Genomic DNA, 57,671 nt, shown 5'->3' with positions numbered 1-57,671 from the left:
TTGGTTTAGCCTGTTCTAACACAGGGTTAGTTTTTTCTTCGAAATTTTTATCAATTTGAGCATCTGAAGCTGTTAATGAAACTGGCTCTAAAGAAGCCTGATCTGCCCCTGTGCTAAGATCTTCCTGCAAAGGCCCCGCATTGTTATCTTCATTTTCTTCTTTCCTAATGTCCTCCTCCAGATCCATCCATTTGGAATCATCCTGCGTTTTTTCTTCTTTTTCATCGGCTTCCGTAACTTGTACCCTTAAACTTACATCTTCCGGAGAAGAAGACTGGAAAAATGAAGATCCATAATAGTTCCCATCAAACCCCATACCTACACCCATTACTAAAAAAAACATAGCTCCACTTAAGGAAAATATTCGCAGCATAATAACAAACTTCTTTAACATTAAAAGTCCCTCCTTACGTTTTTGAGGGACCGACTCCGAAAAAAATAATTCCTGTTTCGGTAACCTGGCAATCATAGTCCGTAATTACGAACCTTAGACCCATAGTTTTGCGTCCTTACCTTTCGATAAGTTTGCCTTTGTCGGTCAGGTATTTACCTTTCCTACATATTAAATGTGTAACAATCCTACATATACTTTGCAACAAATTATTCTTCTGGATAAAAATACCAAACAAATTGAGTTATGCTAATGATACCACTTTTACAAATCGTTGTCAATATCTATTGTTAATCTTTGTAATATTTTTGGGGTATTTTGAAGAATTTTGGTATAATGGTAAAAACACTATGTCAACAAAGGATCTTGATATTTGTCCCTTTAATTACCTTTCAAAGCTCCAAAACCCGGGCCCCGGAGCTTTGAAAGTGCTACCCATGATCATGTGTTAGGTGAACAAACATGCCCAATCCCCGCTTTTTATACAGGATCCCTTCATCTGCCAGCATGTTAAGCCCTTTGGCGGCAGTGGCGGGATTAATTTAAACATCTCCGCCGGCTGATACTGAGAATATATTTTTTCATTACCTTTACTACCCTCGGATAAAATTTCTGTTTCCAGCACCCGATATCTGCACATAAATCGGCTTCATCCCATCCACATTAAACCTCACAGCAACACCTCCCTGTCAGCTAATATAGAGCATTGCTGTTGCAATATGCTATATTAGCTTTCCTTCTGTAAGTCAACAAATACTTTTTTTTGCAAATATAAAAGGCTCCGTGTCAATACATCTACGAAGCCTAAAAAAGAATTATATAGCAACTGTCCCTATGGTCTTAAGTGTTGTAAGTTTAAGGCAAAGTGGCAGATATTACGCCCAATTATCCCTTTTGTTATCCTGCTTTTTATATTGCTTTTTCCTTCTATCGTCTCTGCCGCCCTTGAATTTGGGCTTTCTGAAATTTCCCTGTGCTCCTCCCTTATATCCTGTTGACTTCTTCTGCCTGTAGGGAGTCTCCTCGGTCAAAGTAACCTGTGTGTTATCAGGTTCTTTGGTAAGTATTTTTAGGGCTGCTGCCAAAAGGGTTACAGAGTCTCTTTCCTCCAGCAGCGTTGCGGCTAATTCCTGATATTGGCGGAGATCTTCATTTTCTGCAACTTGTATCAGTTTATCCATGGCAATTTGCTGCTGTCCTTCTAAAGCCTCACTTAACGTAGGTACCGTCTGTCTAATAATTTTTCGTTTTGTAGTTTTTTCTATAATTCTCAGCTGGTTGAGCTCCCGGGGAGTCACAAACGTAGTCGCAATGCCGGGTTTCCCCAGACGACCGGTTCGCCCAACCCGGTGAACATACCATTCCGCATCCTGAGGAATATCAAAGTTATAAACATGGGTAACGTTGCTTATGTCCAGGCCCCGGGCAGCTACATCGGTAGCCACCAAAATTTCCGTCTTACCATTTTTAAAGTTTCGCATTACACTATCCCGTTTGGCCTGGGTAAGATCTCCATGGATTCCCTCTGCAACATATCCCCGCTTATTTAAAGCATCATTTAATTCATCTACCCGTCTTTTGGTCCTACCAAAAATTATCGCTAAGTCTGGAGACTGTATGTCTAATACACGGCAGAGAACATCGAACTTTTGCCTTTCATGGACTTCATAATAATATTGTTCCGTATTGGGAACAGTAACTTCTTTGGACTTTATCTTAATCACTTCCGGATTTTTCATAAACCGTTGGGCTAAATTCTGAACAGCCTTAGGCATGGTAGCAGAAAAAAGCAGTGTTTGATGATCAACAGGAATTCCTTCTAAAATTGTCTCAATATCCTCAATAAATCCCATATTAAGCATTTCATCCGCTTCATCCAATACAACCATACACACTTGTTGAAGCCGTATAGTTTTTCTCCTCATATGGTCCATTAATCGACCCGGTGTCCCTACTATGATTTGAGGTCTGTTCTTAAGGGATCTGATCTGCCGGACTATATCCTGCCCTCCATAGATAGGTAAAGCTTTAATCCCTTTAGTTTGCCCTATGGTATTTATTTCTTCCGCCACCTGAACAGCCAATTCCCTGGTGGGGGTAACCACCAGAGCCTTGATATTTTCTGTCCCCTGTTCTATCTTCTCAATCATTGGAATGGCAAAAGCAGCTGTCTTACCCGTCCCCGTCTGCGCCTGCCCTATAATATCTTTTCCTGCCAGAGCTGATGGTATCGCCAACTCCTGGATAGGTGTAGCAGCTTCAAACCCCATCCTTGAAACAGCTTTGAGTAAAGAGCGGCTTAAGCCCAACTCTTCAAAAATCTGCATAAATTTACTCTCCTTTTAATATATAATTTAAACTTTGTTTTACATTAACTATTCTTCCAGCTTTCGCCTGTAAAAACACAAACCAACCCAATATTTTTTCGTGAAAAGCATAAAATAAGGACATTTCCGGAATTGCCGAAAATGTCCTTAGAAACTTTTATTACTTTGTTTTAGAACTTAGTAACATTTGCAGCCTGCAGGCCCCGATTGCCTTCTACCACGTCAAACTCGACATCCTGACCTTCTTCTAATGTCTTAAATCCATCTCCCTGGATTGCGGAAAAATGCACGAAAACATCTTCTCCTTCGGATCTTTCAATAAAACCATAACCTTTTTCAGAATTGAACCATTTCACTTTACCTATCATCATATAGGCCTCCTTGAAAAAATTTTGTTCAAAAAGCGAATAACATCATGCACCCTTATGTCCTGCCTGTTCAATCAGAGGCCTAAAGATGGTGAAAATTTACTCAACTTTTCAACACTAATGATAACCATATCATAATGATTTATAAAATGCAAGGGATTTTAATATTTTTATTGCTAAAATACAAAAAAATGTAAAATGATTTCTTGCAACTTCACTGCTTACCTGCTATAATTTTAATGTTATATTGAGGAGGATTAAAAGCAAATGATAAGTAACCTAACCAAAGACAAAATACGAAATATTGCTATTATAGCCCATGTTGACCATGGAAAAACTACATTAGTGGACTGTTTGCTGCGCCAAAGCGGTGCGTTTCATAATAATGCCGCCGTTGTGGAAAGAGTTATGGATTCTAATGACCTGGAACGGGAACGGGGAATCACAATTTTGGCCAAAAATACGGCTGTTAATTATAAGGATATTAAAATAAACATCGTAGACACCCCTGGCCACGCTGATTTTGGCGGTGAGGTAGAACGTGCCTTAACCATGGTCAGCAGTGTTCTTCTTATAATAGATTCCTTTGAAGGCCCGATGCCGCAAACCAAATTTGTTTTGAGTAAAGCACTACAGGCAAATTTGCAACCCCTGGTGGTAATCAACAAAGCAGACAGGCCCGATGCCCGCCCCCTGGAGGTATTAAATGAAGTTATTGACCTTTTCTTCGAACTGGGAGCCAATGATCAGCAGCTGGAATTTCCTGTTATCTATACTTCTGCCAAAGAGGGTTGGGCTGTCAAAGATTGGGCTGCTGAAAAACGCCTGAGCATGGAACCTCTCTTTGAGGAAATTATCCAACATGTTACACCCCCTGAATGTAACCCCCAGGGACCGTTTCAAATGCTGGTTGCTAATTTAGAGCATGATAGTTATGTAGGCAAGTATGCCATAGGGATGATAAAACAAGGATCCGTAAAACGGGGTGAACAAATCGCACTAATTCGCCACGACGGTTCCCTGGCTTCAGGAAAAGTGGCTAAGCTTTTTGTATATAATGGCTTAAATAAAAATGAAACTGAAGAGGTTTCCGCCGGGGAAATCGCTGCCATTGCCGGCTTAGAAGAAGTAAATATTGGAGAAACCCTTGCTGATTTGCAAGCTCCAGAACAGCTGCCGGTAATAACCGTAGACGAACCCACCTTAAGTATGACTTTTATGGTCAACAACAGTCCTTTTGCAGGGCAGGAGGGCCAGTATGTCACCTCCCGTAAATTGAGAGAACGTCTTTTTAAAGAACTTGATTCCAATGTAAGCCTTAGGGTAGAAGAAACCAACAGCCCGGACCAATTTAAAGTTTCAGGACGTGGAGAACTGCACCTTTCTATTCTTATTGAAAATATGCGGCGAGAAGGTTATGAGCTGCAGGTTTCAAAACCTCAGGTTATCTTTAAAACCATCGATGGCATAAAATCAGAACCTATTGAATATCTGATAATCCTTACTCCCGAAGATGCCCAGGGTACCATCATGGAAAACTTGGGTCGACGGAAAGGTAAACTTGTAAACATTATCCCCGCAGGAGGCGGTGATGTACGCATAGATTATCTGGTCCCTGCCCGGGGACTTATAGGATTTCGTTCCGAATTCTTAACCGAGACCCGGGGTAGAGGGATTATGAACTATAGTTTTCATGGTTACCAGCCATATAAGGGTGAAATTAATACCCGTTATCGAGCCGCCCTTGTTGCCTGGGAGACAGGAGTGGCTGTTGCTTATGGACTGTTTCAGGCAGAAGAAAGGGGGACGCTGTTTATTAAACCGGGCACAAAAGTCTATGAAGGAATGATTGTTGGTGTAAACAACAAAGACAGAGACCTGGAAATCAATGTCTGCAAACGCAAACAGCTAACTAACGTACGGGCCAGCGGTTCAGACGACACCGTTAAACTAAAAGAACCTCGACTCCTTTCCCTGGAGTCAGCCATAGAATTCATTGAAGATGATGAACTGGTGGAAATTACCCCAAAAAATATCCGACTGAGAAAAAAGTTCCTGAATAAAAGTGAAAGGGACCGCAGCCACAAAAGCAAAAACATAAATTAAAACCCCCAAATGTTAAGCCCAGACTTACGGCACTAAGATAGCTGCCGGTTAAAGCAGCGCCAATGCCCGGGGCCTATAGGCTCCGGGCATTGGCGCTGCTTTAAGTATAGTGGCCAACAACTATAGCATACTTTATTCATTTAAACGTAATGAAAATCATTTCTTTCTATTTGTATTGGCTAACGGGAAAAATCCTGACTATAAACATTCCCTCCTTAATCACCCTTCCATATTTCGCTCCATTTTTACCATAAACATTAAAGAATTCCTCATTATAATTTATTCCTCCTGTAGATCCTTGACTGGACCAATACCTAAGGCCGATTATCCTTCCATCGGATTCCTTAATCCAGTTTATAAATACAACAGCATGGCCGCCTCCATTTTCTCGGTCAAAGTCAATAAAATCTCCCGGCTGGACATCTTCTAAATTAGTTATTCTTTTTCCTATACCATACTTTTCTACCGCCAAAACAATGTTATTGGTCCTCTTTGAGCCGGAAGCCGCATACCAGTTTAAAACAAAGTCATGAAGGTTGTCCCAGTTCATCCCATTGAAATCCTCCACTGGAATCCCCAACTGCCTGTTTCTCTCCTGCAAAGCCCTAAATAATACCTCAAAAGTTATTCCTACGCAGTGGCTGGACCTGTTACCGCTGGGATGTGCTTTTAACAAGGTTTTTCCCTGGTAAGTCAAGGTTGTGGTAACCCCATTATAATTAGCATAATCATTATTCAGCAAATATGGGTAATTTCCTGGCCCTATAGGATAAGTTTTTATAATCTCCAAAACATATTTATTTAAAGACTGGTCATATTTTATCTCTTGTGCTGCTGCCTGTACAGTTTCAGACTGTGCCATATCCTTTTCTAAGGTTTCTTGTTCCGACTCTTGGGCTCCTATGTTTTCAGAAATAGTTTTTTGGTAGGCATTATTATCTCTACCGGTGGTTTCAGGCTCCTTTTCCGCTTCCTCTCTCACCACCTCCTCAAACAGTTCTACATCCCTCCACTCTGTGTCTTTTGTCTTTTCAAGAATATTATTTTCAATAATTTCCTCTAACCGCGATTCTTCCATTCTTTCTTCATCAATTTGTAAGGTTTGATTTTTATGTACCTTGTCCACATCCACACCGTCAGCTAAATTCTCGCTGCTGACAATTGAAACGCAAAAGATTACAAACAGATAAAATACCGCTAATACAAAAATTTTGGCCCCTTTATGCACATTTAAATTAGGTTTCCAAATCTTCATGTTTTCTAACTCCTCCAGTTTTAAATTTATGTTATAGAATATCCCGGCTGCACCATGGGATAATTATACTAAAGAAGGAGTTGGATTAGATAGTGGCAATATATGTTTATTTTATGATTCACCCTGCCTCTGTTGACTTTTGACTATTAATTAAATTAAACGATATCTTTTAAAAATTTGTCACCTGGGGCACAATATAATACAATAGTGAACTCGTTTCAGCAAGCTGAAACACCGCACAATCAGGTGGAGTTGATTCTCCACCTGATTAATAAACTGTTAGAAAGTTGAGGTAAGACCATGTCCCTAGACATCATTACTGGTTTTTTAGATCAGCACAATCTGCCCTGGCTAATACTGGCCCTTTTATCCTGGATTATAATTTATTTTTTATGTTCCTCCCGCTGTTTCCTAAAAGCATTTCCCGTAGGCCTTTGGACTATGACCGTAGGTGCTATCTTAGAGCATTTCTTTATTGAACATAAGTTTTGGGAGGAACAATTCATAATGATTCCCCTGGGGGAATTAGACCTGTTTGTAATTATAGGGCCCTTTTTTGCCATAGGAGTAATTCTAATCAGGGTTTTACCAGAGAACCGTCTGGGAAAATTTTTAACGGTATTATTTCTTTCCATAATAGCTGTGGCAGTTGAATTAGCCGCCATTCAATTGGGGTTTCTGTCCTATAATGAAGCCAAATGGGGATTACTAAACTCATTAATCGCCTATTCTATTGGCCTAATGAGTGCCCTGGGTTTTTATTATGCCTATTATAGTAAGTCTGCGTCATCTCGTATTTATCCTTAAGACATCTTTATAGACTCACAAATTTATCTGAACTATTCCCTCAGTGGAAGCCATAATTAAATTCATAATATTTTGAACTTTGTTTAACTTATAAAAACCTTCTTTACGATAACTTCAAATACCGATTGGGTGAACTAATTGTAGTTTATGCTTTTCTTTGAATAAAAAACAGAGTTCTGCAATAATATTTTAAAACAAACAAATAATTAATTTATTACAACCTAAGAGGTGAACAGCTTTTGCGATTTTATTTATTTAGGCAAATCAGCCGAAACAGGCGGGATATTCCAGGCTTAATTTGGACATTATTGGCTGTTGTTTTTATTATCTCTATGGTCTATCAGCCTGCAGTCGTCTTTGAGGGTGCTGCTGAAGGACTAAAAGTGTGGTGGGAAATTATTTTTCCCTCCCTACTGCCCTTTTTTGTAGCATCAGAACTATTGATGAAACTTGGGTTTGTCCATTTTTTGGGCATTTTATTGGAGCCAGTCATGAGGCCCCTGTTTAATGTGCCCGGCTCCGGTGGCTTTGTCCTGGTGATGGGACTGGTGGGTGGTTCCCCCATTAATAGCCTGCTCACTGCACAGCTGCGGGAAAAAACTTTATGTACAAAATCAGAAGCAGAGCGGCTCATATGTTTTACAAATTTTGCCACACCACTGTTTATGCTCAGTGCAGTGGCTGTCGGCATGCTTGGGCGGCCGGAACTGGGGTTTATAATTGCAGGTACCCATTATCTGGCAAACCTCATGATTGGTGTTGGCCTACGTTTTTATAAGAAAAGTGAAATAAGAAAAGTTTATGGCCCAAACAACTCTGTATCCATAAAAAAAGCCCTTGTAACCATGTTGCGGTTTCAAAGACAGCAGAAACAAACCATCGGTAAGCTGCTAAATAATGCCGTTACCTCTTCAGTTCTAAAACTTTTGAATGTGGGCGGTTTTATCATCCTTTTCGGCGTAATTATCAGCATCTTTACTCAAGCAGGCTTGATTAATCTAATCTCCTCAGGTTTTACCCTGCTTTTAGTTCCCCTGGGCTTTTCCCTGGAGACTATGCCATCCATTGCCAGGGGACTTTTTGAAACCACAATTGGTTCCACCACTGTCTCCGAAGCAGCCGTCACAGAGTTACAAAAGATAATTGCCATCGGTTTTATGTTGGGCTGGAGCGGTTTATCTGTTCATGCACAAGTAAGCAGTATAGCAGCCAAAACAGACATTGGCCTGAGGTTATTTTTTATCACCAGAATTGCTCACGCCTTTTTGACGGCAGCTTTGATCTGGCTTCTATACCCCGTTAGTCAGCATGTAATTAATTTTGCCCGGCCAACCACTGCCCCTACCTCATCCTTTTATACCTACCCAATCTATCTTATTATAATATATTTATTCTTTTTGGCTTTTTGTTTGCTTATAATGCTGGTTTTTATAGCCAAAATCTTTCAATTTTGTCAGCAAACTATTAAAGGTGTTCGCGTATGGGGAAACAAACATTTTTAGCCCTGTTCCGGTGCAGCATCTTCAGGCATCAATTCCTCCGGCAAAATATCTTTTTCTATAAATAACAAATAAAAGGTTACCGTCACCACCAGGCCCACGGCTCCAATACTGACAAAGGTTAGGCGGCTGCCGTAATGCAAAAGAAACGAAAATGTTATGGTGGAAAGAGCAGCTCCCAGTGACCTGGCACTGCCATAAATGGTTGTGGTTAATCCTCTGATATCCTTAGACTCAACAGAGGTACTTACAGTATCAATGGCTGGCAGGGTAATGCCTGCCCCTATACCGATGAGCACAATAAGCGGCCAAAATAAAAGCGTGTTAAAGACATAACCTAAAATAATTGTACTTCCAGCCAACAACAACATACCCACGGACATAATCATTCGAGGGTGAATCCTTTCGGAAATGAATCCTGCCATTAAAGTGGTTAACATCATGGCCACAGCAGGCAGAGCAATGATTACACCCCGCAGCAATTTGTTAATGTGCAGCTTTGTACCCAGAAAATCACTCATCCAGAACATGGTGCCAATAAGAATAAATATAACCATAAATGCAGCCAATAAACTTAGTATACGGGATCTATTTTTAAATAGCAGAAAGGCTTCTTTATGTTTTTTCCAATCCACTTCCCGGCCCTGTTTTGGCTCTTTGATGTATATCCAGGTTGCCACGGCCACCGGTATTGCTATTAAGGGATAAACAAAAAAAATAGCTCTCCAGGAAAGCAATCCGATGGCTCCTCCAATGACCGGACTTGAAACTTTCCCCAGACCGTTGGCTGTTTCTAAAAACCCCACCGCTTTGCTTCTCTCAATGCTGCGAAAAATATCACCCACTAACGCCACACTCAAAAACATAGGTGTCGCTGAGCCTACCCCCTGCAGAAACCTTCCCACCAGAATAAGTGAATAAGGGTTTGCTGTAAAAATGACAGCCAACCCTGCCAGCAGACCACCTAAGCCATAAAGGAATAAAGATACCACCATCACTAACTTTCGGCCAAACCGATCTGATAAAACCCCTCCAAACAGGTTGATAATCGCAGCGGGAAAAGAAACAATCCCCACCAATATAGCCAGATCCGTCAAGTTTATATTTAGGTCTCTGGCCATGGCAGGAAAAACAGGAAACAATATTGTATTGACCAGCACGGTAATATAATTAGATAAACTCAAAATACCTACTTTTATTGTACTGTCAGTTTTCAATGCTTTGCTCCCTTTTTCTTATAGATAATAAAAATAATTTGCTTACTTAATTTTCTCAATACTGCAGGTAAATATCCTGATTTTTAAAAACAGATAGAAATAGAACCTGAAAAGAAGTAGAGAAAAAAAATAGAGTCACCGTTTGGTAATGACTCTTCTTTAGGATTCTATTAATTTGGCATAAAGCTTTAAGCACAGCCAATAAACCGCAGCCAACCATCAGAAAAGCCGCATAAGTTGTCAAAAAGGCAGAAATTAGTTGCTGTTCAAAATTTTCTTTAGTGTTTGTAAAATGGCGGAGAGGAAGTTTTATAATTCTCTTTCACCATTCTGATACTGTTACAGGTGGTTTTACCCCAACTCTGTTACGGCCACTCTGTTTTGCTTTATAAAGAGCTTCGTCGGCGCGGCCCAATATACTGGATTCAGTATCCTCAAGATGGTGGGTAGTGATGCCAAAGCTGCAGGTCATATGGCCAACCACTGGAAATAAGTGGTTAGAGATAGTCCAGCGGAGCTTTTCCACCAGCATCTTTGCTTCAATAATACTATTTTCGGGCAAAATAATCAGAAACTCCTCCCCGCCCCATCTCCCCAGAATATCAGAATCCCGCAGATTGTCTTTCAGGACGTTGGCAAAAGCTACGAGAACCTCATCCCCCACCTGATGGCCATGGACATCGTTGACAGATTTAAAGTAATCAATATCACAGAGAACTATGGAGAGTTTTGAACCATATCGATTGGCACGGGAAACTTCCCTGGTTAGTATTTGATCCAGTTTTAACCGGTTGTAAAGCTGGGTCAGTTTGTCCGTTACCGAAAGAAGAGCCAATTCACGATTGGAGTGCTCCAGTTCCTCTGTCACAGTCTCAATAAAGTGAAGCAGCCGCGTAATAATCTTAATGTGCTTGTACGCATAAGGGTCAGTTGGGTCAGAAGAGGCCTCTGCTGATTCAGCTAATCGGTTTTTATGGCGCGACGGACCCTCCCGTAAGCCCACTACCACCAAGGCCGCGTTTAGCAGAAGCAAGTTATTATCTGTACCGTAGAATTCCCCATAGGTATAAAATCCAATTGTTGGAGCAATTTCTTCAAAGGGAAGAGTCTCAAGCTCTACCTCCTCCTGCAGCAGAAAGCGACGGCATCCACAGGAATAAAGAAAAATTGCGTCCGGTGCAAAACTATGCATGTAATTCTTGATTCGCTTGGATTCACCGATAATCATTTCCGGATTACCATACCCCAGACGGACCTTTTCCCCAATGTTGATATCCGCAACAAACCGTATAGCCCCATATTCTTCCACCGAAATCGGTATGCGCGCTAAATAGTCTTCGTTGCGATGCAAAAGGAAAGGAAACTCCAAGGCACTTAAGGAAAATGTATCGTCGTTAGAAATACCGAGATAGTATTGATAAACTTCGAAGGCAGGCTTGCCATCAATAGTTTTGACCAGCATGCCATCTGTATCTGTAATGGTCATCTCCTTGCTTAAGGGTTTCCAACCAAGAGAGACTATTGGGTCCACATGTAGCTCCGGTCCGGAAAACACCACGGCAACTACTCCCCTAGAAAAGGAAGTTGAACCACAAGAAACAAGGGAAGTTTTCATGGAAGCATAGTCTGCCGCACCCGCACCAAATACCGGAAACGTCGGAGACGACTCCGCCAATCCCTGCAGGAGGGCATGGACATTTATGCTGAGCGGAGTAGCCAGCAGCAATAAGCCCTTGACGGTAACGCCCAAGGCCTCAATCTTGCTGGTAAGGCAGCGGCCCACATTCTGTTCCTGGCCAGACTTGCATGACAAAGCAATGAAGTTCACTTGGGATGACCGAAAAAAGGAAAATCCAACGACAGTTCCCCCAGACAGCGAACATCCGTTAGCAATTTCTCCCACTGTTGTTGCCCCCACCACCACAGCTGCAGGCAGTGCTTTTTGGATTTCCTGGGCAGCAGCCTGAAGCCATACCGCTTCGTTCCGGGCGGTATAGACCTGAACCAGAATCGTCTTGGCCCAGGCTGAGCGAGTGCAAATCTCCTCAGATGCCAGCAATTCCTTTAAATCATTGAGATCTTCAATGGTCCATGTCACTTGTTCCATTTTGGAGCTGTTCCTCATTTCTCTTGCTTTTTTAGAGCCTGATTGATAAAAGGGTTCCGCACACCAAATAAATTGGTCAGAAGATTGGACTATAAAAACCCATGCTTTAATGCAATTTCATTGAGGCCAGCTTCTCGTTGATTTCTATTATTGTCAAGATATTATTGTATTAATCCCCTTTATTCTATCACATATACTCAAACAATTTATACCATAATCGTCCATCTATCATAGATATCCCTCTAAGACGCTAAACTTTTCTGAAACACAAATGAAAAAGCACAAAAGCTTTACCTTGCTAAAGTGCTCATAAAATGGCGGAGAGGAAGGGATTTGAACCCCCGAACGGCGTTAACCGTTACTCGATTTCGAGTCGAGCGCCTTCAGCCTCTCGGCCACCTCTCCACAATTATTAATATAAATTTCAGGAATCATGTTGAATCTTTGGTTTATTTCAATATAATTGAAAATATGCTTGGAGCTATTTTCTCCGCTCTTTAAAAAACCGCTGCATAATTTCAGCACAGGAATCTTTTAGAATTCCTTCTTCTATTTCCAGGCAGTGGTTAAAACGGTTATCCTGCACCAGATTATAAAGGGAACCACAAACCCCGGCTTTGACATCCCTTGCACCAAAAACCAGCTTTCCCACCCGGGCCTGAATCAAAGCACCGGCACACATAGGACAGGGCTCTATGGTAACATAGAGTGTCGTCCCGGCCAGTCTCCAGGAGTTAAAAATCTGAGAGGCCTTTTGAATAACCAGGATTTCTGCATGGGCTGTAGGGTCTCTTCTTTCTTCTTTCAGATTGTGAGCCCTAACAATAACCTGGCCATCTTTCACCAAAACCGCACCAATAGGTACCTCTCCCTTTTCAAAAGCATTTTGGGCTTCTTCCAGAGCTGCCCTCATAAAATATTCATGGAGCATTTCTAAAACCTCATTTAATTTATTCTATCGATAATTGTTTCACTTTTCCCTAATTATTCATTCTACATGATAAAACTAATTTGTCAACGTTTGCTCGTCACGTCATAAAAAAAGCCGCTATAAGAGATAAGCAGCACCTAATTTTTTCCTACAGTTGATAATTAGTATCTGAACCATAATTTATACTTCCCAATTCTTAATATTATCCTCTTGCCTCAAAAAATCCAGACAGTATCCCGTGGGTTTTTCTCTAAACCTATTAAATAAAATCATCTCTTACGCTGTACTTTTTGCTTAATACTTTTTCCAGCTCTTTAGATAGTGCCTCCATTTTATAAGGTTTAGAAACCATGCCGTCAAATCCATACTCAATATAATTAGAAATGACCGGGTCATTATAATATCCACTGGAAACAATGGCTTTAACATCAGGATCTAAGCTGCGTAATTTTTTAATAGCTTTTTCGCCCCCCATACCGCATGGAATCGTTAAATCCATAATTACCACATCAAAGGGATTTTTAGAAAGCTTTGCCTCCTTATATTTTCTAATTGCTTCCCTTCCATCCCGAGCAAAGCCTGGCCGATATCCTAAATATCTTAACATTTCTCCCGCTATCTCCCTAATTGAATCTTCATCATCCATTACTAAAACTTTACCTTCCCCTTGAATGAGCTTTTCTTCTTTTTTCATTAATACTCCAGGATCACCCTCCAAAGCAGGAAGAAACATAAAAAATGTTGTCCCCAAACCTTCTTCAGACTTCATGCTTATTAAACCATCGTGCTGCCTCAATATAGAAAAACATATGGATAGGCCAAGTCCGGTTCCATTCTGCTTGGTAGTAAAAAAGGGATCAAATATTTTGTTCTTAATATCTTCCGGAATTCCTATCCCCTGGTCTTTAATAGTTATTTTTACGTGCTTTCCCTGGGGTAGAGGAGCCGGTGTCACACTGTCCTTGTCAATGACAATATTTTCTGCGCTAATAAAAATCTTGCCCCCTTCAGGCATAGCTTGATAAGCATTCTCAATTAAGTGTTCAAACACCTGACCCATCTGTCCTTCGTCCACCTTTGTTAGAAAAAGCCCCTTTGAAAAAGAATAAATAAATTCCACACCGTGATCTGTAGAGATTGAAGAGATTACCTTATTAATAACTTTAGATATGCAGGTCACTTTTCTTATGGGCTCTCCTCCCTTAGCAAAAGTTTGAAGTCGATTAGTTAAATCTTTAGCCCTGTAGACTGCCTGCTCAATATCATCTAGTCTTTGGTACATTTTACTGCTCTGTTTTTCACTTATCTTTGAGAGGGAAACGTTTCCCAATATTATTGCTAATATATTATTAAAATCATGGGAAATCTTGCCGGCAAATAGACTTATCCCCTCCAGTTTACTGGCCTTTTTAAGTTCTTCAGCCATCTTTTTTCGCTCTGTATTGTCCCGAATCACCGCATATATGGCAGTATTCCCTTCATAATTAAAGGGAACTAAAACGGTTTCCACCTCTATAACCCGCCCATCTGTACAAACGTACTTTTCTTCAATAAATTCACTGCACCGTCCCCCAGCAATGTCATTGATGTAATTTTGCCGATATTCTGGATGGACAAAATCTAAAAAATCCCTACCAATCAATTCATCCATACTTTCAAGGCTCAACAGCTTAGCCGCTGCCAGGTTGCCAAAAATAATTACTCCTTGAACATAAATAATAATAGCAGTAGGAGCAAACTCAACAACCTGCTGAAGAAGTTCCCTTTGCATCTTCTGTGGTGTTTGCTTCAACAACTTTTCTTCTGGAGCATTAATAAATGTATAGTGAACCGTAATTAAATTGCCTTTTTCATCTTTTATCCCTTTGGCAGTAATGTTGGCCAGAATTTTTGAATCGTCTTTTTTAACCACCTTAAGAACGCCGGTAACAACATCCTCAGTACCTGATAGAGTCTTATAAAATTCACTTAGGTCTTTTACAGAGCCAATATCAACAAAATCATCCAAACATTCCCCATACACTTCATTATATTTGTAACCATATGTTTTTAACCACATAGAATTTACCTGAGTAATACACCGATTTTCGTCGGTTGATTGAAAACATATAGGTGCCTCTTCATAAAAATTCCTATAATATTCTCCATCTGTACATAGTTCATCCTTAAAAAACTTATTTTGTGCTAACAACTACAGCTACCTCCCCTGATAAATATTATCTATACACCATTGTACAATTTTTGAACCAGTTTTTATCTTTCTACACGGACAGCTTCTATTCCTTGTTAAAATATGTAAGGTTCTGTCGAAGCCAAAAATATTTGTTTATTTTTATATAATTTCTAACAATAAAAATAACCCTTCTTATCACAGCAGCCGGCTTAGAACATGTAAACCTGAACATTTTCTTCCTGAATATTTCCATTATATCAGATATTAGGAAAAACTTGAACATAAGTTCGAACTTTTCTTATCTTTTTTTCTTTTTTTCTTTTCATAGAAAATAAGCCCTTTGCTTTTATCCCTTTACGCGGTAAGGGACAGCCCCTTCGTAGTGAACTATATAAAACAGAATATTTACAGATAAAAGTACAAAAAAATGTCCTTACCTATCGGCAAGTAACATTTTAAGAGTGATTAATGTTGCGGCAGAGCCCCTGTTTCAAACAATTTTATCGAATTTATCGATAATTAATAAATTGCAGATCTAACTGATAATTTTGTTCTTTTAAAAAAACAATCACTGCCTGCAGGTCATCCCTTTTTTTCCCAGATACACGAAGCTGATCGTCCATAATTTGCACCTGAACCTTCAGCTTTAAGCCCTTAATATCTTTAACCATTTTTCTTGCCGTCTCTGATTCAATGCCCTGTTTAAGCCTTATAAACTGGCGAACAAGGCCCCCGCTGGCATCTTCCACCTTACCATAATCCAGGTTTCTAATGGGTACCTTTCGACGGATCATTTTGGTCTGAAGAACGTCAATAACACTTCTTAGTTTATTTTCACTGTCAGAGATAATTTTGATGGTTTCATCTTCAACACTTACGGTGGATTTGCTATTTTTGAAGTCATACCTCTGTTGAATTTCCTTCGTAGTCTGGTTAACAGCGTTATCAACTTCCTGCATGTCTATCTTAGAAACTACATCAAAAGATTCATCTTTAGCCATAAAAACTCTCCTTACGCTTTATTAAGGCATTACTGCCACATTATTATTCTACCTGAATCAGGCAGTTTTTACTATATCATATTAGCGGTTGAGTTGAAAGCAATTTTAAACAAGGGCCAAGAAGAGCCAAGATCCAAGGGGACGTTTTGTTTGCCATTACTTAAAATCACTTAAATTTTGTCTAGTATGCCTCTTCCTATTTTTAGTATTCTTGATAATTGTCTATTACTTGCTCCAGTAGTTTCTTTTATGCTTTTAAGTATGTTATTTCTAGAGGCTATATCTAAAGTATGCAATAAAGATTTATCGACTAATAAAGATATTGTTTCTTCTAATTCTTCATCAGTATATCTTTTTTTTGGATTGTACTTTAAACATTGATCCTCTGTTTCTTCTAACGTAAAAGCTATAAAACCTTGTATACCCTTGAAATAGTTTAATGCAAATGTAGTATTAATTAATGTGTCTTTGTTGATATATGCATTATAACTGCTCCACTTATAGTCTTCTATTTTTTCTACCAAACCTGCTTTTATCGGATTCTGATGAATATATCGCAATACTACAAGAAAATATTCGTCTGTATTTACTGGTTCACTTTTAAATCGATTTTGAAAAAGATGTCCTGTTCTGCCATTTTTTATATTATGGTATTGTGCATATCCCACAGTTATTCTACGAACTACATCGCCTACCTCTTCTGTTTCTACCTTGAGTAACATATGTACATGATTTGGCATTAAACAATATGCAAATACTGTAAATGCTGTCTTTTCCTTTGCTTTCTTAATATACTCGGTAAATTTTTCATAGTCTGAGTCTTTTAAAAAAATATTCCTTTTATCTATCCCTCTGAGCATAATATGATATATCCCTGTTTCACTTTTTTCTCTTGCTGTTCTAGCCATATTTATCACCCATTTTTATCCTATCATATCTCTAAGCATTTGGCAAACAAAACGTCCCCTTGGCTCCTTGGCTCTTGGCAAAACGTCCCCTTGGCCCTTGCCTGCCGCTGGACATATAAAGTTACTATCCTTCTATATCCCGCTTATTGTATCCTAAAAATCCAATCAATGTTAAGACTATAGCCAGAATAGTTAAACCGATAACTTTGGTTAAATCCATTTCTTCCACTGGCAATTTCGGGATATTACCGAAAGGTGATACCACTGCCAACCATTCTGGAATTTGAAGTAACCCACCCATATATACCACAAAAAATGAATAGCCTAAATACAGCCATGTTAAGCCTGTTCTTTTGGGCAAAAAACCAATTAGAAATACCGCGATTCCAATCATTACCCAAATGGCTGGCAAATAGATCATGCCCGCATTAAATATCATGCCAAAAGAAACAGGATCCTCCATTACTGCTGCCCCAGCAGACCACATACCTGTTACAGCAAGAAACAGCATAACAAAACCGGCCACAAAAGAAATTGCTAAATAGCCGCTCATTAATTTTGTTCTGGACACAGCTCTCGCCAGTAAATGTTCCGTGCGATTCTTATTTTCCTCTCCTTTAAGCCGAAGAATTATGATCAAAACTGGAATCGCGCCAACCATGGAAATAACCGCCATCAACATGGGCAAAAATTGTTCCGTTAATGAAAATCCTTCCGCAAATATTAACATCTCTTTTATCAGTTCCATACTTTCGAAATAAGATTCCAGATCACCCAATACCGATCCATAAGATGCACCTAAAACAAACATGCCCACCGCCCAGGCAATAAACACTGTAAGCTGAAGTCTCATTGCAAGGCCAAGGGGACTTTTTAGAAAGGCTGAAGCGGTTTTTCTGCCCGGCTTTGTCGGTATAAATCCGGCTTCCAGGTCACGGATAGAGTTTAAGTAAAAGGCCACAGCCAGAACAGCAAAAGCGGCTGCTATGGTCAGTAATACTGGCCACCAAATATTATTTACATAAACTTCAGAGCGTGTAATCCAGCCAAGAGGTGATAACCAGGAGAGGGTTTCATTACCCACATCACCAATCCCCCGAATTAGATAGGCAAAGCCCAAAAAAGCAAAAGAATATCCCATGGTACCCCGGGAACTGTCGGAAAGCTGTGCAAACAAAGCTGTTACAGCAGCAAAAATAAATCCTGCTGCCCCCAGTGCAGCTCCGTATAGCAGGGAACCCTGTAAGTCTAAAGTTTCAATACCTGACCCATACAGGCCAAAACCAACAATTAATGCTAACAGCACATTGGTTCCCAACATTACCAGGGCCGAGGCAGCTAAATTGGAAAGCCGCCCCACCGGGAGAGAACGAATCATTTCAATTCGGCCGCTTTCTTCATCTCCCCGGGTATGACGGGCAACAAGTAAAATGCTCATAATTGCCACAACTAAAGCAGTGAACAACATCATTTGATGTCCCATAATCGCTCCAAAGGTATAGTTATCCAATCCATACCCTGGCCCAAACATTGCGGTAACGGCGGGATTTCTCATGGTTTCAGCCATCACAAGTCGATCCTGTGCCGTTGGAACCAGCTCTGTATAGGCAAATGCAATAAGTATAGTAAGCAAAGTAATAGAAATTAACCAAACGGGAATGCCAATACGGTCCCGGCGTAATATGAAACGGGCATATCTCCCCGCATTAAAGGTTAGTTTTTTTAGCATTATTTGGCACCTCCAGCTCCCTCATAGTGAAGCATAAATAAATCCTCTAATGTAGGTGGAGCACTTTCTAATCTTAAAATTTGAAATTGACTTATAAACTTAATAACATTGCCCAATTCTTCAGTATCAACCTGGAACGAAAGGGCTTGATCCTTCTCTTTAATATCATGAACCCCTTTTACTGCACTTAAAGAATCTATTGTATGTTTTGTTTCAACAAGCACACCCGTTCTGGTTAAATGACGCATCTCTGATAACGTGCCTGATTCAATAATTTGACCCTGGCGAATAATGCTGACCTTGTCACATAATCTGTCCACTTCAGACAATATATGACTGGAAAGAAAGACACTTTTCCCTTTATTTTTAACCTCCATGACACATTCCTGAAACACTTTTTCCATCAAGGGATCAAGGCCCGATGATGGTTCATCTAAAATATAGAGATCTGCATCCGATGCAAAAGCAGCAACCAACGCAACTTTTTGCCTGTTGCCCTTTGAATAGGTTCCACATTTTTTTGCCGGGTCCAAATGGAACTTTGAAATGAGTTCCTCCCGACGGCTTTTGTTACTGGAACCCCTAAGCTTCACAAATAAATCGATAACCTCACCACCGGTGAGATTAGACCACAAGTTTACCTCTCCGGGGACATATGCTATCCGCTTATGAATTTCAACTGCATCCTGCCACGCATCCCTGCCAAATATTGCTACCTGACCCTCGGTTGCTTTTAAGATACCCAACATTACTCGAATCGCAGTAGTTTTGCCCGCTCCATTAGGGCCTATAAAACCATACACTTCCCCTTGGTTCACTTCAAGGTTAACTTTATCAAGGGCAGTTAATTTGCCAAACGTCTTCGTAAGGTTAGTTATTTTTAAAACTGTCATTATTTAAACCTCCAATTTATAAAATATCTTCTTCAATACGGCCAGATAGTCATAAAACTCCTCCCAGTAAGGATCATAGTCAATTGAAGTTAGTTTCTGACCCTTGAGGCGAACAATGAGCTCCCTTTCGTAGCCTTCCAATGACCATTGAATCAGCTTACATGTCAAATCTGGAGCCACATCATCTCTAAATAAAGACATATCAAGATTATTCAAACGTTTCGAGTCGGCCAGCTTTCTTACCTCAAAAAGTCGGGCTGTCAATCCGTCAGGTAATTCTACCTCTTCATTCACATAAAGTGACCCAAAAAAACTAAAAATAAAAGAATTCTCATTTAATGCTTTCATTTTTACTTGAGCTGCCTGTTTATATCTTTCAATAAAGTCTGGTTCACTTTCATCTAATTGATTTAAATACTTATCGATAACAAAATTTATGCCATAATCAATTAAATAATGAAAAAGCTCTTCTTTACTTTTAAAATAGTAAAAAAGCATTCCTTTGCCAATACCAGCATCCTTTACAATTCGATTTGTTGAAGCCTGTTTATAACCCTGCTCAGCAAATTCTTTATATGCAGCGTTTAAAATTCTCTTTTGTTTAGTTGGCTCTAGGTTTAAAAATCTTTCTGTGATAGGGCATCACTTCCTAACTTTTTATAGACCACTATGGTCTATTCTAATATAACATAATTAGATCACTATGGTCAAGAGAGGGAGCCAGGGGAGCCAAGGCCAAGGGGACGTTTTGTTTGCCATGTGTTGAGGGGGAGCCAAGGGACGTTTTATTTGCCATGTGTTGAGGGGGAGCCAAGGGACGTTTTATTTGCCATGTGTTGAGGGGGAGCCAAGGGACGTTTTATTTGAGATTAAATAAAATCCCTTAAATTTTGCCTAGTATGCTCTTCCTGTTTTTAGCATTATTGATAATTGTTTTATTACTTGCTTCAGTGATCCTATTTGATGCACAACGAGGATCTTAAATATCGCACTGATGGGTATATCGGAAGACAATAAACACTTAAGGATGGCAAACAAAACGTCCCCTTGGCTCACCGAAGATAATAAACACTTAAGGGCTTGGCAAACAAAACGTCCCCTTGGCCCCCTTGGCCCCCTTGGCTTATCTTGGCTCTCCTTGGTTCTCTTGGATACTTTACAAACTCAAATATAGCTTATAACAAAAAACCGCGAGATGTTGAAACTCCCGTGGTTACTTGTTTTAAAGTGGCGCGCCCGGCAGGACTTGAACCTGCGACCTCCTGATTCGTAGTCAGTTACTCTATCCGGCTGAGCTACGGGCGCTTGTTTATTAATTTATTAATATATAAAAACTATAATGGCGGAGAGAGTGGGATTCGAACCCACGATACGAGTTTTGGCCCGTATAATCGCTTAGCAGGCGACCGCCTTCGGCCGACTCGGCCATCTCTCCGCAAAAATTATTGTCACTAATGGCGGAGGGGGTGGGATTCGAACCCACGGCTCTTTCGAGTCACTGGTTTTCAAGACCAGCTCCTTAAACCGCTCGGACACCCCTCCCGACGCGAATTTTAGTATAACATATTGAAGGTCTTAAAGTCAATATCAACCCCGGGAAAACTCAGCGCTGACGCATGAAATTATATTGCTATATTTACAAAAGTAACTTTGCCTTTACGCTCAACCATATCTTATAATAGAGGTTAATATTAATATTTATGCTTCTGGGTTAATTCGCTGTAGGAAATCCAAAAGAAACCTGTTAAATTCATTGACATGAGTTTCCATGGGACAGTGTGCCGCTTCAGGAATAATCACCAGCTCTGACCAGGGCAGGTCTCCAGCCAGCCTTTCCCCCTGCATCAGGGGAACCCAGGAATCATTCTCTCCCCAAATAATAATTGCCTCCTGTTTAACTTCTCCTAAACGTTCAGCCAAATTTACAGCCATATCTACCGTTGTTCCTGTATTCAGCTCCACCATTGTAATTTCAGTCCCTTTTATGGTTAAGGGAAGGTAATATCCTTCTACTTCATCAGGGGAAGGAGTGCGTCCATAGGCCGAAGCTAGAAGATCTTCCGTCCCCTCTGGTGATAAAAGGCCTCTGTTTACCAAAAGCGCCAACCACCTTTGGGCCGGGGGAAATTGTAATAGCCCCAGGAGGAACCGAAGTGGCGGCGGATATACAGCACCGCAAACCAACACCAGGGAGCTGAATTTTTCAGGCTGCTCCAAAGCCATGGCAGTCGCCACTCCACCCCCCATGGAATGCCCTACCAGGTGCCATATGCTGTTCTCTTCAATGGAATCTATTAAATACAAAAGCTGCTCTACCCATCTCTGGGAGTCAGCTGAACCTGGACCCCTCTCACTCAAACCGAAACCCGGCAGATCCACTGCCATTACCTGGTATCCCTCCTCCACCAACGGCATAACATTATGCCTCCAGCTAAAGGTTGAGCCCCCTAAGCCGTGCACCAGCAGCACATTCCCCCGGGGATCCAGGGTAGGCTTCCACAGCCGGTAATGTATATTAACCCCATCAACCATTAAGAAATTACTGTTTTCATAAGCAATTTCTTCCGCAGATACCTGCTGCTCCGGAATTCCCAAAGGGATAACATAAGGTAAAAGGCTAAAAAAGACCAGGACAAATAATAAAAACAATAATATTTTTTTGCCTGTTGAGTTTCTTTTTTTAGACATTCTTATTCTCCAATTTCTTATCCTATTGGTGAATCTCCCCAACTCACATATTTAGTGCACCTGAGTCTATCATATTAGAAAAAAAATATTTCTTTTTCAGATCACTTAAGCAAAGTGTTATTAAATAGTAGTATCTTACCCTTTTGGCCTCTTTATTGGGTAAATCTTCCCCCCCTCCAGCCGGGGAAAGTAAGGAAGTAATACTTCAGGTATTCGGATACTTCCATCCTCATCTTGATAATTTTCTAAAATAGCCGCCGTGGTGCGTCCTACCGCTACCCCGGAACCGTTCAAAGTATGTACGTATTGAGCCTTGGCTTTGGGCCCTGGACGAAAACGAATATTTGCCCGACGGGCCTGAAAATCCCGAAAGTTACTACAAGAGGAAATCTCCCGGTAGGTATCGTAGGCCGGCATCCATACCTCAATATCATATTTTTTAGCTGCCGCAAATCCTAAATCTCCGGTGCACATATCTACTACCCGATAGGGCAGCTGCAGCATCTGCAAAACCTTTTCCGCATCTCTAACTAACTTTTCTAATTCCTCAGGCGAATTCTCTGGTTGAACAAACTTTACAAGCTCCACCTTGTTAAACTGGTGCTGACGAATCAACCCCCGGGTATCTCTGCCGTGGGCTCCAGCCTCTGCCCGGAAGCAGGCGCTGTAAGCGACAAAATATTTTGGCAGGTCCTGAGCTGTGAGAATCTCATCCCGGAATAAATTGGTTACCGGCACCTCCGCCGTAGGAATCAGGTAATAATCGCTGTTTTCTACTCTGAAAGCATCCTCTTCAAATTTAGGCAGCTGCCCTGTTCCGATCATGCTGTCCCGGTGCACCATAAAGGGTGGAAACACCTCGGTGTACCCGTGTTCCCGGGTATGAAGGTCCAGCATAAAATTAAGGAGTGCTCTTTCCAACTGCGCTCCCAGGCCATAATACAGGGCAAAGCGTGATCCAGTGATTTTACCGGCCCTTTCAAAATCTATAATTCCTGCCTCCATCCCTAAATCCCAATGAGCTTTTGGCGAAAAATTAAACCGGGGTGGCTCCCCCCAGGTTCTAGCGGTAATATTGTCCTCCTCTACGGCCCCAATGGGCACGTTCTCATCTGGAATATTGGGTATATTCAAGAGGATAACATTGATTTCCTCTGAAACTTCCTTAAGCGAATCATCCAGGGCCTTAATCCTTTGATTCACTGTTTTCATTTCTTCAATCAAGCCCTGGGCATCTTCACCGCTCTTTTTTTTATGCCCCACCTCTTGAGAAACCACATTTCGCCGATTTTTTAATTGTTCCACCTCAAAGAGAATCTCTCTTCTCTGGTCATCCCTTTGAAGAAGGCCCTCCAGATCGGCGCTTTCACCCTTATTTACTACTGCCTGTCGAACCTGTTCAAGATTCTGACGGATAAACTTCAAATCCAACATCTAAATTTCCTCCTTTAGTCCCCAAGCCTTGCCATTTCATAAAAAGCCTCCGATTGCATGGGCAGGCAGCCCATGCTGTTACAAAAATGCATTACAGCTAATGGTGACATCCTCACAGGGTCAATAGACCCCAAGGATTCCCGCCGCTAATCCTAAAATAATAGTTACATCTCCGAAGGAGCTTTTATCCCTAAAAGATACAAACCATTAACCAGTATCTGTCTTACCCCATCAACCAACAAAAGTCGAGCTTCCCTAAGGCCATCTTCAGCGGTCAGCACCGGACAGCGATGATAAAAAATATTGAAATCCCTGGTAAGCTCTATCAGATAACGGGCTAATATTGAAGGTTTGTATATTTCCGCTGCTTTTTTAATGTTTTCACTAAACCGGGCCAATCCTAAAATCAGGTTCTGCTCCTCCTCTGTTTGTAAGAGTGAAAAGTTAATCTCATTTGAAATAGAGACTTTTTCCTTTCTTAAAATACTGCATATTCGAGCATGAGAATACTGAATATAAGGAGAGGTTTCTCCACTAAAATCTAACACTTTATCCCAATCAAAATCAATATCTTTAATGCGGTCATTGCTCAAGTCACCGAAAATAATGGCCCCGATACCAATCATTTCCGCCACCTGTTCTTTATTCTGCAGATTGGGGTTCTTTTCCTCAATAATCTGTTTCGCCAGCTCCACCGCTTTATCTATTACATCCTCCAAAAAAATAAGATTCCCCATACGGGTTGACATTTTACCTTCTTTAAATTTAATAAGGCCGAAGGGAACATGAACACACCTTTGAGCCCAAGGGAATTCCATCAGTTCCAAGACTTTAAAAAACTGTTGAAAGTGAAGTGATTGTGCAGCACCTACCACATATATCAAGCGGTGAAATTGATGCTTTTGGTAGCGATATATCGCTGCACAAAGATCCCTGGTAGCATAAAGGGTTGCTCCATCTTTTTTCCTTAAGAGGCAGGGGGGCATTCCGAAGGGCTCCAGGTCAACGATTAAAGCCCCTTCACTTTCCAGGGTCAGCTTGTGCTCCGTCAGATCATCTATGGTGGTTGACAGCATTTCATTATAGAAGCTCTCTCCCTGTTCTGCGTCAAAAGTAATATCCAACCGTTTATATATTCTGTTGAATTCCCTTAAACTAAGCTCACGGAAATTACTCCACAGATTTACCGCTTCTTCTTCCCCGTCCTCCAGTTTTTTAAACCATTTTCTCCCCTCCTCCTCCAGAAGGGGGTCCTCATCTGCTTCTTTATGGAATTTTACATATAATTCATACAGATAGGTTATTGGATCCTTCTTTATACTATCCTCACTGCCCCAGAGCCTGTAAGCCACCATCAACTTGCCAAACTGGGTTCCCCAGTCTCCTAAATGGTTAATTCCCACGCAGTTGTAACCCAGGGCCTTATACAGGCGGTACAGAGAACTACCGATAACCGTTGAGCGAAGGTGACCAATCCCAAAGGGTTTGGCAATATTGGGCGCTGAAAAATCTATCACCACATTTTTCCCTCGGCCCTCCTCACAATATCCGTATTTTTCTTTGCTATGAAAGATTCCCTGCAATGTCTCCTCTGCCAGCTTCTCTCTATCACAAAAAAAGTTCAGGTAAGGGCCAACACTTCTTACCTCTTTAATCCAGGATCCCCTCTCCATTTTTTCAGTCACTTTTTCCGAAAGAACGGCGGAAATCTCCTGGGGACTGCGCTTCCAAGCCTTGGACAGTATAAAACAAGGAAAGGAATAATTTCCCATTTTATGTTCGGGGGGTACAGCTATTTGCTGCTCCAATTCTTTTTCAGAAAGCTGTACTAGAGGTTTGAGTACCGCAATAATTTCCTTTTTAAAATTCTCCACAACTTTACCTCTTTTCCGGGATAAAATTTACCAGTTAATTATAACCAAATAATCAAGAGATATCAACTAAAGACACAGCTTTCCTATCTCTTTCTTAAATTCTTAAATTAAAGACTCTAAAAAGCTTATTCTTCAGGATTAATATAAATAGGAGTCTCCTGGGGTTCAACAAGATAGCCAAACCCCCGGGGAGTTATTGTCTCCCCTTCAACCAAAAACTGCACCTTATTCTGTTTTATATTGCTGGTAAGGGTAATAATTAGTCCGTCAATTACCACCTGGGCCCGAGCACTCAATTGAGGATCCTCTGGAGACTCAAAAAGCGATAAAAAATTCCGGCTCAAATCCAGGGTTATCATATCCCCGTTTATCTGGGCATCTATAATTTCTACGTTACAAGGAATAAAACTGCCTGCCTCTTGAAAATATTTTTGACTTAAAAAATATGCAGGGTTTATACTATCCAGAGAGGGTTGAATCTCCCAGGGAACCAGATAGTACCGGAAACCGGAACGATAAGGAATGTATAAAAGGGGTGTCTGTTTATTGACCATTGAACGGCTGAACTCCCCTCCTATATAGACCTCTGGGTCCCCAAAAAAATCACTTTCTTGACCCTCCACTAAAAACCTTATATTATGGACTGTTGGGAATTGAAAAGCAGTGTGCAGTATGGATTGTATAATCCCCATGCTCCGGGTGGATCCGGTAATCTTTTCTAATTCCTGGGGCAGGTCCACCAGCACTGTCCCCCCGTCTATATCTATCCCAACATCTATTCCTTTAGGTAGTGTCCTCATCAAATAACTTCTTTCCTTAGGACCTTTTACAAGTTCTTCTAAGGCTGTGCGCAGCAAATTATTGGCCTTCTTTACATCCCGGGTCACCGGGATAAAAACCAGAGCATTTTCGTCATAAAAGAAAAGGTTTATGCGAGTTCCGTTCTCCTCCAGTGACTCCCGCCGGTCAGCAGAGGTGTAATAAACAACCTCTTCTTTTTCATTGGCCACATATTCCCCTACGGTTTCCCTGTTCAGGTTCAAAACATATATGTTGCCGTCATCACACCCTAAAACCAAAAAACCCCCATCATCGCTCAAGGCAATTTTCACTGCCCGGCTTCCCGCCTCAATTTCCCGCCTCAACCTTCCCCTGACATCGAAAACACTGACTAATGTCAGATCCTCACTATAATGTCTCCAGGAGGTGACCACAACCCTTTGGCCATCTGCAGACAAGGCAACGACAGAATCATCCCTGATTTTCTGCTTCCACAAAAGGTTTCCCTCTATATCCAGGTAGAATAAATTATCACTGCCTCCGCCAAAATGGTTATATGCCAGGATGTAACGGTTATTCTGAGATAGTTCAATCTGAGTTACCGGCAGATCTAGATCCCGATTCCACAACATTTCTCCATCACTACTAAATAAATAGATACTTTTATCGGCCAGGGCCGTTATATACCTGCCGTCATCGGACAGTTGGGCAACCTGGAAACCCTCTTTTTGCCAAAGCAGCTCCCCCTGCGAACCATATAAAATTATCTTATAAATCCCATCCTGCACTACCTGAAGCAAACATTTTTCCCCTTTAGATTCTATCTCAGCGGAAATAAGTCCAAAAATCTCTTCCGACCAAAGGATCCTGCCCTGCTGATCCATAAGCATAACCGTATTCCCCACTTCTTCCTGGGAACCATTGGACATTACCATAATTCGGCTTCCATCATCAGAAATGTCCATTTTACTTACGGGAAAACCTATATTTTTTTCCACTACCAGGCGATTATCAATAAAAATTGATACTTTACCCGTTTCATCCCCGGAGGCCATAACCGCTCCACAGCAGGAAAAAACCGTAGAAACCTGATATTGGTCGAAATTGTTCTCCCATAAGAGCTTACCTTCTCCATCCAATAGTATAGCTCTCTCCCGCAGGCTCACCAGGACCCTTCGTCCATCACTGGTTATATTCACATCATTTATATTTACATTATGATGGTTTAAAACTGAGAACCTGCCTTCCAACACCTTCTCCATGTCAGCTTTTTCATCGGCATAAAGAGGTTCTACCGGCCTTCCCACCGCATCCTTTTTAGTAGGGGCAAAAGCACATCCCGCAACTATTAAGCCGATTAAAATAAAAATACTTCATCTTTTTATAGCTCCCCATCTTTGGTTATTCCTCCTGTTAAAGAGTTTAACCGTTACTCTTTATAATTCCTTTTACAGAAGCTTAATTTTAAATAATACCCCTGTTAATTTTTTAACATATTTATGTCCATTCCTCTATCTACTCTGAAGGTGATCCTTCAGAAAACTGAACCTTGGGAAGAGTAAAAACAAAGGTTGAGCCGTATCCCGGCTCACTTTCCACCCATATTTTCCCTCCATGGGCTGTAATGATTTCATAGCTGATAGCCAACCCCAGGCCGGTACCCCCCATTTCCCTTGACCGGGCTTTATCTACCCGGTAAAACCTTTCAAAAATTCGAACCTGGTCCTCCAGGGGAATGCCTGGCCCTGTATCTTTTACCTTGACCGATATTTCATCCCCCAGGTCCTGGGCTTCCACTCTGATCCATCCACCCTGGGGAGTGTACTTAATAGCATTATCCAACAAATTAATAAAAACCCTTTCTATCTGATCCTGATTCATTTCCATGGGAACCAGTCCCGGAATTTCCCAGGTCAGCTCCTGCTGATTCCTCTCTGCCCGGGGATACATCCGAACCAAAACCTCTTCAAACAGCTGCCTGGGATCACTTTTCTGGGTACCCCTTCTGCCCTTCAGGGAATCCATGCGGGTTAAATCCAAAATATCGGTGACTAAAGCCGACAACCTTTCTATTTCCACATCCATGTCCTTTAGAAAATCCTTCTCCTCTTCCCGGGTCAAATCGTACTCCAGCATTGTTTTTACAATAATATTCACTGAAGATAAAGGCGTTCGTAATTCATGGGAAACATCCGCCACAAACTCCCTCTGCTTCTTTTCCAACATCTTTTCTGCCGTTATATTCTGAAGCACTGCCACGGATCCGAAGAACTCCTGCTTCTCCCCAAGCAGGGGGCTGACCACCAGCTTATAAAGTTGTTTTTCTACTTCAACTTCACAAGTCTCTTCTTTTTTTGAACGCCAGACCCTTTCAAAACTTTCTTTAATTTCTGCCGGGCCGGGCACCTCTTTTAACGGCCTTCCCATATATTCTCCCGATTTAATAGAAAATATTTCTTCAGCCACCGGGTTGACCAATATCAGGCTGCCTTCTTTGTCCACCGCGAAAACACCGTCCACCATATTAGATAAAATAGTGGAAAGTTTATTGCTTTCCGTAGATACCTCCTGTATGGTATTTTCCAGACGGCGGGTCATCTCCTGTAACTTGGAAGCCATAATATTAAATTGTTGAGTTAAAATACCCACTTCATCCTTTTTAATGACTTTAATTTGCTGTTCCAGATTCCCCTGGGCAATCTGGCTGGCCGCTGCCGTAAGGGCATAGATAGGTTTTGTTATTTTTTTGGCAAAAATAGCCCCTAAGATCCCTACAAAAACTAATGCGATTGCCATGGTGGAAAGCAATATTCGATTAATATCTGTCAATATTTCGTATATAGGATCCAGCGAGGAGGAAACAAAGACAGCCCCCTGGGGAATGTTTTCACTGAACACCGGGACTGCCACCTGCATAACCCACTGACTGGTTATAGAGCTCTTTTGGATACTATAGCCTACTCCCTCTTCCCAGGCCTGCTCAATTTCCCCTCGATCCAAAAGGCTGCCGATAAAGCCTTCCACCCGAACCGAATCCCCTACCACAATCTTGTTATTATTAACAATAATTACCCTGGCACCTACCTGCCGGCTGAAATCCTCCGCCAGATTGCTCAAAGCAACGTAATTGGAACCCTCCTTCAAATAACTCTCAGAAAAATTAGCCACCAGTCGTCCGGTTCTGGTTAGAACCTCCTTTTGGTAGTCCAAATAATACTGCTCCAGCAAATTAAGCAAAAAAGTATTTATTATTAAAGTAACGGCAAATATTAAAATAAGATAAGTTACAGTTAATTTGCTGCGTATACTTTGAAACACTAACGACCCTCCCTGAATTTATAACCGGTCCCCCAAACTGTTAAGATGTAGCGAGGATTCGAGGGGTCCGATTCCAACTTTTCCCTCAGGTGACGGATATGAACATCTACGGTCCGGGCATCGCCATAATAATTATACCCCCAAATTTGCTCCAGCAGTTGTTCCCGGGGAAAAACTCTACCGGGGTTGCTGGCTAATATATTTAATAAAGCAAATTCTTTGGAGGTAAGATCCACCTCATTTTCCTTAACCCTTACTTTGTGCTGATACAGATCAATCTGAAGATCCTGAATTTTAATCAAATTTTTTAAAGAAGTACCTTGAGATTCAGTGCGGCGGAAAATTGCCTTTACCCGGGCCAATAGTTCTCTGGGATTAAAAGGTTTGGTGATATAATCATCGGCTCCCAGTTCCAACCCCAATATTTTGTCTATATCGTCTCCCTTGGCTGTAAGCATAATGATGGGTATATCCAGGCTTTTTCTAACCCTGCGGCAAACTTCAAACCCATCCACGCCTGGAAGCATAAGGTCTAGAATAATCAAATCCGGATTTTCCGTTTCCACTAATTGTAAAGCTTCTTCTCCATCAAAAGCAGGTATTACCTGATATCCTTCTTTCTCCAGGTTAAAGGTAAGTGCTTTGACTAAAGTCTTTTCATCATCAACCAGCAGTACTTTTTTGCTCATGGAACCACCCTCTCTCGTATAATCAAAAAAAACTAAATATCATTAACATATACTAACTAGAAAATATCAAATAGAGCCAATTTATTCTGTTACAGCTTTATATTCTCTTTCTACCTCCTGAAAATCCTGCTGCACCAACTTCTTTTTTTGAGGATCTCTAAGCAGATATGCAGGATGAAAGGTGGGCATTATCCTAAAACTTTCCTGATTCACCCACTTACCTCGAATCTTACTAATCTGAGCCTTGGGGTAAATTAACGTTTTGGAGGCCATAGCCCCCAGGCACACAACAATTTTGGGACCAATAATATTTATTTGTCCCTGTAAATAAGGAAGACAAGCCTTTATCTCCTCAGGCAGAGGGTTTCGATTATTGGGTGGTCTGCATTTAACCACATTGGCAATATAAACCTCTGGCCTTGAAAACCCTGCCATCTCCAGAATACTGTCCAAAAGTTTGCCGGCTCGTCCCACAAAGGGCCTCCCCAGCTTGTCCTCTTCTCTTCCAGGGGCCTCCCCCACCAGCATCAACTGTGCTTCCGGATTACCCTCCCCAAAGACCACCCGGCTGCAGCTCTCCCATAAAGCACACCTTCTACAGCCTGAAACCTTTTCCTGCCACAGCTCAAGGGCTTGAGTCTTAGAAATTTCATCACTTTCTTTATTATCTACTTCCAGACAATTAAACAGATCTCCCGGCTTCAATTATATACCCCCTGGTATTAAAATCTTTCTGCATTATGTTTTAATTTTATCATATACAAATTTTTTTTAATATGCTCTTAAAACATGCCCTGGTTTTTTATAAAAAGTAAGAGGTGTTTCATAATAAAAACCTGTGTAAATTTATCCTTTAGACATAAATTTACACAGGTTTGACCACAGTTACTCATAAAAAAAATTAGTGCAGCTTATTATCTCTTTTTTTTAGGGTATAAGACCCCCACCTCTAAGCGTTAGCGTAGGTAGAGCTTATAATCAGGTGGAGTAGAGTCTCCACCTGATTCCCCGATTTTAAAGCTTGCTGAAACCAGTTCACTCCATTTCTCCAGGCTTTTCCGCCATGGCAATTAAGTATCGATGGAAGCGTTCATCCTGCGTAAGCTCCGGATGAAAAGAGGTAACCAGCAAATTCCCCTGCCGGGCTGCCACAACGTTATCCTGGAAACGGCACAGTACCTCTACCTCCGGCCCGGTCCAAGAGACGTATGGAGCCCTGATAAAAACAGCAGTAAAGGGTTCGTCCCCCAGATCAGGCACATTTAAATCAGCTTCAAAACTGTCCTTTTGACGTCCAAAAGCGTTTCGCACCACCCGAAGGTTCATCAATCCCAAGTGGGGGTTCTCTCCCTCAATTTCTCCGGCTAAAAGAATCATACCGGCACAAGTTCCATAAATGGGTGTTCCCTCTTCCGCCATTTTAATAATGTCCTTATCCAGGCCGAAATTTCTAACCAATCTGCCAATGGTAGTGCTTTCTCCACCAGGAATTATCAAAGCATCTAGATTGGAAAGGTCATCCTGCCTCTTAACTGAAACCCCTTCCACTCCGCATTTTTCCAGCATATTAATATGTTCTGAGACCGCACCTTGTACTGCTAGAACTCCTACTCTCACCTTTTGTCCTCCCTACCAGCCCCGCAGCTGCATCCTATCTTCTTCTTTCAGAGTAGCCACATCAATACCCGGCATAGCCTCTCCCAGACCTTTGGATACCCGGGCCAGCATTTCTGGATCATCATAGTTTAAAGTGGCCTCCACTATAGCTTTAGCCATAGTTTCAGGGTCCCGGGCTTTAAATATCCCAGAGCCTACAAACACCCCATCGGCCCCTAAATGCATCATTAAAGCTGCATCTGCAGGAGTAGCAACTCCACCGGCCGCAAAGTTCACCACCGGCAGCCTGCCCAGCTTCCTTACTTCCTTCAACAGTTCCAAGGGTGCTCCCAGATTTTTTGCTTCAGCAGCCAGTTCATCCTCCCGCATGCTGCCCAACCTTTGAATCTGTGACATAACCATCCTCATATGCCTGACCGCTTCCACTACATTGCCTGTCCCCGGTTCTCCCTTGGTTCTCACCATAGCAGCCCCTTCTGAAATCCTCCGCAGCGCCTCACCTAAATCCCGGCAGCCACAAACGAATGGCACCGTAAACGAGTGCTTATCAATATGGAAATATTCATCCGCCGGAGTTAAAACTTCACTCTCATCAATATAGTCAACTCCCAAGGCTTCTAATATTTTAGCCTCTACGAAATGTCCTATTCTAGCTTTGGCCATCACCGGAATAGTTACCACTTCCATAATTTTTTCAACAATCTCCGGGTCCGCCATGCGGGCAACTCCACCTACAGCCCTAATATCTGCAGGAACTCTTTCCAGAGCCATTACTGCCACGGCCCCTGCTTCCTGGGCAATCTTAGCCTGTTCTGGGGTAGTAACATCCATAATTACTCCGCCCTTCTGCATTTCCGCCAGGCCCTTTTTAAGTCTGAAGGTTCCTCTTTCCACCATATCTAATCCCTTCTTTCTCCGCTAATTACTCCAATTAATTTTACTACAAGGCAGGTTAAATAACAAGATTTAGGTATCTTATTTTTTTAATATGGTCTAAAAGATGGTTTTTAATTCCGCCTTTTCCTCAAACCTTTCCAAAGCCAGATCAATAAGACGTTCCAAGAGGCCCGAATAGCTTAAGCCTGTTGCTTCCCAAAGCTTTGGATACATACTAATCTGCGTAAACCCGGGGATCGTATTAATTTCATTGACCAACACCGTCTCTTTTTGGGGATCAACAAAAAAATCCACCCGCCCCATACCGGACCCGTCTATTGCCTTAAATACCTTCACTGCCAGGCTTTGCACCTCTTTGGTGAGCTTTTCTCCCAAATCCGCCGGAATAATAAGCTCTGAACGGTTATCTACATATTTAGCATGATAGTCATAAAAATCATTACTGGGAATAATTTCACCGGGCACCGAAGCCTCTGGATCATCGTTTCCCAAAACACTAACTTCAATTTCTTTCCCTTGAAGGTGCTCCTCTACCACAATTTTCCGATCGTACCGGGCCGCATCCTCAATTCCCAGAATCAATTTCTCCCGGTTGTTGGCCTTAGAAATGCCTACGCTGGAGCCCAGATTGGCCGGCTTAATAAAACACGGATACCCCAGTACCTCTTCAATTTCTTTGATGATTCTTTCTTGGTTTTCTGTCCATTCTTTCTTTAAAAAATACAAGTACTTACCTACCGGAAGGCCACAGCGCTCAAACAGCATCTTCATCACCACTTTATCCATCCCGGCACTGGCAGCCAAAACCCCGGGGCCCACGTATGGAATTCCTGCCAGCTCCAAAAGGCCTTGGACTGTCCCGTCCTCTCCATTGGTCCCGTGCAATACCGGGAAAACCACCTGTAGTTTCTCAATTTTCCCCAGAACCGTCGGCTCCTCAATAGATATCATTCCCCCAACTCCCGGGTCAGGAACTATGGCCACGGGATAATTCTCTCCGGGAATATCTCCTGTGGCCAGGGCCTCCATGGGGTCAGCCCCCGCCAACCATGTCCCTTCTTTTGTAATACCTATGGGAACAATATCATATTTTGTCTTATCCAGAGCATCCATCACTGAACGGGCAGATTTTAAAGAAACCTCATGCTCACCGGACCGGCCGCCAAATAATACACCCACTCTTAACCTCATACCAGCTCACCCCCAAAATTCATATATATATATATAAAATCTATGGTTATATGCAAAAACATATGCTGTATCTAAAATTTTTAATTTCATTTATTTTAATATAAACTAAAAAGACACGGAATAAACCTCGCATTATCATTAAAAATAAAAAATAATACCCGCCCTTAAGGCCGTATTCTTGCGGCCTCTCCGGCGGGTATACATTAGCCTTATTCCTGTTCCTCCTGAGCCGCCTCAATAACTTTTTGAGCTATATGGTCCGGCACCTCTTCATAACGATTGAAATGCATGCTAAAGGATCCACGGCCCTGGGTCATGGACCGTAAATCAATGGAATAACGGAACATTTCTGATAAGGGCACATGAGCCCGAATCATTTGTCCTCCCTCCAGAGGTTCAGTACCTAAAATTCTTCCCCGTTTAGAGTTCATATCTCCCATAATATCTCCCATGAAAGCATCTGGCACCGTTATTTCCACTTCCATGATAGGCTCTAAAAGAACCGGGTTAGCTTTTTCAAAGGCTTTTTTAAAAGCCATGGAAGCTGCAATTTTAAAAGCCATTTCCGAAGAATCTACCGTATGATAAGAACCATCGTATAAAGTAGTTCTCACGTTTACCACAGGGTTCTTAGCCAGAATGCCTTCCTCCATAGCCTCCCGGATCCCTTTCTCAACCGCCGGTATATACTGCCTGGGAACAGAACCACCAAAAATTTTATCTACAAACTCGAACTCCTCCTCCGATGGCTCCAGCTCTATCCACACATGTCCAAACTGTCCACGGCCTCCGGACTGCTTCTTGTGTTTTCCTTCCACCTTAACCGATGTTCGAATAGTCTCTTTATAAGGAATCTTGGGAGTGGAAAGATCCACCTCCACACCAAATTTTTTAGAAAGCCGATTGCAGACAATGTCCAGCTGAAGCTCACCAATACCCCAAAGCAGTGTCTGTTTGGTATCTGTCTTTTTCTCCACTTCCAGGGTGGGGTCTTCATCTAAAAACCTAGTCAAGCCCGCAAACACCTTCTCCTCTTCCCCCTTGGCCTTAGCCTTAACCGCATAGGATATAACCGGTTTTGGGAAAGTGATGGGACTAAAAACTATAGGGTTAGCCTTATTACACAGCGTATCTCCGGTGGTAGTTTCCGACAGTTTAGCCACCGCGGCAATATCCCCGGCCACTGCTTCACTGATATTAATCTGGGTTTTGCCCCTCATCAAAAATACCTGCCCGAAACGTTCCATCTTATCCTTGTTGGAATTGTACACTTGGGAATCAGACTGCATCTTTCCAGAATAAACCTTGAAAAAGTTAATTCTACCTACATATGGATCCGCCAGGGTTTTATAGACCAGAGCGGAAAGAGGTTCCTCCGCACTTACTTTTCGGGTGATTTCCTCCTCTTCACTACCGGGAACAAATCCCTTTACTTCGCCCACCTCTGCAGGAGAAGGCAGACAACTGTTGATTAAATCCAGCAGGGGCTGGCTTCCAATATTGCTGGTATAAGAACCGCATACAACGGGGATAACCTTACTTTCCATTACGCCTTTCTTCAAGCCCTCCTGAATTTCCTTCTGAGACAAAGGCTCACCATCTAGATATTTTAATAATAGTTCGTCATCGGCTTCAGCCACGGTCTCCATCATCATTTCCCTGTAGCTCTCCACCTGGTCCATCAAATCTTCAGGAATTTCCTCTTCCGTAACCTTCTTCCCTTCTTCATTAAAAATCAGGGCCTTCATATTAATCAGGTCCACTACCCCTTTAAAGGAACTCTCCTGTCCAATGGGGGCCTGCACAGGTATTACCCCCAGGCCAAAAAACTCCCGTAACTGTTCCAGGGTCTGATTGAAGTTAGCGTTTTCCCGTTCCATCTTGTTCATGACCACCAGGCGGGGCAGCTTATAATCATTAGCCAGGCCCCAAACCTTCTCAGTACCAACCTCTACTCCAGAGGCAGCACAAACCACTACAATGCAAGAATCCGCAACCCTTAGGGCTGCCTGTACTTCCCCCACAAAGTCAAAATAACCGGGAGTATCCAGCAAATTAATTTTAGTATTTTTCCACTCCACAGGGGCTAAGGTGGCACTCAAACTCATCTGACGCTTAATCTCATCGGGGTCAAAATCACTGGTGGTGGTCCCGTTATCCACCCGGCCCAGTCGGTTTACCGCTTCGGAGGTGAACAGCAGAGCTTCGGTAAGTGAGGTCTTTCCGGCTCCCCCGTGGGAAATCAGCGCCACATTTCTAATATCCTTGGTTTGATAAGTTTTCATATAATTCCTCCTTTAGTTACCAAACAAAAGTGAACTTAACCTATTTGGTTTCTTTGTCATCCTGCTTCTTTTCAAACTCTGTCTTCTCCTCACACTTAGGGCACTTTTTAGGTTTACAGCGGGCTTCCCTCTCACAGCCACACTGAGTACAGATCCAAAAAGCCATTCTCAACTGACCTCCTTATATTAACTCTTGAGCAATTTAATTTTCTGCCTGCTTCACCGGTAACTACATGCTTATACAGCCGCAATTACCTCATAGGATAAAAGCATTCAGTGTATCACTTTTATATCATATCATATTCTTCTCTATAATTCTAAAAGCATCTGCAGCTGCTTTTAGAATTATAATTATAACTCAATTGACAACGGAAAAAATTTTTTCAGTAATTACAGACAGCTTAAAAATCAAGAAAATCAACTATTTACCGAACGCTGCTTCTTTACATAGCTTATCAGGCCTCCGGCAGATATAATTTCCTGCATAAATTCCGGAAAAGGCGCTGAATAATATTTTTCCCCTTTTGTTTCGTTTTTTATTAACCCTTTTTCCAAATCCACTAAAATAAGATCCCCTTGGGAGATACTCTCCGCCGCCTCCGGGGATTCCAGGATGGGCAGGCCAATATTAATAGCATTCCGGTAAAAAATCCGGGCAAAGGAGTCTGCAATAACACAAGAAATCCCTGCATACTTAATGGACAAAGGTGCATGCTCCCGGGAACTGCCGCATCCGAAATTTTTCCGAGCTACCATAATATCCCCACTGCTTATCTTATTAAAAAACTGGGGATCAGCATCCACCATACAATACTTGGCCAATTCATCAGGGTCTGAGGTACTTAAATAGCGGGCAGGAATAATTACATCGGTGTCCACATCATCTCCAAATTTCCAGGCTTTTCCTTTTAATTGAGTCATTTACAACACCTCCTCCGGAGCACTAATCTTCCCGGTTACCGCTGAAGCCGCAGCAACCGCCGGATTGCATAGATACACTTCGCTCTCAGGATGGCCCATACGCCCCACAAAGTTACGGTTAGTTGTGGCTAACGACCTTTCCCCCTTAGCCAAAACCCCCATATGACCGCCCAGGCAAGGGCCGCAGGTGGGAGTGCTCACCGCTGCTTCCGCTTCTATAAAGATATCCATAAGCCCTTCTTTCATAGCTTCCTGGTAAATCTTTTGAGTTCCCGGAATAATAATCAATCTTACCCTGGGATGAACTTTCTTATTCTTTAATAAACCGGCCGCCACCCTTAAGTCTTCCAGCCGACCGTTAGTGCAGGAGCCAATAACCACCTGATCCAGGGGAATCTCTCCCACCTCACTGATTCCCCGGGTATTCTCCGGAAGATGAGGGAAAGCCACCTGGGGTTCGATTTCCCCTACATTAAATTCAATTTCTTGGGCATAAACCGCATCCCCATCGCTGAACATCCCTCGATATTCCCTCTGAGCTCTGCCCTCCAGATATGCATAGGTTATTTCATCGGGTTCAATGATCCCGGCCTTAGCCCCGGCTTCAATGGCCATGTTGCACATGGACAAACGGCTGTCCATGCTCAAAGACCGTATCACAGGCCCTGTAAATTCCATACTCTGGTACAGCGCACCATCTACTCCAATTTGGCCGATAGTGTAAAGAATTAAATCTTTTCCGCTGACCCATTCATTTAATTCTCCCCGATACACAAATTTAATGCTGGAGGGAACTTTAAACCATGTCTCCCCCAAAGCCATGGCTGCTGCCATATCGGTACTGCCTATTCCGGTTGCCAAGGCCCCCAATGCACCATAAGTACAAGTATGAGAGTCAGCGCCAATAATAATTTCCCCAGGGAGAACTAACCCCGCCTCCGGCAAAAGAGCATGTTCAATTCCCATGCGGCCCACTTCAAAATAGTTTGTAATTCCCTGCTTTAGGGCAAACTCCTTCATCATCTTTACTTGTTCCGCCGAAGCAATATCCTTGTTTGGCGTAAAATGATCCGGCACCAACACAACTCTATCCGGATCAAAAACTTTATCAATCCCTATTTTGTTAAATTCCCGGATAGCCACCGGTGCGGTAATATCATTTCCTAAAATCAAATCCACTTTGGCTTTTACCAGCTCACCAGGTTTAACAATATCTTTCCCCGCATGGGCTGCAATAATTTTTTCAGCTGCGGTCATCCCCATAATGCCCACCTCTTTTCTTTACAATCTTGTTTAAAGCATTGATATAAGCCTTGGCACTGGCCTCCAGGATATCTGTGCTGATGCCTCTACCGCTGATAATAACCCCTTTATCCGTCAATCGAATATTGACCTCTCCCAGAGCATCCTTTCCACCGGTTACCGCTTTTATAGAATAGTCCAGGAGTTTTGTGTTCAACCCAATAATCCTGTCAATAGTACGGTAAATTGCGTCCACAGGACCTTCGCCACAGGCTGCTTCCTCTACTAATTTTCCATTCCACTCAATTCCAACGGTTGCAGTGGGTCTAAACTTGTTACCGGTAAAAATCTGAAAATATGAAAGTTTAAAAAATTCAGGAACCCGGTACAACTCCTCCTCAATGATTACTTCCATTTCCTGCTCTGAAAGGATCTGCTTTTTGTCCATCAATTCCTTTACCCTAATAAAGAGCTTTTCCAATTCCTTTTCTGAAGGCTCAAAACCCATTTCCTTCAGCTTTACCCGAAAAGCATGCCTTCCAGAATGTTTACCCAGCACAATAGCCCGGTTCATTATTCCAATAGACTCCGGCTTCATAATCTCATAGGTGGATTTCTCCTTTAAAACACCATCCTGATGAATACCAGATTCATGAGCAAAAGCATTTCGTCCCACAATAGATTTATTAGGCTGCACCAACATCCCTGTCAGCTTACTGACCAGGCGGCTGGTGCGGTAAATCTCTTTTTTTTCTATGTTGCTAGAAATATTGCCATAATAATCGGCACGGGTAGCCAGGGCCATAACCAGCTCTTCCACCGCAGTGTTCCCAGCCCTCTCCCCAATTCCATTAACCGTTGTCTCCACCTGGCCAACCCCGTTTTCCACCGCCGCCAGTGAATTGGCCAGGGCCAATCCCAAATCATTATGACAGTGGACACTTAACATTATTTTGTCGGTAGCGGGCACCTTCTCCTTAATCTTTCGAATCAAATCTCCAAACTGAGTGGGGGTTTGGTAGCCTACAGTATCAGGAATGTTTACTACCGAAGCCCCTGCCTTAATCACCCGCTCAATTACCCTGCATAAAAAATCCAGGTCAGACCGGCTGGCGTCCTCCGCGGAAAACTGTATATCCTCCACAAATTTCCTGGCATATTTTACCGAGGACTCCGCCATTTCCAGGACCTGCTCCCGGCTCTTACATAATTTGTATTTTAGATGAATATCTGAAGTAGCAATAAAAGTATGAATCCGGGGGTTTTTGCACCCCTCCAGGGCCTCCCGGGCAGCATCAATATCTCCCTGCCGGGTCCTGGCCAGTGCTGCAATCACCGGAGTCTTGATAGTCTGAACCACCATTTTAATAGCCTGCAGGTCACCGGCAGAGGTAGTAGGAAAACCGGCTTCAATCACATCTACCTTGAGTCTTTCCAGGTAACGGGCGATTTCCACCTTTTCCTCCGGACACAGATTGACCCCGGGGGATTGTTCTCCGTCCCGTAAGGTAGTGTCAAAAATTTGGATCACCCTGGGCATCCGTTTCCCCCCTACTGCTGCTTTTTAATCCAGCTCATCATGTCTCTTAATTTCTGGCCAACTTCTTCAATGGTATGTTCTTCATCCTTCTTGGAAAGGGCATTGAACACCGGTCGATTAGCCTGGTTTTCCAGAATCCAGTTCTTGGCAAATTCGCCGCTCTGTATTTCCTCCAGAATTTTTTTCATTTCTTGACGAGTATCCTGATTAATAATACGGGGGCCGCTTACCAGGTCACCGTATTGGGCAGTATCACTGATGGAATACCTCATCCAGGAGATTCCCCCTTCATACATCAGGTCCACAATCAGCTTCAATTCATGCAGACATTCAAAATAAGCAATCTCCGGCTGATAACCGGCTTCAGTCAGAGTATCAAACCCCGCCCTGACCAACTCCGAAACCCCTCCACAGAGCACAGCCTGCTCACCGAAAAGATCCGTCTCCGTTTCTTCTTTAAAGGTTGTCTCAATCACTCCGGCACGGGTACAGCCGATGCCCTTGGCGTAAGCAAGGCCCAGGTCCCGGGCTTTTCCGGAATAATCCTGGTAAACTGCCAATAGGCCCGGGACTCCTCCTCCTTCTTTATACATCCTTCTTACCAGGTGACCTGGACTTTTAGGGGCCACCATGAATACATCTACAAATTCAGGAGGTACAACCTGCCCATAATGAATATTGAATCCGTGGGAAAATACCAGGGCATTTCCTTCCTCCAAATTGGGAGCAATGCTTTCCAGGTAAACTCTCCGCTGCAGCTCGTCATTGATTAAAATCTGTATAATATCTCCTTGCCGGGCACCTTCTGCCGCAGGCAGAACCGTAAACCCATCAGCTTCCGCCTTCTTCCAGGCGGAAGAGTCCGGCAGTTCACAAACCACCACATCAATCCCAGATTCTCTAAGGTTTTGGGCCTGGGCATGACCCTGGCTGCCGTAGCCTATGATAACTACTTTTTTCCCCTGCAGCATCTTAAGATCAGCATTTTCATCATAATACATTTTAACCATTTTTTCTACCCTCTCCATTCATTTTAATGTATTTAACACCCCGCATCAGCGAAATCTTTCCTGTACGAGCCAGTTCCTGGATTCCAAAATGCCGAAGCAGGAGTTCAAAAGCCTTAAGTTTTTCCACGTCCCCGGTAACCTCCACAATAAGGGAATCCAGAGAAACGTCCACAATTTTCGCCCTAAAGGTCTCTGCCAGCTGAGTCAACTCCGCCCGCATATGGGGCTCAGCCTTCACTTTAATCAGGGCCAGTTCTCGATTAACCGTAGATTCATTGGTAAGGTTGCTGATTTTCACCACATCCACCAGCTTATTCAGCTGCTTTATCACCTGCTCAATGATATTCTCATCCCCCTCAACCAGAATGGTCATGCGGGACAATTCAGGCACCTCAGTTTCCCCAACAGCAATACTGTCAATATTAAAGCCCCTCCGGTTGAAGAGCCCGGCTACCCGGGTTAAAACACCAGGTTTATTTTCCACGATAACTGCTAAAACGTGTTTCATTCTTTACCGCCTCCTCTTAAAATCTGGTCAATGGGGCTGGCCGGCGGAACCATAGGGTAAACGTTTTCCTCTTCAACTACTAAGAAATCCATAACTACTGGTTTATCTTTAATTTCCATAGCTCTCTTTAGAGCGGGCAAAACTTCTTCCGCCTTTCTAATACGGATCCCCACCGCACCATAAGCCTCTGCCAGCTTCACAAAATCTGGACCAGAAGCCAAGGAAGTAGAGGAATAACGGTGATTATAAAACAGCTCCTGCCACTGACGCACCATCCCTAAAAAGCGGTTATTAATGATGGCAACTTTAATGGGAAGCTTGTTTTCCACAGCTGTAGCCAGTTCTTGGGAATTCATCTGTATACTGCCGTCCCCGGCAACCAAAAACACCGTCTCCTCTGGACAGCCAATCTGAGCCCCTATGGCCGCGGGCAATCCGTAACCCATGGTCCCCAGGCCTCCGGAAGAAATAATGCTCCGTGGTTTCTCAAAGGAAAAATATTGAGCAGTCCACATCTGATGCTGTCCTACATCAGTGGCGATAATAGCATTACCGCCGGTTATTTTGTTAATCTGTTCAATTACATACTGGGGCTTCAGTTCCTGCTCAGCGCAGTCATAACACAGGGGATACTGCCCTTTCCATTCTTCTATTTTGGCGATCCAATCTCCGGTATCGCATTTTTGTGCTTTCTTTATCATCTGAGTCAATACCCGCTTAATATCCCCTACAATGGGAACATTTACTGCAATATTTTTTCCAATCTCCGCCGGGTCTATGTCAATATGAATTACTTTAGCCCCGGCAGCAAAGTGTTCCAGTTTACCCGTCACCCGATCATCAAAACGCATGCCAATAGCAATAAACAAATCCGACTGGGTAACGGCATAGTTAGCATATACCGTTCCGTGCATCCCCAGCATCCCTAAAGACAGGGGATGAGTTCGAGGAAAACTGCCTAATCCCATCAGTGTATTAGTCACCGGTATTTGATTTATTTCTGCCAGCTTTAAAAGTTCCTGTTGAGCATTGGAAATCAGCACCCCGCCCCCGGCACAAATCACAGGACGTCGGGCCTCCTTCATTACCCTGATGGCCCGGTTAATCTGTCCGCCGTGGCCGCTGTAGGTGGGTTTGTATCCTCTCATCTCTACCCGCTCCGGATATTTAAAAACCCCTTCTGCAGTAAAAATATCTCGGGGTATATCAATCAGCACCGGCCCCGGCCTGCCGGTGGAGGCGATATAAAAGGCTTCCTTAATAATCGTTGCAATCTCCCGAATATCTTTAACTAAATAGTTATGCTTGGTAATAGGCATAGTGATCCCGGTAATATCTGCCTCCTGAAAAGCATCGGTGCCAATCAGAGGAAGGGGCACCTGCCCGGTCAAAGCTACCAATGGCACAGAATCCATATAAGCATTGGCGATTCCCGTAACCAGGTTTGTCGCCCCCGGGCCGGAGGTGGCAATGCAGACCCCCGTCTTTCCCGTGGCCCTGGCATAACCGTCAGCAGCATGGATCCCTCCCTGCTCGTGACGGGGCATAATATGACGGATATCCGCATCATAAATAGCATCATAAAGGGGTAGTACCTGTCCCCCGGGATAACCAAAGATGACCTCTACATTTTCCTGTTTCAGGGCTTCAATAACCATTTGTGCACCCGTCATCTTCATAATAATTTATTTCACCTCACTTTTAAAAATTGCCCCCTGATCCGCAGAGCTTACCATCCGGCTGTACCGGCCCAAGTATCCCTTTTGGTACTTTGGGGGTGGAAGTTCTATTTGTTTTAAACGATTTTCTAAATCTTCAGAACTCAAATCTATCTCCAATAAACGTTCAGGTATATTTATCCTAATCAGGTCCCCCTCCCGAACAGCGGCGATGGGGCCCCTTTCCATGGCTTCAGGAGAAATATGGCCTATGGATGCCCCCCGGGTAGCCCCGGAAAACCTGCCATCAGTAATCAGCGAAACCTCTTTATCTAGACCCATCCCCGCAACCGCTGCCGTAGGGCTGAGCATCTCCCGCATTCCGGGGCCCCCCTTGGGACCCTCAAAGCGGATAACAATTACCTCACCAGAATTGATTTTCCCTCCTAAAATGGCCTCCGAAGCCTCTTCTTCGCTGTCAAACACCCGGGCTTTACCCTGATGCGTCATCATACTTGGATCTACCGCACCCTGTTTGACCACCGCACCCTGCGGGGCCAGATTACCCCAAAGGATAGCAATCCCTCCGTTAATGCTATAAGGATCTTCAACACTGCGGATAACTTCCCGATCCAGCACCCGAACATCTTTAACATTATCCTTCACCGACTGCCCGGTAACCGTCAAGGCTGACCCTTGAATCAGCTGGTTTTCCACCAATTCTTTCAGCAGTGCCTGAATCCCCCCGGCCTCTCTCAAATCCTGAATATGGTGAGACCCTGCAGGGCTAAGTTTGCACAACTGAGGAGTGCGGGAACTAATTTCGTCTATTATTTTCAAGTCCATCTCCACCTGGGCCTCATAAGCGATGGCCGGAAGGTGCAGAACCGTGTTGGTAGAACAACCCAGAGCCATGTCCACCGCCAGGGCATTCTCGAACCCCTGTGGGTTCATAATGTCCAAGGGTAAAATCTCTTTTTCCAACAGCTCCATAACTTTCATGCCCGTCTGTTTGGCCAACCGAATCCGAGCGGCCTCCACCGCCAAAAAAGTGCCGTTACCCGGCAGTCCCATTCCCAGAGCTTCCGTAAGGCAGTTCATAGAATTGGCCGTAAACATACCGGCACAGGAACCGCAGCCGGGACAGGCGCAATCCTCCAGCTCTTCTAAATCCTGAAGAGACATGCGTCCCGCCTTCACCGAGCCCACCGCCTCAAAAACATTAGCTAAATCTACCGCTTTCCCCCGGAAATTGCCGGCCATCATGGGTCCTCCGCTAACAAAAATAGATGGAATATTCAGCCGGGCACAGGCCATCAACATACCCGGAATGATTTTATCACAGTTGGGTATGAACACCAGGGCGTCAAAACCATGAGCCATGACCATAATCTCTATGGAATCGGCAATAATTTCCCGGCTGGCCAGAGAATAATGCATCCCCTCATGATTCATGGCAATTCCATCACAAACCCCAATTGTAGAAAATTCCATAGGAGTGCCGCCAGCCATATAAACACCGGCTTTTACGGCTTTTGCAATCTGATCCAGATGAAAATGTCCAGGAATAATCTCGTTGGCTGAGTTCACCACCCCCACCAGGGGACGTTTTAGTTCCTCATTAGTATATCCCATAGCCTTAAATAAGGATCGGTGAGGGGCTCTCTCTATCCCTTTTTTAACCTGCTGGCTGCGCAATTTATACACTCTCCCATCTTAGATTTCTATTTATCAGATTATAAATTGTCAAGATATTATGGATAAACCGGCGTACCATTGCTCAATACATACTTGTGAAAGGTTTTCATAATATTACAGGTAATTTCTCCGGGCCTGCCTTCTCCTATGATCCGCCCGTCTACATCAATAACGGGAATTACTTCAGCAGCAGTGCCGGTGAGAAAACATTCCGAGGCAATATATAGATCATGACGGGTAAAAGGCTGTTCTAAAACCGTATATCCCATTTCCTGGGCCAGTTCCATAACACACTCCCGGGTAATGCCCTCCAGCGCACCCACATAGGTAGGAGGTGTAATAATTTTACCCCGGCGTACGATAAATATATTGTCCCCCGAACCCTCAGTGATATAACCGGAGTTGTTGAACATGATAGCCTCCAGGACTCCTGCCTGGTTAGCCTCTATTTTTACAAGAATATTATTTAGATAGTTTAAGGACTTAACTTTTGGATCCAGAGCATCGGGAATGTTACGTCGGGTAGCAACGGTTACCACCTTTAATCCCTTTTCATAGTGCTCTTTGGGGAAAATTGATATTTTGCTGGCAATAATCACAATGGTGGACTTAGGACATTTCCTGGGATCCAGTCCCAAATCTCCTACCCCCCGGGATACCACAATACGAATATAAGCATCCTGTAGATTATTAATAGCCACAGTTTTTAAGACCGCCGCCTCCAGCTCCTCTATGTTTAAATAAATCTCCAACATAATGGACTTGGCCGATTCATAGAGCCGAATTAGATGTTCCGTCAATTTAAAAACCCTGCCGTTATAAACCCTAATTCCCTCAAAAACACCATCCCCGTAAAGATATCCGTGGTCAAAAACAGATACTTTTGCTTCCTCCTGGGGCACTAAATTTCCATCAAGATAAATAAGCTCTTTCACCGTAACACCTCCGCATATTAATTTAACAAGTTTAAATAAAAAAATAAATAAATAAATAAACCTTTCGCCCAAATTGTAAGGGACGAAAGGTATACTTCCGCGGTACCACCCTTATCACCTTAAAATCAAGCTCTTAAGGCGCCTTGTTTTAACCTAAGATAACGGAATTACCGGCACCGCTTAATAGTAACTGCAAGGTTCAGCGGGCAGCTCCGGGGTGACTTCGAACCGGGGCGGGGATACCGGAATCTCAGCTGCATCCGGCTCTCTAGAATCCTTCACCTGTGGCCTACTTATCCCCATCATCACTTTTAATATTATGTGAATCAAGAGCGGGTATATAAAATATTTTTAAAAAATGCCTCTGCGTCAGCTTTAACTGACGCCAGAGGCCTTTTAGAAACAAATTTGTTTAATTATAACTAAAATCAGGTTTTTTGTCAACCGAAAAACCTGTTTAAAAAGGGCTTAAACGGGATAACCCACCACTGTTCCCTCCTGGTTTTTAACAGCCAAAGAAGGATCCACAGCTCCAATTTTATTAAGATCTAATTTCAGGTCTTTTTGGGTTTTATCCTCTTTCAACTCATCTTTTTTAGCCTGAGCCGCTGCCAGGGAAGGTTCCAGCCCTTTGCGCCTTTTAAAGAAAGGTTCCGCCACTTGAGGAAATATTGCGTAAGAGATAGCATCCTCTTCTTTTTCCATCAAATGCTTAATATTTTCTTTAGCCTTTTCCATCTCTGGTGGCAAAGTATTGGCAGGCCGTTGGGTGATAATCTCTTCATTTTTCAGAACTTTCTTCTGCAGGTCTGCATTCATGGGCGCTGGAGGCTGACCGTAAAGGCCTTTTAGATAATTCCTCACTTCTGTGGAAACCATCTTATACCGCTCTCCTAAAAGCACATTCACCACCGCCTGGGTCCCCACAATCTGACTGGAGGGAGTGACCAAAGGAGGAAAGCCCAAATCTTCTCTTACTCGGGGAACTTCCTCTAAAACCTTGGGCAGCAGATGGGTAGCATTTTGTTCCGCCAGCTGGGACACTAAATTGGAAATCATACCGCCGGGCACCTGGTAAAGCAGCACGTTGGTATCTACCCCCAGGGCAACTCCCGTGGGAATAGTATAATTATCTCTAATACCCTTAAAATATTCGCTGACCTCAAGCAGTAGTTCCTGGTTCAGGCCGGTATCAAAAGCAGTATCCTTCAACGCCGTGACAAAAGTATCTGTTGGCGGCTGAGAGGTTCCCAGGGAAAGAGGTGACGTTGCAGTATCCACCACATCTACTCCCGCCTCAATAGCTTTCAAGTATGCCATGGAGGCCATCCCACTGGTATAATGACAATGCAGCTGAATGGGAATATCTACCGCTTTTTTTAATTGACTCACCAACTCATAAGCATCATAAGGGGAAATTAATCCCGCCATATCCTTAATGCAGAAGGAATCTGCCCCCATCTCCGCCAGTCTTTTGGCAATATCCACAAAGTGAGGTATGTTATGAAACGGACTGATTGTGTAACTGACCGTAGCCTGAGCATGGAGGCCCACTCTTTTAGTAGCCTCCATCGCTTTTTCCATATTTCTAAGATCATTTAAAGCGTCAAAAATCCGTATTATATCCATACCACAATCAGCAGTATTTTGAACAAAAGCATCTACAACATCGTCAGCATAATGCCGGTAGCCTAACAAATTCTGTGCCCTAAGAAGCATCTGTATTTTCGTCTTCTTCAGGTATTTTCTTAAAACCCTCAAGCGATCCCAGGGATCTTCATCTAAAAAACGCATGCAGGTATCAAAGGTGGCCCCTCCCCATACTTCCAGGGAATGGTAACCAACTTCATCCATAACTTCTAAAATAGGGATCATCTCTTCAATTTTCATACGGGTAGCCATCAAGGACTGATGGGCGTCCCTTAAAGTAGTATCAGTAATTCCAACCTTTTTCTTTTCCTGTGTCATGTTTTTAATTTATCCCTCCCTCTATTTTTCGATAATTGTTTTCTCTGCCGGAAAAGCGAATGTTCTTAAATCAATTACAATACAAGAACTATCCTTACCGGCTTCACTAAAATTTTTTACCTAACTATTATTAGTATTACCCATTTTATAATGAAATGGCATTTTTTTAAAGTACTTTTTTCACAAATATCTCATAATGTAACTACAATATAATTTTTTGTTACTATTCACAAATACTTTATCCTAACTTAGGTTAAATAATTTGCAGCTTTTTTAAAGTATAAAAATAAGACAGGAGGGCCATCCTCCTGTCTTATTTTTATACTCCGTTTTCCCGTTGGTTTGGACTAATACTTTCGGGGCTAACCATTTCAGCGCCCCCGCTCTTTGCCGGAACCCGGGCCAGGGAAACAACACGATCCCCTGTATCTAACTTAATCAATGTAACTCCCTGGGCATAACGGCTAATCATGGAAATTTCACTAATCTGCTGCCGAATAATAATTCCGTTGGCAGTTATTAACATCAACTCATCTCCAGATTGTACCCCCCTGAAACCTACCAAAGGACCGGTGCGTGGGGTAACTTTCAAGGTGTATATTCCTTTGCCTCCCCTTTTCTGCAGCCGGTATTCCTCCACTGCGGTTCTCTTTCCAAAACCTTTTTCCGACACCACCAGTATATCCCGTTCCGGACAGACCACCTGCATTCCAATAACTAAATCTTCCGGGGAAAGAGTGATTCCTTTAACTCCCCGGGCAGCTCTCCCCATGGTCCTGACATCACTTTCCTGAAATCTTATACTCAAACCCCTAGTAGTAGCTAAAAGTATTTCCCGACTACCGTCGGTCATCCTTGCTCCGATCAGTTCATCATCACTTTCCAGGGTAAGAGCAATGAGCCCCCCCTTGCGGGCTCTTTGATATTCAATTAAGCGGGTCTTTTTAACATAACCTTTTTTGGTACCAAAGAATAAAAAGTCTTCTTTAGTAAATTTCCGTATAGGAATAACTGTGGTGATAAATTCACCCCTGTCCAGAGACAGCAGATTGATCATATTTGTTCCCTTGGCCTGCCTTCCCGCCTCAGGAATCTCGTATACTTTAAGACGATAAAGTTTTCCATGATTACTGATACACAACAGGTTGTGATGGGTAGAAGTGATGAATATTTGTTCTACAAAATCATCATCTTTGGTCCCCATTCCGGTAATTCCCCGGCCCCCTCTTCTTTGACTACGATAGGTAGTCAAAGGCAGCCGCTTTATATAACCCTGATGTGTAAGAGTGATCACTGCGTCCTCCACAGCAATTAAGTCTTCCACATGAAGTTCTTCCTCCCGAGGCATTATTTTCGTCCTCCGGGGGTCAGAAAATTTCTTCTTTACTTCTAGTAATTCAGTCCTAATAATCTGGAATATAAGCCTTTCATTATTTAAAACTTCCTGTAGGTAAGCAATCTTTTTAATCAGCTCCAGGTATTCTGCCTCCAGCTTTTCCCGTTCTAAACCGGTTAGCTTTTGTAAGCGCATGTCCAAAATAGCCTGAGCCTGTTTTTCCGTTAATTTAAAATTACTGATCAATCCTTTTCTGGCTTCATCCACCGTTTTGGACTGCCTGATTAGTTTAATCACTGCATCTAAATTGCTAAGAGCAATGCGCAGTCCCTCCAGGATATGAGCCCTGGCTTCTGCTTTCCGTAAATCAAACCTGGTACGCCGGGTTACAACCTCTTTTTGGTGTTTTAGATACTCTTTTAACACCTGCCTTAGAGAAAGCACCCGGGGCTGACCGTCTACCAGAGCCAGCATAATCACCCCAAAAGTCTGTTCCAGTTGGGTATATTTAAAAAGCTTATTTAAAATAACCTGAGGTATAACATCCTTCCTAAGGTCAATAATCACCCTCATGCCGGTGCGATCGGATTCATCCCCCAGATCTGTAATTCCCTCAATTTTTTTGGTTCTAACCAAATCAGCAATAGTTTCTACCAGACGGGCCTTGTTTACTTGATAGGGAAGTTCCGTCACCGTTATCCTGGTTTTATCCCCCTTCAGCGGCTCAATGGTAGTTTTAGCCCTCATTTTAATAATACCCCTACCGGTACGGTAAGCAGATTCAATGCCTCCTTGACCCAGAATCAAACCCCCGGTGGGAAAATCCGGGCCCTTAATAATCTTGGACAAAGCGGTTCCATCTACATCGGGATCATCGATTATGCTTATTAGACCATCTATTACCTCTCCCAAATTATGGGGTGGAATATTAGTAGCCATACCTACAGCAATTCCTGAAGATCCATTTACCAGTAGATTAGGAAATCTAGCGGGCAGCACAACCGGCTCCTCCAGGCTGTCATCAAAATTAGGCCGATAATCTATGGTATCCTTATCTATATCGATGAGCATCTGTTCTGCTATTTTAGCCATCCTAACCTCCGTATAACGCATGGCCGCAGCAGAATCACCATCCACGCTTCCGAAGTTACCGTGTCCATCCGCAAGAGGATATCGGGAAGAAAAATCCTGGGCCATTCTCACCATAGCTTCATAAACCGCAACATCTCCATGGGGATGGTATTTACCCAAAACTTCTCCCACCAGCCTGGCAGATTTTTTATGGGGCTTGTCAGGATTAAGGCCCAATTCATGCATAGCGTATAATATTCTACGATGCACCGGTTTTAGACCATCCCTGACATCCGGCAGTGCCCGGCTGACAATAACACTCATGGCGTAATCCATAAAAGAGTTTTTCACTTCATCCTGAATATTAATATTTACAATTTTTCCGTGGGTGTACTCATCCATTGACAATTTCTCCTATCAAAAGAAAATTTAAATGTCCAGATTTCGAACATCATGGGCATGCTCTTCTATAAACTGCCGACGGGGTTCTACCTTATCCCCCATCAATATAGAAAAAATGTTGTCTGCCTCAATGGCGTCCATCAAATTTACCTGCAGAATGGTCCGGGTTTCCGGATTCATGGTAGTATCCCACAACTGTATGGGATTCATCTCCCCCAGGCCTTTATAACGCTGCAGTGAATAACCATTTCTTCCCACCTTGTTATAAAAACCCTCCAGTTGATGATCGGTATAAAAATATTGTTCTTCTTTGCCTTTTTTCACCTTAAAAAGAGGTGGTTGAGCAATATAAATGTACCCCGCTTCAATAAGAGATTTCATATAACGATAAAAGAAAGTTAAAAGCAGTATACGTATATGAGAACCATCTACATCTGCATCGGTCATAATAATAATTTTATGGTACCGGGCTTTTTTTAAATCAAAATCCTCACTTATTCCGGTCCCCAGGGCTGTAATAATTGTCCTAATCTCATTGTTAGACAGAATCTTATCCAGCCTGGCTTTCTCTACATTCAAAATCTTACCCCTCAATGGAAGGATAGCCTGAAATCTCCGGTCCCTTCCCTGTTTTGCCGAACCACCCGCCGAATCCCCCTCCACCAGATACAGTTCACTGATAGAAGGATCCCTGGATGAACAGTCGGCCAGTTTTCCAGGAAGGTTAGTTATTTCTAATGCATTTTTCCGTCGTGTCAATTCCCGGGCTTTTTTAGCTGCTTCTCGGGCCCTATAAGCATATAATGATTTTTCTACAATCTTCTTAGCAATGGTTGGATTTTCTTCAAGATAGTGTCCCATTTCTTTATAGATTAAAGAATCAACAATACCCCTTACTTCCGGATTGCCAAGTTTTGTTTTAGTCTGACCTTCAAACTGTGGATCTCTTATTTTAACACTGATTACTGCGGCTATTCCTTCTCTAATATCCTCTCCCGACAGATTACTTTCACTGTCTTTTAGAAGATTGTATTTTCGTGCGTAATCATTAATCAAACGGGTTAAAGAAGATTTAAAGCCAAACTCGTGACTGCCTCCTTCATAGGTATGGATGTTATTGGCAAAGGAATAAATCAGCTCATTATAACCCGTATGGTATTGAATTGCCAGCTCCAGTTCACAATCCTTTAAAGTTCGGTTAAAATAAATGGGTTCTTTATGTACAACGTCCTTGGCACGGTTCAGATAACTAATAAAAGATTTTATTCCCCCTTCATAACAGAAAACCTCTTCTCTTACTTGTTCCTGTCGTTCATCCCGAAGAGTAACCTTAAGTCCTTTATTCAAAAAAGCTAGCTCTCTCAACCGTTGGGTTAAATAATCGAAATCAAAGATTACCTCTTCAAATATGTTACTATCCGCTAAAAAACTTATCCTGGTACCGTTTTCCGCAGTACTGCCGGTCTTTTTAAGTTTTGTAACAGGTTTACCCCTTTGATACTGCTGAGAATAAATTCCGCCATCTCTTTTAATCTCAACTTCCAAAAATTCCGACAGAGCATTTACCACCGACAATCCTACCCCATGCAAACCTCCAGAAACTTTATAACCCTCTCCACCAAACTTCCCACCGGCATGAAGCAGTGTCAAAACTACTTCTACGGCGGGAAGATTCATTTTAGGATGAATTTTTACCGGGATACCTCTTCCGTCATCTATAACGGTTATATAGTTTCCCTCTTGAATGATTACCATTATTTCTTTACAATAACCTGCTGAAGCTTCGTCCACACTATTATCCACAACCTCAAAAACCAGGTGGTGAAGTCCTTTCTTACCTGTTGAACCAATATACATGCCAGGCCTTTTACGCACCGCTTCTAAGCCTTCTAAAATCTGAATCTGATTTACATCATATCGATTGTTTTCATTAGACATTTTATGCAGCCTCCCTTCTTTAAAAAAACTTTGCTATTTTGAAATTAATGCTACCCTCTTTTTTAAAGTGGTAGGTGCAATAGAAGAATAATAAATTTTATCGGCAGTAACAATAAATGACTTGGCCTCTTCCTTATCAGAGGTAACTACAACGTTTTTTATTTCTTTTGATTGAAGGAATTCCTTAGTACTGCTGCAGGAAATTAAATTTAAATTAAATATTCCTAAAATATCCGCTAAAGGCACCACATAAGAATTACCAATATGCAAATACATATTATTTCCTCCTGTTTAACATATTATTTTTTAATTAGACATACAGGGCATTTTTTTTGCATTTCTCCAGGATAAAAAAGAGCTCCACAATCCATACATTCATACCAGCCCTGTTCTTTTTTTAAAGAAGATTCTTTTGCAAATTTAATCATCATATTTTGAATTTTCTCTTTAAAATAAATATCTTTCAGCTCTTTTACCGTCTCTTCAATTTTTATTGTTTCCTCCACAACTAAAGTAATATTATTATAATCCGGCTGTAGCTGAACCTCATTTTTATCGATTTCTTTTTTTTCAATCTTACTATGGGCCAAAGGACTCACTTTAAAATAAATATCTTTAATAAGAGCTTCTCCTATTTTATGATTTAACTTATTTAATAAGCTGGATTTAAAAAAACTTAAATGTTGTGACCAATGGGAATTTTTAACATATACAAAGAGGACGCCTCCTTTTATCTCCCCTAATCGAGTATGTTCCATAACCTGGGGCCCCGCAGCTTCTTCCCAATGACAGAGAGCCATTTCCTCTTTTATTCTTTTAGAAAAACCCATTTTATTTATAGTTTTTTTTAAACATAAATCTAATTTTTCCATTTACACTTTTATATCTCCCTGATTGATTCTAAACAACTTGACCGGTATATTAACATTTTTTAACCTCTGCTCATTCATGGTACCGGTAATAAATGTTTGAATTCCTTTTTTTATTTCTTGCACCAAAAAGCTTTTTCTGCTGTCATCCAATTCAGAAAAAACGTCATCCAATAAAAGTACTGGATATTCTCCACAGTTTCCTTTTACAATTTCTAAAATGGAAAGCTTAAGAGCTAGTATACAGGTTCTCTGCTGACCCTGAGAAGCGTAATTTTTAGCTGATTTTTGATCTATAAAAATGTTTAAATCATCTCTATGTGGACCTATTAAAGTAAATCGGCTTCTTAACTCTTCATTTCTTAATTTTTTTAATTGTTGACTAAAAAAAAATTTTATTTCTTCAATATTGGAAATGTCCTGTAAATCCAAAGATGAAGAATAATCTAGTTTTATATTTTCCCGGTTATTTGTAAGTCTTCTGTAAATTAGACGAGATAAAATAGATATCTGGTGAACCATTTCTAATCTTTTTTTCAATAACAATGATCCTTTATGAATTAACTGCTCATCCCAAAGAGATAAATTCTCTTCTTTTTTATTCCAATTCATATCTAATTTTAACACTTTATTACGCTGGCGTAAAATTTTATAATAATCACTTAAATTTTTTGAATAAACAGAAGAAATTTGGCTAATTTCTCTATCTAAGAAATCCCTTCTTCCTGAAGGCGAACCTTTTATTAAAGTTAAATCATCCGGTGAAAAAATAACTGTTTTAAAATCCTCTGGGATTTTCTTTTGTTCTAAACCGTTAATTTTTATTTTCTTTCTACCTTCATAAGAATTCATAATCATAAGATTATAATTTCCATTTATTGTATTTAAGTCTGCGGAAATATTAAAAAAAGTCTGGTCCCATCGAATCAGCTCTTGATCTTTAAATGTTCGATTTGATTTACCACCAGATAGGTAATAAATAGCTTCCAGTAAATTAGTTTTACCCTGTGCATTATGCCCTAAAAAAATGTTTATATTTGAATCAAAATCAACAACATTTTTTACATAATTTCTAAAATTAATTATTTTTAACCTTTTTATTTGCAAAGGGAAAAACCCCCTGTATATCTAGCTTTTAATAGGTAAAACCAGATAAAGATATGTATCCTGCTGTTCAATGATATTGATTATACAGGGTCCATTGGATTTATTAAAATTTAATTCAATTTTATCCTCTGTTATAATTTTTAAGGGATCAATTAAAAATTTTGAATTCAAATAAATAACTACATCTTCTCCTTTTTTTTCTATTTCCAATTCTTCTTCAACACTTCCCACTTCAGAATTGGCTTTAAAGACTGCTTTTTTTTCACATATTTCAAGTTTAATAATAAAACTGTTTTCTTGAGAAATTAATAAGACCCGCTGCAAACAGTCTAAAAGTGCATTCTTTGAAACAAATACAGATGTACTAAATTCTTTAGGAATAACTCTTTCTACATTGGGATATTTTTCTTCTAAGAGTTTTGAAAAAAATAAGAAATTATCCACTTTAAAAATTATCTGATTATTTTTATCCAATTTAATATTGATATTTTCCTCTGTAAATTTAAACCTAATTAGTTCGTTTAACACTTTTACCGGAACAATAAAATTTGTTTCAATATTTCTCTGATTTTCTATTTTACCTTTTTTAAGGGAAACACGGAAGGAATCTGAGGAAATCAAGGTAAGTTGATTTTCTTTGATAGAAAAATGAATACCGGTTAATGCTGTTTTTCCTTCATCTCCAGAAACACAAAAAAGTGTATGTTTTATCATTTCTTTAAAAAGGTGAGTATTAATAGTCCAATCAAAATCTATATCTAAGTCAGGTAGTTGAGGAAAATCCAGTGGATCTAAGCCTTTTAGTTGAAAATTTACATTATTACAGCTTATTAAAGCGTTAAAAGTATCGTTTACCTCTACGTTGATAACTGAGTCGTTTATTAATCTAACTATCTCTGCTAATTTTGAAGGAAGAACTACAGCACCTTCTCTTTCAGTTTTAACCGGTAAGCTGCAGCGGATACCGGCTTCTAAATTAGTTGCTGATAATTCAAGCTTATCTCCTATACAAGTAATATAAATTCCCTCTAAAGAAGGGATTGTACTGCGCTGTGGAATAATCTTTATGCATGCTTGAAGATAAAAAACTAATTCTGATTGGTTTCCAGAAAATTTCATATTTCCTCCTTATTTTTGGCATAAAACTGTTCTATTATGTATATAATAATAAATTAAAAAGACAGTAATAGTAATAATACCTGTGGATTAGTGGAAAAAACAAATTTAATCAGCTATATACTGAATTTAAGATGTGATTTAAAAAGTGTATAAAAGTCCTTTGAAAAAAAGATATACACAGGGTAATATAAAAAAATATGATTTATAAAATTTTTTGTGTATAAACCAAAATTCATACACAGGTTAATCATAGTTTTTTAACTTTTTGGGTGAGATCCATAATAACTTTGTTTAATTCTTGATCTTCAGATAATTCTTTTACTATTTTTTGATGAGCATGCATTACTGTCGTATGATCTCGTCCTCCAAAATCTCCACCTATTTTGGGAAGAGAAAAATCTGTAAGTTCACGACAAAGGTACATGGCTATCTGTCTTGGATAGGTAACATGTCTGGTTCTTTTTTTTGACTTTAAATCTTCCGTTTTAATTTTAAAATAATCAGCAGTAATTTTTTGAATATGTTCTATATCTAATATTTTTTGTCTTTTTAAAGAAAGAATATCTTTTAAAGCATTTTTAGCAACTTCCAAATCAATTTTTTGACCGGTAAGGGAAGAGTAGGCTACAACTCTTATAAGGGCTCCTTCAATTTCTCTAATGTTTGTGCTGATTACTGTAGCTATATAAGAAACTACGTCATTTGGAAGTTTATAGTTTTCTAAACTTGCTTTTTTTCTAATGATTGCTATTCTAGTTTCTAAGTCAGGAGGTTGAATATCAGTAATTAGGCCCCATTCAAATCGGGAACGTAGTCTGTCCTCCAGGGTAGGAATATCTTTGGGAGGGCGATCGCTGGAAATAGCAATCTGTTTATTATTTTCATGAAGTGCATTAAATGTATGGAAAAACTCTTCTTGAGTTTGTTCCTTTCCTGCTAAAAATTGAATATCGTCAATTAAAAGAATATCTACATTTCTATATTTGTTACGAAACTCTAAAGTACGATTATCTCGAATAGCATTAATAAATTCATTAGTAAATTTTTCTGAGGTAATATAGACAACAACAGTGTTGGGTTTACTTTCTAGTACAAAGTGTCCGATAGCATGTAAAAGATGGGTTTTACCTAATCCAACACCTCCGTACACAAAAAGAGGATTATATGCTTTAGCTGGACATTCAGCAACAGCCAGGGAAGCGGCATGGGCAAAACGATTACCCGTCCCTATTACATATGAATCAAAGGTATATTTTGCATTTAACCAGGTTTTATTACTTTGAAATTGACGATTTGAAAGATTTTTTTGAAAATTATTTTCTTCAGCTTGTGGTTGGTTATCTTTTTCCGTATCTATTACTAACTTAACAGAATAAGTCAAATCAGTTAATGTGTTAATAACAGAATTAATAAGGCTTATATATCGGGTTTCTATAAAATTTTTTGAAAAATCATTGGGAACACTGATAAAAAAAACATTGTCTTGTATAGCCAAGGGTTTAATGGGTTTGATCCAGGTTTCAAAACTGGGTTTATTGAGTTTTTTTTCTATATCTTGAAGTGTTTGCTGCCATATTATGTTAACATCATCTTGCATTTAAAAACCTCCCGTATTTATTAAAAAAATGAAATATATAAACAAAGTTATACACAGCTTATACACACCTGTGGATAATTTATAAAATATCATATAGAATATGATAACAAAATTTACAAGTTTACACAACTAAAATAATTTATAAATAAAGTCAAAAAAACAAGGTAGTCATGGTGTTTTCTGGACTTGACAGGGTGAAAATAAATAATATATAATTGCTTTAGCATTTCAGGGGCATTATAAAAATTTAAGGAGGTGTGGATTGTT

44 protein-coding genes, 4 tRNA genes, 1 pseudogene, 1 riboswitch and 1 other annotated feature (1 of these 51 running past the window's edge) are annotated in these 57,671 nt (G+C 41.5%); of the genes and pseudogenes, 3 read left to right on the top strand and 46 right to left on the bottom strand.

The genetic code is table 11. The features are described from left to right. The 4 genes and pseudogenes from HUE98_RS00240 to HUE98_RS00225 all read right to left on the bottom strand — a co-directional run. Nucleotides 1-394, bottom strand: partial view of a transglutaminase-like domain-containing protein gene (locus HUE98_RS00240; protein WP_241421913.1) — the start only. It extends 755 nt beyond the left edge of the window; 394 of the gene's 1,149 nt are visible here — the first part of the coding sequence; the start codon lies at nucleotides 392-394; its stop codon lies beyond the left edge, outside the window. Nucleotides 395-449: 55 nt separating this feature from the next. After that, nucleotides 450-540, bottom strand: a riboswitch (cyclic di-GMP riboswitch). 306 nt (nucleotides 541-846) lie between these two features. After that, a pseudogene (locus HUE98_RS00235) lies at nucleotides 847-1,044 on the bottom strand (GntR family transcriptional regulator); the annotation flags it as partial. Between the two features lie 222 nt (nucleotides 1,045-1,266). Further along, nucleotides 1,267-2,718: a DEAD/DEAH box helicase gene (locus tag HUE98_RS00230; RefSeq protein WP_241421912.1), complete on the bottom strand. Its 1,452-nt coding sequence runs from the start codon at nucleotides 2,716-2,718 to the stop codon at nucleotides 1,267-1,269. Between the two features lie 170 nt (nucleotides 2,719-2,888). Continuing rightward, on the bottom strand, nucleotides 2,889-3,086 hold the full coding sequence (locus HUE98_RS00225) for a cold shock domain-containing protein (RefSeq protein ID WP_318036530.1): 198 nt from the start codon (nucleotides 3,084-3,086) through the stop codon (nucleotides 2,889-2,891). A 267-nt stretch (nucleotides 3,087-3,353) separates the two neighbouring features. On the opposite strand from HUE98_RS00225, the gene typA reads away from it, so the two are divergent. After that, a complete protein-coding gene (gene typA / locus HUE98_RS00220; RefSeq protein WP_241421910.1) occupies nucleotides 3,354-5,192 on the top strand; it encodes a translational GTPase TypA in 1,839 nt (612 codons plus the stop codon). A gap of 166 nt (nucleotides 5,193-5,358) precedes the next feature. Here typA and HUE98_RS00215 read toward each other — a convergent pair whose 3' ends face one another. Continuing rightward, complete coding sequence (locus tag HUE98_RS00215) at nucleotides 5,359-6,447, bottom strand: hypothetical protein (RefSeq protein WP_241421909.1); 1,089 nt, start codon at nucleotides 6,445-6,447, stop codon at nucleotides 5,359-5,361. 300 nt (nucleotides 6,448-6,747) lie between these two features. Between HUE98_RS00215 and HUE98_RS00210 the strand changes: the two genes are divergently transcribed. Together HUE98_RS00210 and ylbJ are read left to right on the top strand one after the other, a co-directional pair. Further along, nucleotides 6,748-7,254, top strand: coding sequence for a hypothetical protein (locus tag HUE98_RS00210; RefSeq protein ID WP_241421908.1), 507 nt, complete (start codon nucleotides 6,748-6,750; stop codon nucleotides 7,252-7,254). A 239-nt stretch (nucleotides 7,255-7,493) separates the two neighbouring features. Then, nucleotides 7,494-8,756 (top strand): sporulation integral membrane protein YlbJ, encoded by a 1,263-nt coding sequence (gene ylbJ, locus HUE98_RS00205; protein WP_241421907.1) that lies wholly within the window; start codon nucleotides 7,494-7,496, stop codon nucleotides 8,754-8,756. Here the strand turns inward: ylbJ and HUE98_RS00200 are convergent. From HUE98_RS00200 to dnaA, 41 genes are all read right to left on the bottom strand, one after another. Then, a complete protein-coding gene (locus HUE98_RS00200) occupies nucleotides 8,753-9,970 on the bottom strand; it encodes an MFS transporter (RefSeq protein ID WP_241421906.1) in 1,218 nt (405 codons plus the stop codon). The two genes, ylbJ and HUE98_RS00200, sit on opposite strands and share 4 nt — an antisense overlap. 322 nt (nucleotides 9,971-10,292) lie before the next feature. Beyond that, a complete protein-coding gene (locus HUE98_RS00195) occupies nucleotides 10,293-12,077 on the bottom strand; it encodes a sensor domain-containing diguanylate cyclase (protein ID WP_241421905.1) in 1,785 nt (594 codons plus the stop codon). 315 nt (nucleotides 12,078-12,392) lie between these two features. Beyond that, nucleotides 12,393-12,482: transfer RNA gene (locus HUE98_RS00190), tRNA-Ser, on the bottom strand. Nucleotides 12,483-12,558: 76 nt separating this feature from the next. Then, complete coding sequence (tadA, locus tag HUE98_RS00185) at nucleotides 12,559-13,008, bottom strand: tRNA adenosine(34) deaminase TadA (RefSeq protein WP_241421904.1); 450 nt, start codon at nucleotides 13,006-13,008, stop codon at nucleotides 12,559-12,561. A gap of 259 nt (nucleotides 13,009-13,267) precedes the next feature. Continuing rightward, complete coding sequence (locus HUE98_RS00180) at nucleotides 13,268-15,199, bottom strand: PAS domain-containing hybrid sensor histidine kinase/response regulator (RefSeq protein ID WP_241421903.1); 1,932 nt, start codon at nucleotides 15,197-15,199, stop codon at nucleotides 13,268-13,270. Nucleotides 15,200-15,690: 491 nt separating this feature from the next. Then, nucleotides 15,691-16,182 carry a YajQ family cyclic di-GMP-binding protein gene (locus HUE98_RS00175; RefSeq protein WP_241421902.1) on the bottom strand — a complete coding sequence of 164 codons (492 nt, stop codon included), beginning with the start codon at nucleotides 16,180-16,182 and terminating at the stop codon, nucleotides 15,691-15,693. 170 nt (nucleotides 16,183-16,352) lie between these two features. Further along, nucleotides 16,353-17,090, bottom strand: a complete 738-nt coding sequence (locus HUE98_RS00170; protein WP_241421901.1) for an REP-associated tyrosine transposase — start codon at nucleotides 17,088-17,090, stop codon at nucleotides 16,353-16,355. A 124-nt stretch (nucleotides 17,091-17,214) separates the two neighbouring features. Further along, complete coding sequence (locus HUE98_RS00165) at nucleotides 17,215-18,819, bottom strand: ABC transporter permease (RefSeq protein ID WP_241421900.1); 1,605 nt, start codon at nucleotides 18,817-18,819, stop codon at nucleotides 17,215-17,217. Further along, nucleotides 18,819-19,712 carry an ABC transporter ATP-binding protein gene (locus HUE98_RS00160; protein ID WP_241421899.1) on the bottom strand — a complete coding sequence of 298 codons (894 nt, stop codon included), beginning with the start codon at nucleotides 19,710-19,712 and terminating at the stop codon, nucleotides 18,819-18,821. The genes HUE98_RS00165 and HUE98_RS00160 overlap by 1 nt, the downstream gene beginning before the upstream one ends. A 3-nt stretch (nucleotides 19,713-19,715) precedes the next feature. Beyond that, nucleotides 19,716-20,303, bottom strand: a complete 588-nt coding sequence (locus HUE98_RS00155; protein ID WP_318036529.1) for a TetR/AcrR family transcriptional regulator — start codon at nucleotides 20,301-20,303, stop codon at nucleotides 19,716-19,718. Nucleotides 20,304-20,940: 637 nt separating this feature from the next. Further along, nucleotides 20,941-21,017 (bottom strand) — tRNA-Arg (locus tag HUE98_RS00150). 35 nt (nucleotides 21,018-21,052) lie between these two features. After that, nucleotides 21,053-21,147 (bottom strand) — tRNA-Ser (locus HUE98_RS00145). A 20-nt stretch (nucleotides 21,148-21,167) separates the two neighbouring features. Then, a tRNA-Ser gene (locus HUE98_RS00140) sits at nucleotides 21,168-21,254 on the bottom strand. Nucleotides 21,255-21,410: 156 nt separating this feature from the next. Beyond that, a complete protein-coding gene (locus HUE98_RS00135; RefSeq protein ID WP_241421897.1) occupies nucleotides 21,411-22,400 on the bottom strand; it encodes an alpha/beta fold hydrolase in 990 nt (329 codons plus the stop codon). 135 nt (nucleotides 22,401-22,535) lie between these two features. Next, nucleotides 22,536-23,834 (bottom strand): serine--tRNA ligase, encoded by a 1,299-nt coding sequence (gene serS, locus HUE98_RS00130; protein ID WP_241421896.1) that lies wholly within the window; start codon nucleotides 23,832-23,834, stop codon nucleotides 22,536-22,538. Between the two features lie 164 nt (nucleotides 23,835-23,998). After that, nucleotides 23,999-25,708 (bottom strand): arginine--tRNA ligase, encoded by a 1,710-nt coding sequence (argS, locus tag HUE98_RS00125; RefSeq protein ID WP_241421895.1) that lies wholly within the window; start codon nucleotides 25,706-25,708, stop codon nucleotides 23,999-24,001. Nucleotides 25,709-25,833: 125 nt separating this feature from the next. Then, nucleotides 25,834-27,795, bottom strand: a complete 1,962-nt coding sequence (locus HUE98_RS00120) for a GerMN domain-containing protein (RefSeq protein WP_241421894.1) — start codon at nucleotides 27,793-27,795, stop codon at nucleotides 25,834-25,836. Nucleotides 27,796-28,003: 208 nt separating this feature from the next. Next, on the bottom strand, nucleotides 28,004-29,806 hold the full coding sequence (locus tag HUE98_RS00115; RefSeq protein WP_241421893.1) for an ATP-binding protein: 1,803 nt from the start codon (nucleotides 29,804-29,806) through the stop codon (nucleotides 28,004-28,006). Further along, nucleotides 29,806-30,495, bottom strand: a complete 690-nt coding sequence (locus tag HUE98_RS00110) for a response regulator transcription factor (protein ID WP_241421892.1) — start codon at nucleotides 30,493-30,495, stop codon at nucleotides 29,806-29,808. The genes HUE98_RS00115 and HUE98_RS00110 overlap by 1 nt, the downstream gene beginning before the upstream one ends. A gap of 81 nt (nucleotides 30,496-30,576) precedes the next feature. Further along, a complete protein-coding gene (locus tag HUE98_RS00105; RefSeq protein WP_241421891.1) occupies nucleotides 30,577-31,200 on the bottom strand; it encodes a uracil-DNA glycosylase in 624 nt (207 codons plus the stop codon). A gap of 330 nt (nucleotides 31,201-31,530) precedes the next feature. Beyond that, nucleotides 31,531-32,112 (bottom strand): pyridoxal 5'-phosphate synthase glutaminase subunit PdxT, encoded by a 582-nt coding sequence (pdxT, locus tag HUE98_RS00100; RefSeq protein ID WP_277623692.1) that lies wholly within the window; start codon nucleotides 32,110-32,112, stop codon nucleotides 31,531-31,533. 12 nt (nucleotides 32,113-32,124) lie between these two features. Further along, a complete protein-coding gene (gene pdxS, locus HUE98_RS00095) occupies nucleotides 32,125-33,009 on the bottom strand; it encodes a pyridoxal 5'-phosphate synthase lyase subunit PdxS (protein WP_241421890.1) in 885 nt (294 codons plus the stop codon). 96 nt (nucleotides 33,010-33,105) lie between these two features. Beyond that, nucleotides 33,106-34,200, bottom strand: a complete 1,095-nt coding sequence (locus tag HUE98_RS00090; RefSeq protein ID WP_241421889.1) for a D-alanine--D-alanine ligase — start codon at nucleotides 34,198-34,200, stop codon at nucleotides 33,106-33,108. Nucleotides 34,201-34,409: 209 nt separating this feature from the next. Next, on the bottom strand, nucleotides 34,410-36,485 hold the full coding sequence (gene fusA, locus HUE98_RS00085) for an elongation factor G (protein WP_241421888.1): 2,076 nt from the start codon (nucleotides 36,483-36,485) through the stop codon (nucleotides 34,410-34,412). A 40-nt stretch (nucleotides 36,486-36,525) separates the two neighbouring features. Further along, a complete protein-coding gene (locus tag HUE98_RS17530; RefSeq protein ID WP_277623691.1) occupies nucleotides 36,526-36,651 on the bottom strand; it encodes an RCKP-type rubredoxin-like domain-containing protein in 126 nt (41 codons plus the stop codon). 251 nt (nucleotides 36,652-36,902) lie between these two features. Continuing rightward, entirely contained in the window at nucleotides 36,903-37,406 is a 504-nt protein-coding gene (leuD, locus tag HUE98_RS00080) for a 3-isopropylmalate dehydratase small subunit (protein WP_241421887.1), read from the bottom strand. Next, nucleotides 37,407-38,669, bottom strand: coding sequence for a 3-isopropylmalate dehydratase large subunit (gene leuC, locus HUE98_RS00075; RefSeq protein ID WP_241421886.1), 1,263 nt, complete (start codon nucleotides 38,667-38,669; stop codon nucleotides 37,407-37,409). It lies immediately after the preceding gene. After that, nucleotides 38,650-40,188 (bottom strand): 2-isopropylmalate synthase, encoded by a 1,539-nt coding sequence (locus HUE98_RS00070; protein ID WP_241421885.1) that lies wholly within the window; start codon nucleotides 40,186-40,188, stop codon nucleotides 38,650-38,652. Before HUE98_RS00070 ends, leuC begins: the two co-directional genes overlap by 20 nt. An 11-nt stretch (nucleotides 40,189-40,199) precedes the next feature. Further along, nucleotides 40,200-41,198 (bottom strand): ketol-acid reductoisomerase, encoded by a 999-nt coding sequence (gene ilvC / locus HUE98_RS00065; protein WP_241421884.1) that lies wholly within the window; start codon nucleotides 41,196-41,198, stop codon nucleotides 40,200-40,202. Then, on the bottom strand, nucleotides 41,191-41,706 hold the full coding sequence (ilvN, locus tag HUE98_RS00060; protein ID WP_241421883.1) for an acetolactate synthase small subunit: 516 nt from the start codon (nucleotides 41,704-41,706) through the stop codon (nucleotides 41,191-41,193). Before ilvN ends, ilvC begins: the two co-directional genes overlap by 8 nt. Further along, on the bottom strand, nucleotides 41,703-43,385 hold the full coding sequence (gene ilvB / locus HUE98_RS00055) for a biosynthetic-type acetolactate synthase large subunit (RefSeq protein WP_241421882.1): 1,683 nt from the start codon (nucleotides 43,383-43,385) through the stop codon (nucleotides 41,703-41,705). Before ilvB ends, ilvN begins: the two co-directional genes overlap by 4 nt. Nucleotides 43,386-43,391: 6 nt before the next feature. Then, nucleotides 43,392-45,062 (bottom strand): dihydroxy-acid dehydratase, encoded by a 1,671-nt coding sequence (ilvD, locus tag HUE98_RS00050; RefSeq protein ID WP_241421881.1) that lies wholly within the window; start codon nucleotides 45,060-45,062, stop codon nucleotides 43,392-43,394. 56 nt (nucleotides 45,063-45,118) lie between these two features. Next, entirely contained in the window at nucleotides 45,119-45,997 is an 879-nt protein-coding gene (gene ilvE, locus HUE98_RS00045; protein ID WP_241421880.1) for a branched-chain-amino-acid transaminase, read from the bottom strand. A 75-nt stretch (nucleotides 45,998-46,072) separates the two neighbouring features. Next, nucleotides 46,073-46,312: a binding site (T-box leader), on the bottom strand. Nucleotides 46,313-46,465: 153 nt separating this feature from the next. Then, the gene (locus tag HUE98_RS00040) at nucleotides 46,466-47,965 is read right to left on the bottom strand and encodes an oxaloacetate decarboxylase subunit alpha (RefSeq protein ID WP_241421879.1); all 1,500 of its coding nucleotides are present in this window, start codon (nucleotides 47,963-47,965) and stop codon (nucleotides 46,466-46,468) included. Between the two features lie 319 nt (nucleotides 47,966-48,284). After that, on the bottom strand, nucleotides 48,285-50,774 hold the full coding sequence (gene gyrA / locus HUE98_RS00035) for a DNA gyrase subunit A (RefSeq protein WP_241421878.1): 2,490 nt from the start codon (nucleotides 50,772-50,774) through the stop codon (nucleotides 48,285-48,287). 27 nt (nucleotides 50,775-50,801) lie between these two features. Beyond that, entirely contained in the window at nucleotides 50,802-52,712 is a 1,911-nt protein-coding gene (gyrB, locus tag HUE98_RS00030; protein ID WP_241421877.1) for a DNA topoisomerase (ATP-hydrolyzing) subunit B, read from the bottom strand. Between the two features lie 33 nt (nucleotides 52,713-52,745). Next, the gene (gene remB, locus HUE98_RS00025; RefSeq protein WP_241421876.1) at nucleotides 52,746-52,988 is read right to left on the bottom strand and encodes an extracellular matrix regulator RemB; all 243 of its coding nucleotides are present in this window, start codon (nucleotides 52,986-52,988) and stop codon (nucleotides 52,746-52,748) included. A 23-nt stretch (nucleotides 52,989-53,011) separates the two neighbouring features. After that, complete coding sequence (locus tag HUE98_RS00020) at nucleotides 53,012-53,584, bottom strand: DUF721 domain-containing protein (RefSeq protein WP_241421875.1); 573 nt, start codon at nucleotides 53,582-53,584, stop codon at nucleotides 53,012-53,014. Beyond that, complete coding sequence (gene recF, locus HUE98_RS00015) at nucleotides 53,585-54,688, bottom strand: DNA replication/repair protein RecF (RefSeq protein WP_241421874.1); 1,104 nt, start codon at nucleotides 54,686-54,688, stop codon at nucleotides 53,585-53,587. 21 nt (nucleotides 54,689-54,709) lie between these two features. Then, nucleotides 54,710-55,807 carry a DNA polymerase III subunit beta gene (gene dnaN / locus HUE98_RS00010; protein WP_241421873.1) on the bottom strand — a complete coding sequence of 366 codons (1,098 nt, stop codon included), beginning with the start codon at nucleotides 55,805-55,807 and terminating at the stop codon, nucleotides 54,710-54,712. Between the two features lie 247 nt (nucleotides 55,808-56,054). Next, nucleotides 56,055-57,404 carry a chromosomal replication initiator protein DnaA gene (gene dnaA, locus HUE98_RS00005; protein ID WP_241421872.1) on the bottom strand — a complete coding sequence of 450 codons (1,350 nt, stop codon included), beginning with the start codon at nucleotides 57,402-57,404 and terminating at the stop codon, nucleotides 56,055-56,057. Nucleotides 57,405-57,671 lie beyond the last annotated feature (267 nt).

Source organism: Candidatus Contubernalis alkalaceticus (genome assembly GCF_022558445.1).
Taxonomy (GTDB): domain Bacteria; phylum Bacillota; class Dethiobacteria; order SKNC01; family SKNC01; genus Contubernalis; species Contubernalis alkaliaceticus.
This window is presented reverse-complemented; position numbering and strand designations above follow the sequence as displayed.

What these genes read in the sequence shown, in the direction of transcription:
- HUE98_RS00230 (WP_241421912.1), bottom strand. Translation starts at nt 2,718, where the DNA reads ATGCAGATTTTTGAAGAGTTGGGCTTAAGCCGCTCTTTACTCAAAGCT.
- HUE98_RS00225 (WP_318036530.1), bottom strand. Translation starts at nt 3,086, where the DNA reads ATGATAGGTAAAGTGAAATGGTTCAATTCTGAAAAAGGTTATGGTTTT.
- typA (WP_241421910.1), top strand. Translation starts at nt 3,354, where the DNA reads ATGATAAGTAACCTAACCAAAGACAAAATACGAAATATTGCTATTATA.
- HUE98_RS00215 (WP_241421909.1), bottom strand. Translation starts at nt 6,447, where the DNA reads ATGAAGATTTGGAAACCTAATTTAAATGTGCATAAAGGGGCCAAAATT.
- HUE98_RS00210 (WP_241421908.1), top strand. Translation starts at nt 6,748, where the DNA reads ATGTCCCTAGACATCATTACTGGTTTTTTAGATCAGCACAATCTGCCC.
- HUE98_RS00195 (WP_241421905.1), bottom strand. Translation starts at nt 12,077, where the DNA reads ATGGAACAAGTGACATGGACCATTGAAGATCTCAATGATTTAAAGGAA.
- tadA (WP_241421904.1), bottom strand. Translation starts at nt 13,008, where the DNA reads ATGCTCCATGAATATTTTATGAGGGCAGCTCTGGAAGAAGCCCAAAAT.
- HUE98_RS00175 (WP_241421902.1), bottom strand. Translation starts at nt 16,182, where the DNA reads ATGGCTAAAGATGAATCTTTTGATGTAGTTTCTAAGATAGACATGCAG.
- HUE98_RS00170 (WP_241421901.1), bottom strand. Translation starts at nt 17,090, where the DNA reads ATGGCTAGAACAGCAAGAGAAAAAAGTGAAACAGGGATATATCATATT.
- HUE98_RS00165 (WP_241421900.1), bottom strand. Translation starts at nt 18,819, where the DNA reads ATGCTAAAAAAACTAACCTTTAATGCGGGGAGATATGCCCGTTTCATA.
- HUE98_RS00160 (WP_241421899.1), bottom strand. Translation starts at nt 19,712, where the DNA reads ATGACAGTTTTAAAAATAACTAACCTTACGAAGACGTTTGGCAAATTA.
- HUE98_RS00135 (WP_241421897.1), bottom strand. Translation starts at nt 22,400, where the DNA reads ATGTCTAAAAAAAGAAACTCAACAGGCAAAAAAATATTATTGTTTTTA.
- serS (WP_241421896.1), bottom strand. Translation starts at nt 23,834, where the DNA reads ATGTTGGATTTGAAGTTTATCCGTCAGAATCTTGAACAGGTTCGACAG.
- HUE98_RS00110 (WP_241421892.1), bottom strand. Translation starts at nt 30,495, where the DNA reads ATGAGCAAAAAAGTACTGCTGGTTGATGATGAAAAGACTTTAGTCAAA.
- pdxS (WP_241421890.1), bottom strand. Translation starts at nt 33,009, where the DNA reads ATGGTGGAAAGAGGAACCTTCAGACTTAAAAAGGGCCTGGCGGAAATG.
- HUE98_RS00090 (WP_241421889.1), bottom strand. Translation starts at nt 34,200, where the DNA reads ATGAGGTTAAGAGTGGGTGTATTATTTGGCGGCCGGTCCGGTGAGCAT.
- fusA (WP_241421888.1), bottom strand. Translation starts at nt 36,485, where the DNA reads ATGAAAACTTATCAAACCAAGGATATTAGAAATGTGGCGCTGATTTCC.
- HUE98_RS17530 (WP_277623691.1), bottom strand. Translation starts at nt 36,651, where the DNA reads ATGGCTTTTTGGATCTGTACTCAGTGTGGCTGTGAGAGGGAAGCCCGC.
- leuD (WP_241421887.1), bottom strand. Translation starts at nt 37,406, where the DNA reads ATGACTCAATTAAAAGGAAAAGCCTGGAAATTTGGAGATGATGTGGAC.
- leuC (WP_241421886.1), bottom strand. Translation starts at nt 38,669, where the DNA reads ATGGGGATGACCGCAGCTGAAAAAATTATTGCAGCCCATGCGGGGAAA.
- HUE98_RS00070 (WP_241421885.1), bottom strand. Translation starts at nt 40,188, where the DNA reads ATGCCCAGGGTGATCCAAATTTTTGACACTACCTTACGGGACGGAGAA.
- ilvC (WP_241421884.1), bottom strand. Translation starts at nt 41,198, where the DNA reads ATGGTTAAAATGTATTATGATGAAAATGCTGATCTTAAGATGCTGCAG.
- ilvN (WP_241421883.1), bottom strand. Translation starts at nt 41,706, where the DNA reads ATGAAACACGTTTTAGCAGTTATCGTGGAAAATAAACCTGGTGTTTTA.
- ilvB (WP_241421882.1), bottom strand. Translation starts at nt 43,385, where the DNA reads ATGAAGATGACGGGTGCACAAATGGTTATTGAAGCCCTGAAACAGGAA.
- HUE98_RS00040 (WP_241421879.1), bottom strand. Translation starts at nt 47,965, where the DNA reads ATGACACAGGAAAAGAAAAAGGTTGGAATTACTGATACTACTTTAAGG.
- gyrA (WP_241421878.1), bottom strand. Translation starts at nt 50,774, where the DNA reads ATGGATGAGTACACCCACGGAAAAATTGTAAATATTAATATTCAGGAT.
- gyrB (WP_241421877.1), bottom strand. Translation starts at nt 52,712, where the DNA reads ATGTCTAATGAAAACAATCGATATGATGTAAATCAGATTCAGATTTTA.
- remB (WP_241421876.1), bottom strand. Translation starts at nt 52,988, where the DNA reads ATGTATTTGCATATTGGTAATTCTTATGTGGTGCCTTTAGCGGATATT.
- HUE98_RS00020 (WP_241421875.1), bottom strand. Translation starts at nt 53,584, where the DNA reads ATGGAAAAATTAGATTTATGTTTAAAAAAAACTATAAATAAAATGGGT.
- dnaN (WP_241421873.1), bottom strand. Translation starts at nt 55,807, where the DNA reads ATGAAATTTTCTGGAAACCAATCAGAATTAGTTTTTTATCTTCAAGCA.
- dnaA (WP_241421872.1), bottom strand. Translation starts at nt 57,404, where the DNA reads ATGCAAGATGATGTTAACATAATATGGCAGCAAACACTTCAAGATATA.